Raw genomic sequence first — 57,671 nt, 5'->3', positions numbered from 1 at the left:
CTCAGATACTGCACCCTGCTGGGAGGTGTATGCAAAGACAGTGCAACCCGGGCACAGGCTGTATCCAGAAGACTTATTGCCTTGTCCGGTAGCTGCCGGGAAGGAATATAGCGGTGAGACAGCTTAACAGCAGCACGAACTGCATCCTCAAGCACAATAACACCGTGGTGTGCTTCAAATGTTGAAACCAGACCTCGCACCATATCAATGGCTGCAACTTCTTCCGGTTCTGCAACCTGTAAAACCTGAAAACGCCGGGTTAATGCCGGATCCTTTTCAATATGTCGTTTATATTCACTCCAGGTAGTAGCTCCAATCGTGCGTAACGTTCCTCTGGCCAGCGCAGGTTTAAGCAGATTGGCAGCATCTCCGGTTCCTGAAGCACCACCGGCTCCGACTAAAGTATGCACTTCATCGACAAACAGAATCACCGGCTGAGCAGAATTGGTCGCTTCTTCCAGTACGGATTTCAACCGCGACTCAAACTCCCCTTTCATACTGGCACCAGCCAGCAGGGCGCCGACATCCAGAGCCAGCAGGCGTACTTCAGCCAGACTTGGCGGAACCTCTTTTTGCGCAATAGCCAGAGCAAATCCTTCTACCACTGCTGTTTTACCAACACCGGCTTCTCCGGTCAGCAGCGGATTATTCTGCCGGCGACGTAACAGAATATCGATCATCGTGCGTATTTCGTGTTCACGACCAATCACCGGATCTATTTTTCCCTGCTTTGCCTGCTCCGTCAGATCCGCACAGTAACGAGTTAAAGCAGATTGGCCATCCTGACCGGTACTGGTTAATGACTGACTGGCCTCTCCAGGAGAGGCCGGAGTAAAACCAGAATTGTCATAAGCTTGATCCGCAGACTCCGGAGATCCGGCAACAACACCGGGTAAAATATCTGCCAGTCCTTCCTGAGGAATTTTGGCAAATGCAGTAGAAATGCCAACCAGTACACGCCTGAGCTCAGGAGTCATCACCAGAGCAGCAAGTAACCAGGCGCTGCGGATTTTGTTATCATTAAATGTTAATGTGGCATAAACCCAGGCACGTTCAATTGACTGATCAATATAGTGGGAAAAGTCACTTATAGAGCTTGCTCCCGATGGCAACAGTAGCAAACTGCGGGAAATATCCTGTTCAATTTGTGCCAGATCAATGTCAAAATGACGCAACACTCGCATCATATCGCCATCATTTAATTGCATAAGCTGGTGTATCCAATGCACCAGTTCAACATAGGGATTTCCGCGCAGCTTACAAAAAGTCGTAGCTGATTCAATGGAGCGAAAAAGTGTTGTGTTCAGTTTACCAAACAATGCCTGGCGCGAAATATCCATACTGGTTTACCTACTCCCCGATTCAAATTGTTTATGCATGTAAAATCTCTAATAAAAGTTAATCTTCACTACATTATAAATATAATTTAACAAATATTAAATTAATTTAATTTTAATATGTTTATATATAGGATACAAGAATAAATCTTGCTTAACAATTTAAAAGATAAGATAATAAACAGATATATGCATAAAGTGTGTGCATTTTTTTCAAAAAAAAGATTTATTTTTCTTTGCTAAAGATAATATTTTATTACTTCTTATAAAGTTATGAAATAAATGTTAATCAATCCATAATTCAGACAAAGAGGACTTGGCGTGTTATTGTCGGGAAAGCGTTATGAACAGTACGCTGTTATTACGTCTTGACTACCTTCGCGGGATCAAGATTGGTGAAATCTATGAATTGAAAGATTTCGCTTTTTTTATGAAAAATGCGATATATGAGCTCCATGTTGAGGAAGCTCCTGAAAACGAAGATTTGGCGTTATGCTTTCAATATTCAAAGAACGGATGGCAGCTGTTAAACAAGTCTTCAGAAGTACATTGCGCTGTAAACGAAATCACCCTGACATCAAATCACTGGTTTCAACTGCATGATGGCGATACGCTTGAATGGGGATTATCTATCTGGCAAATCAATCCTGAAGAACAAACAGATACAAAACCGGAGTTTGAAACAACCAGTATTATTCCGTCAACTAAAGAAATAATGCCTTTAGAGCTGACTTGGTTTGATCCTCAAAAGCAAAAAGAAAATGCGGAAGAAAATCCTTTTGATCTGATCATACCCAATCTGCCGTATGAATTATTGGAAAGCACGGCATTCAAAGTCAAGGATTCATCTCAGGAAGAATCACCGGCCGAAACTATTTTTCATGAGTTATTACAGGAATATTGTCATGCTCTGGACACACCGCAATTATCCGATAATGACTATGTCTGGCAAAAAAGACTGTTGCAAAACAATATTTCAAGTTCAGTGTCCACCATTAATCTAGCTGATCTGTCTGGCAATACTGATCCGTTAATGACGTTACAGGATATAGTTTCCGGGCCGTTAAATATAGATGATATTTTTAACGGACTGGATAGTCTGAGAGAGGCAGAACTCTTTCACATTGAAGAAATACCAGAAGTCTTACGCCTGTTTGCACCAGGCTGGCAACAACATACCGGTCATACTCATATGCCGCCAGCACTGACCAGAAAAGACCATCATACTGTAAGTGTGGACAGTCATTACCGTATGACTCAATTTTCTAATAATTATCAAAAGGATTCTACCGATGACAATCACCAGCAGTAATCATGATAATCCATCGACGCTACAACAATGGATGGCAGACCGGTCAATCACTACGCTGATTCAGGAAGCTGAACAACAGATCAAAGTCAGCCCGACAGACCCTGCTCAGCGCTGGCTGCTATTTCAGTTATTATGCCTTCTGGGTGACTGGCAGCGAGCATTGAAACAACTGCAGGTTTGCGCGCAAATGCAATCCGGATTTGAACAGGAAGCACATGCTTACAGAGGACTGATTACCTGTGAAATCTATCGGAAAGAATGTTTTGCCGGTCGCAAACGTCCGGGATTTATTCAGCCACCGCCAGCATGGGTGGATCAGTTACTTGACGCAATTGCCCTGAATCAGTCAGGGAATGAAGAAAAAGCTGATGAAATCAGAGAAGGAGCACTGGGATCAAGTAAAGATGCTTCCGGTGTTATTGAACCGGGCGGTGAATTTGCATGGATTGCAGACAGTGACACATGGTTGGGTCCTACTATTGAACTGGTAATGGGTGGTATCTATACATGGCTGCCTTTTGAACAACTAAGTGCTATTTCTTCTGAACAACCTAAAACTATTCTCGATTTACTCTGGAAACCGGCACTGATAACACTGAAAGACGGATCAGAACACCACGCTTTCCTGCTTGCACGCTGCTGCGGATCTGAATCGGCAGGTGAGTCATTAATGTTATGCAGGGAAACAATCTGGCAAGAGCACGGACAAACATCAGTACGTGCCCTGGGACAAAAAACCTGGCAAACAGATCAAAATGATATCGGTATCTTAGAAATGACTTCATGTACATTTGCAGATAATAAAGAAGCAATAAATGGCTGAACAATTTCCTCCACTGCGTCCCAGAGAACACCTGTTACCGACATTATTTGATCGTTTACGCGATGATGCTCCGGGACGCAAAACTGAACTTTCAGATAACTATACTGTCTCTGCCAGCCGGTTACGTGAAATTGTTCAGCGTGATCTGATGCTCCTGCTCAACACCACAAATCTGGAAGATGAAATAGATGTGGGGAAATACCCGCAGGTTGCCTCATCAGTAGTGAATTATGGTGTTCCGCCTATCGCCGGTCAGTATATGCATGAACGCAAATGGGCAGATATTGAAAAAGCTATTCGCCGGGCAATCCTGCGTTTCGAACCCAGGCTGGAGGCATCTTCATTAGGTGTTGCACCACTTATGAAAGATGAAACAAAACTGAACTATAACGTTCTGTTGTTTGAAATACGCGGCCGGATTCTGACTGAACCATATCCGACATCATTCATTGTGCAAAGCGCTTTTGATCTAGAAACCAACAGGATTAGTATCATCTGACAGACAATCATGGATCCATTATTACTCGATTACTACAATAAAGAACTTACCTACATGCGTGAAATGGCAGCTGAATTTTCACGCCAGCACCCCAAAATTGCCAAACGTCTGGGTATGCAGGGTATAGATATCGCTGATCCTTATGTAGAAAGGATGATCGAAGCTTTCTGTTTTCTGACTGCCCGTACCCAGTTAAAAATTGATGCGGAATTTCCCCGGTTTACACAGCGTCTTCTGGAAGTCATTTATCCGAATTATGTTACACCAACACCGTCTATGGCCGTAGCACAACTGCATCCTAGCCATACGGAAGGTGATTTCATAAATGGTTTTAAGGTACCCAGACATTCATCTTTCCGCGCCGGCATTCCAGTTGGAGAGAATACAGTCTGTGAATTCCGCAATAGTCAGGAAGTTACTCTATGGCCAATACAGATTACTGAGGCCCGATTAACGGCAGCACCACCTGATATGCCCTTACTGAATCGTTATTTACCTGCACATACCAAAGTTGCCGGAGCCTTACGCCTAACTCTGCATACTTTTGGTGAAATCAATTTTAATCAGATTCAAGGGTTGGATCGGCTGCCTATTTATCTGTGCGGAGAAGAAAGAATTGCTTCACATCTTTTTGAACTGCTGCACACCAGTGCTGTTGCAACCATAGCCGGTCAGCCCGGACAATTTAGCGGTTCACTGGATATTAATGTACGTGATGCAGTTGTACACGAAGGTTTAGAACCGGGTCAGGGTTTACTCCCCCTTACTTGGGATGTTTTCCACGGGCATAATCTGCTGCATGAATATTTCAGCTGTCCGGAAAGATTTTACTTTTTTACACCTACAGGTCTGGCCACAGGTTTACGTAAAGTCAGCGGTAATGAAGCTGAGATTGTTATTCTACTCAACCGCATTCCTGATAGCTGGCTGATCAATCAGACAACCGCAGATCAGTTTGCTTTGTTCTGCACACCGTTAATTAATCTGTTCCGTAAACGTACAGATCGTATTGAGCTAGATACGGCACGTACCGAACTACATCTAGTACCCGATCGCTCGCGACCGCTTGATTATGAATTTTATACCATCGAAACCGTTCACGGATTAAGAGCCAAAACGACAGAAGAGCTAACGTTCCGCCCGCTTTATCATACCCTTAACAATGATGAAGGTAATTATGGCCGCTATTTTTCATTGCGCAGGGAACAACGCAAACTGTCCAATAATGCACGCAAATACGGTACACGCACCAACTATATCGGCACTGAAATTTTTCTGTCTCTGGTTGACCAGAATGATGCACCTTATTCAGAATATTTGCGATACCTGTCAGCTACAGCTTTACTTACCAATCGTGATCTGGCCACTCTGGTTCCCCGTAATGGCATTGATGACTTGTCTATTGATGATTCAGTACCAGTAGAAAGTATCGGTCTGATTCGGCCACCACGTCCACCGCGCGCACCTTTTGCAGAGCGAGAAATTGCCTGGCGCCTGATCCGGCAATTATCTTTCAACTATCTGCCATTATCAGATATGGCCCACCGCCCGGGAGGACAGGCACTACGGGATATGTTACGGCTGTTCGTACCGACACATGACAGCCCGCAATTACGTCAGATACAAAGCCTGATCGGAGCAAAAACGGAACCGGTTACCCGACGTTTACCGGGAGCAGGTCCTTTAGTTTACGGACGTGGTATTAAATGCGAACTAACCATTGATGAAGATGGATTTTCCGGTGTCAGCCCTTATTTGTTCGGTCTCATTCTAGAGCATTATCTGTCGCGTCATGTCGCCATTAATACTTTCACACAAACTGCATTACATAGTATACAGCGCGGACAAATTGCACTTTGGCCGGTACGCATGGGCGGAAGGGGTGCCATCTGATGAATCAGCCAGCTGAACCGGTAAATACATCCGATAGCACTTGGCATGAGACTCTTAACAGGGCAAGCGAAACACCATGGCGTTACGGATATCTGAGTCTCATGCGCCGATTTGGTGCACAGTCTCAGCTAAAAATGCCAATCGGACATGCCGCACTTCCTCAGCAGGAACCATTTCGGCTCGGGCAATCACCTTCTCTGGTATTCGCACCTCGTGAAATTGCTGATGCCTCCCTGACATCAGAAGGAAAGTTTCGAATACAGCTATACGGACTCGGTTTATGGGGAGCAAACGGTCCGTTACCAATGCACTATACCGAAACTGCCCTGAGTCGGCGGGACAGTAATCGTGACACAACATTAGTTGATTTTACCGATCTGTTTCATCATCGTTATCTGACACAATTTTACAATGCATGGCAAAGTGCACAATCAGCCGGCGGCGGACTGGACAGAGGCGATGCAGAAGATTTCTCATTTTATATTGCCAGCCTGAGCGGACAAAGCCTTGATGAAATTACTGATAGCCCGCTCCCCTCTCATCCCAGACTGGCAGCCGGGGCTCATCTGGTACGTGAAGCACGTAATCCGGATGGTATTACCTCAACATTATCATATTATTTTGGTGTTCCGTTTAATCTTCAGGAATACGTATTACACTGGATCCCGGTTGCTGATGAAGAGCGTACCCGTCTTGGAGTTCCCGGGCCAGCATCTGTTATGGGTGAAGGCGCTCTGGTAGGACAAATGGTACCGGATCGCCAGCATAAATTTCGCCTGACGATTGGTCCCTTAAATCTGGACAACTACTTACATTTTTTACCTAACGGGCGTGATTTACCGAGGCTAATCGAATGGGTCAGAGCTTTTGTCGGTTATGAGTATGAATGGGAAATTCAACTCCAGCTTAATCCGCGTTCAGCGCCACCGGCACAAATTGGTTCTGACCAGCGTCTGGGCTGGACAACATGGCTGGGACAATCAATAGATGATCTTCCGGTTACCGGCATGACCTATCAACCTGAACAATATGCCGGTATCAGAGAGTTGTGAGGAAATAATGAGTAACAAAAAATCAAAAACCAATCCAAAATATGCGGATCTTCTTGCGCCTGTGTCTGATGAGCAGCCCTGTGGCAGCAACCTTGAATACGATCCGGAATTTCTGCTATTACTCTCTAATTCTACTGAACAGCCAGAAGCGCAATACGGTGATTTCGTCAACAAACCGGAAGGCGTAAACTGGAATGAAATCGAACGTGATGCATTGAGATTGCTACTGCGTACCAAAGACATCCGGATTTACATTATCTTGCTTCGCAGCAAAATCCAGCTTAATGGTGCTACAGGATTGCGCGATGGGTTAGAGTTACTGGAATCAGCCTGTAGTACTTATCCGCAAGATATTTATCCGCAGATTGAATCTGATGAAACAGGTGATGAAGAAGATGCGGCTCTGGTACGCAGCAATGCTCTGGCGGCACTCATCGATCCGGAAGGAGTAATGGCTGATATCCGCAGTATTACTTTATCGAGCAATTCAGCACTGCGACTGCAAATCAGGGACGTAGAACGATCTTTATCAATACCGCGCCCTGCTGATGCACTGGCACCTGATTCGGTTCGGCGACAGCTGGTGGATTTACGTTTACGTGCCAGTCAGGCTCTGACAGCACTGGATGAAACTATACCGATCCTTGATAAGCTGCAAACCTGGGCTGATGAAATTCTGAAAAATACAGCACCAGATTTAAATCCGCTAAAAAAATTGCTGAAAATATTACAGGATAATGAAACCCGAGCTGCCCCAAAACGCGAAACTATTGATGAAAATAATATACAGGCAGATACACAAACAGTTTCCAGTGAAACATCAATCACTGAAACTGCAGAAATGACTCTTTCTTCTCCGGAAGAAACAATAATGAATGAGTCAGAGAAGTTTTTGCCGGCTGCGATTACCGACCGCTTTGATGCACTTCAGCGTATTGAAGACATCCGTAACTGGTTTGAAGCTCATGAACCAAGCAGCCCTACTATTCCTCTGCTACGCCAGGCTGAACGACTGGTCGGCAAACGATTTTCCGAAGTAGTTAACACTATACCATTGGAACTGCTGCAGAAATGGGATGACTCAGAATCATAAAACCCAACTTTTTAATTACTATATGTTAATTACTATATGCCAAAATAGCCAGAAAATTGTATAAGAATTAATATAGAACAGGATCCAGAGTTATCAGTAAATTGACATCTGAAATCTCTAATGTTGATTTACTACATGGGTGCCAGCTATTTTTGATAAATTTGTGCAATGATTTAAATCATCAGCAATCACAAAATAATAATGTTCATGATATTGAACACTAAAAATAAAAAATAATATTTATTTACCTGGTAGTTAATAGTAAAAATGAATCCACATTAAATCAGCTTCAAATGTACTTTTAATTAAATTTATCAGAATTTAAATCTCTTTATACTTTTACTAATTACTTTGGTTGTACAGGCAACCAAAGTAATTGTATAAAAGCGGTAATAGCCTTTCTTAAATTTAAATATTTTTAAGCGCAAAATACTACTTTAAAAATATTATTCTCACACTATTGCTTAAATTTCTATCGTGCTATTCCACCGTGTCGCGAACAAGCCCCTTTTCCTGCTTTAGTTGAAGTTCCATCTTTACATTTAATAGTATTTTTTGGTTGTTCAGTTTTTGGTTTTTTATTTGATTTTCTTCTTGTTGGCAAATCATCATAAACAACCCCGCCATGATGAGAACATGTACCCCTTCCGGTTGAAGTTGAATATGTGCCATCTGCACATTTTGACTTCACTTCCGGATCATTTGCATTAGTTGTGATTCTTGCAAATCCTGATTGTGAGAAAAAAAAACATAAGAAAAGCATGGCAAATCTGCTACTGATTTTTATCATAACTTTCCTGCAATTTATATAGTTAAAATATAAATAATTTTTAACATATATTTATTCTAAAAATCAAATTTTCAACTAAATTATCTATGTAATTTTGCATTTTAATCATTAAAAAATTATTTATACAACGTTCTGTCTATACTTGGTATATTTAATATTATTATTCTTATTAATAAATTTTACGGTTTTACTGCTCTGTAACAACGGTTCCAATTTTCTAGTCAAAGTAGTAGCTGATAAAATTAATCATTCTTAATCATTTCAACTACTGTATTAATCAAATCAGAACCATATTCCAGCAGAAACCTTCAAATAATAAAAAACCAGTAATTTAGCCTTCTCCGGCTCTTCAGCATAAGCAGTATCTGGCAAATAGCCCCGTTTTACCGGCTGTTGCCTATCTGGGGCGGGAGCGGATTTAATTTAAAAAATCCTTATTCTTAATTTGTTTTTTAGTCATTTTTCGAAATACTCAGGAAATAAAGACTTAAATCAGCGAATTTTTTGAGTTCAATTTGATTTCATTATTTTATCTATTTTATTTTGATAATACATTTTTTAATTTTTATAACTGAGAATTGATTACAAGAAAAAATCTTCTAAACTTGAGCCGCTCAAAGATGACAATTATTAAATTGATACAGACTAAAATATCTAACGCGGACATAGTCCGGTTTCTGAAATTAAACGACCTATATACAAGTGCAGCGAATACTGAATATCACTTAAAAAATACAAAATAAGCTAGAACAGCTCGGATCTGGAAATATAAATACTATTACTGGCCGCACTGAATCAGGAATACCCCACCTGCAGAGGTTTCAAGTAAAAATTCAACCGGCATGATTCAGGGCATATATGAGCTACCAGACTAGTTGAAGATGGCGTTTTAGAGATGACTTTCAAATGGGAATCTTTAGAAATGGAGGCAAAGATATGCTCATTCAGCACCAGAGTATTTAATTCAGCATGCATCAAAGATTGACAACATCATGACATAGAAATATCACAGTTTTGTCACAACTGATAATTAGGGAGAAAAACAGAAACTCTGGATAAATGCGTAAGATATTGAAGGGTACGCAGGAGAAATGGTGGGTCGTGAGCGATTCGAACGCTCGACCAACGGATTAAAAGTCCGCTGCTCTACCGACTGAGCTAACGACCCAAGAGCGCGCATTTTAGGCAGGAGTGCGGCTGCTGTCAAGTACTTTATTATTCATTTGCGGTAAGACGGCACTAAAGGTGCTGCCGTGGCCGGCAATGCTTTCAATCTGTAATTTGCCGCCATGTTCAGCCAGTGCGTATTTGGCAATAGCCAATCCGAGGCCGGTTCCTCCGCTCTGGCGCGAACGTCCTGAATCTACACGATAAAAGCGTTCGGTAAGATGAGGAATATGCTCCGCAGCAATCCCCGGGCCAGTATCGCTCACTTGAAACACAGTCTGCTGATAGTTGTTTTCGTCTTGTTCACTATCTTGTTCACTATAAAGCCGGATGGTAATGGTTCCATATTGCGGTGTATAGCGTACGGCATTAAACAGAAGATTACTGAACGCATTATATAAATCCTGCTGAATCCCCTCTATCCAGATATCTGCAGCTATTTCACAGATAAAATGGTGTTTATTTTCTGACAGTATCTCAGCTTCAAATACCACCTGCTCAGCCAGAGTACTCAGATTCACCGGCTGCTTGCGCACAGATGAAACAACCTGATTTTCCAGCCGTGATAAAGTCAGCAGATCAGCCAGCAGATGATTCATGCGCGCCCCTTCCTTACTCATCAGTGCAATAAATGACTGACGCTGCTCTTGCGGCAAATCCGGCATATCCGTTAAGGTTTCCAGAAAGCCGTTGATTACAGTTAAAGGAGTACGCAGCTCATGCGAAACATTGGCCACAAATGCAGTCCGGGTAGCGTTTACCTGTTCGGCAGCAGTAATATCCTGAGTAATAATCAGGGTTGCCTGTTCGTCAAACGGAGTACGGATAATATTTAATACACGTGGTAATCCGCTGTTCATATTTTCAAGTGTAAGCTTTATATTCACCGATTCTGTTGCCGGCTCATCCAAAAATCGCCGGAAATCAATATTTTCAATCAGATCAGTCAGCATACTGTTATTGTCTTGTTCAGCATCCAGATTCAAATGGATTGCAGCCAGATGGTTCAGCCACTGAATATGTCCATCCTGCCCGAGGATTAATACGCCCTCTGGTATAGTTTCAGCAATGCGGTTAAAGCGTAACAAGGCGACACCCAGTTTCTGTTTGCGCTTTTTACGGCTACGTGCCTGTAGCATCAAAGTATTGAAAATATTGTTCCAGATCCCGATCCCCTGTGGCACATTACGTAATTTCGGTCTTTCCAGCCACCGAACCAGTTTAAATAAATGATACCAGTAACCCGCCAACCACAAAAAAAACAGGCAGCACAAGCTAATCAGCATGAATTGCAGGCCGCCAGCCAGCAATGACGCTACGACAACCACAATCATGGTTGCCAGTATTAAATATAAATGATGGCGCAGTTCAGATAGAAGCATGTCATTTCACAGAAGATAAATTTAAGAAGTATTTACGGCTATGGTGAAAAGCGATAGCCGCTGCCACGCACAGTTTGGATAAGGTGGTCATGCCCCACTGTTTCAAGTCCCCGTCTTAACCGGCGGATATGAACATCTATCGTACGCTCCTCAACAAACACATGATCACCCCAGACAAGATCCAGAAGCTGGCTGCGGGTGTATATACGATCCGGATGTGTCATAAAGAAATGTAATAACTTAAATTCACTGGGTCCGAAGGAAATGGTTTGTCCGTTTACTTGTACACGCTGCTGCTGCGGATCGAGTTCCAGACCATAAATATGCAGAGGTACACTGGTTTTTTGCGGAGCACGCCGGCGCAAAAGTGCATTAATTCGCGCAATCAGTTCTCGTGGTGAAAAAGGTTTAGTAATGTAGTCATCTGCACCCAGATTCAGCCCCTGCTCTTTATCTGTTTCTTCACCGCGTGCTGTTAATAGAATAATGGGTAAATCACGACTGCGAATATCATTGCGCAGCTGCCGGATAAAATCAAGACCGGAAAGTCCGGGTAACATCCAGTCTAGTAACAGTACATCAGCCAGTCTGGCCTGCAATAACGGCTGTGCAGCTTCTACACTGGGTACACATTGAACAACAAAGCCAGCCTGCTCGAGAGTAAATTGAATCAGGGTAGAAATTGCAGCTTCATCTTCTACAACCAATACCATAACTTCTGCCATATATATTTCCTGACCAGATAATTATCTATTGTGACAGAATAAGAAGAAAAGCAGAAAAATATAAAGTCAGTTATCAAGAAAAAACCTGTGCCGGAATATTTCGTTGCACAGGTTCAGAATCGGAGTAACCACAGTAATGCTAACACAATATAAATTGATATCATATCGGGAAATATCGGATATACAGACATACAGTATTAATTTTAGCTGGTAAGCTGTATTTTCAGTTTAGTATTGCATTTATCAGTGATTAAATAATTTCTGATTTATTATTAGCAAATCTATTGGTAAGATGAGACAAATTTTCGTATGTCTGATAATATTTATGTGTGATTAAACTTAAATCTGTTATCTAATTTATTCTCATAAAACTCTCCAACAGAGCGTTACTTAATCTTCAAACAGCATTTCAATATTATTATATGTCTTAAGTAATTTTCTATAATCTATCAACAATCCGCACTTACCTAAAAATGCACAAAGAGATAATTTTTCGGCGGGCGTCTCTATAAAATTATTAAACATATTTTGGATAATTTTGAAACTAATTTACAACAGGTTAAAAAATTAAATCACCTGATTATTATTTTTATCTCATTCTATATTCATAAAATATAACTATTTGGTCTAAAATTTTCTTACCAAAGCATACATTTGAATGATAATACCGACATAAAAAAATATTCTAAAGGTATAAAATTGTCCGGCTAACGCTTTTGCAGCCTGCCCTATAATGTTTAAATTTCAAACAGCATTAATGCCATTCAGTTATTATTGATATAATAATATTTTACAATTTCTAACATTTAAATTCTAATTTTCATATAGTTAATTTTTTGACTTCATCAATTTTTTATAGTCGAATAAAAAAAAGATATATCTTATTTATATGTTTATATGTTGATTTAAAAATGTATATATCTAACTACGGTGTTTGACTGAAACATAATTCTCATTTACCTGATTATCCTAACCAATATGAATAAAATCTACAAACTTATCTGGAATGCGCAAGTACAGGCATATATCGTTACATCAGAATTAGCCCGGAAAGGGGGTAAAAATGCACGGCTCAGGCTGGTTAGCATTATAGCTGTCAGCATGGCAACTACCGGACTGGCTTATGCACAATGTCCGCTTTCAGCACCAGACAACAAAGTTTGCACAACTTTTCGAGAAAACACGCCTGTTATTAGTACATATGCTGACACTACCATCAGCGATAATCGCATTGAAAACAGAGATCCTTCCAATCAGACCATCAATACATCCGACACTGAATTAAATCAGTCGCTTACAATTATCAATCAAAATGGTGCCGGGAATTTAACTGTAAACGCAAATAATAAAAACATAACGGATATCGATGCAACAAATAACAGCCGGACGGGTGCAATTACAATTAACACCACACAAGATATGTTAACTTCTGATACTAAAGGTATTTACATTAATAACGCAGGAACAGATGTCAATCTCTCAACAGCAGCCGTCCATAGCAAACAACGCAAAGGTATTAGTATCAATAATGGAGGCAACGGTTCCACAAAAATAACAGCGAATGATGATATCATATCTGATACTGATGATGCTATTTATGCTGTCAATAATGCCGGATCAAAGGATTTATTTATTACTACTGATACTGTTCTTGGTCAGGCACATGGTATTTATGCATATAACAATGGTACAGGGTCAACGACACTTATCGTTAATAAAGGCATTGAATCACGCACTACTGATGCTATATGGGTTAATAATGTAAATACATCATCAACAAATTTAAATGTAACCACCCGCCAAGCCGTTCTGGGACATACCAATGGTATTTATGCATATAATAATGGTACTGGTAATACAACCATTGAAACTAAAGATGTGCAAGGAAAAGATGGCAATGGAATTTTTAGCGAGAATCACGGAGGGAAATTAACTATTGCTACAAGTGGCACTATTGAAGGTACAAGTAACGGTATTTACGCTATTAACTCTGGAAATGGTTCCACTGACATTACATCAACTGGTAATGTTATTGCTACATCTGGTAATGGTATTTTTGTTAATAATGGCAATAATACAAACGAGCTGAATATAAATACTAACCTTATATCCGGTACAGATAACGGTATATATGCAACCAATAATGGAACAGGCAAAACCACAATCCTCAATAAGGCATCAGTAACAGCAGATAAAAATACAGGTATCAGCGTAACCAATACAAATCAGGCTCAAGGGCTGCGCATCGAATCACTTGTTATCAATGCCGGTACTAATGGTATCGTTGCAAATAATCATGCTTACGGTGCCACACAAATTACTTCTAACGGGTCAATTACAGCCACAAGGGGATACGGAATCTGGGCTGAAAACGGGGAGCGGGCTACAGATATCAGCATTATTCAATCGGGAGGGACAATTAAAGGTGGAATCAGCGGCATTGAGATACACAATTTTGGTTCAGGTAGTACTGAACTTAATCTGGCCAATCAAATAACTGGAGGTTCGAAAGCAGGTATTTTTATTCAGGATAAACCAAACAGTGAAACAACTATTACCCTTAATACCGGTACCAGTGTTTCAGCGGCTTCTGGTCTGGCTATTAGTGATGAAGATGGTAATGCTAATGTTACGCTGGATAGCGGTTCAAAAGTCATCGGACGTATTGAACTGGGTAACGGTAGTGACACTCTTTTCATCAATCGCGGAGCCAATATCAGTAATATTACTGTAGTCGATGGTGGGGACGATACCAGCAGTAATGACGGAATGACTGATACACTGAATATTAATCAGTCATTAACCGGTTCAACCACCGGAAATAATAATGGTACAGCCGGAAATATTGCTATTCGTAACTGGGAAAAAATAAATCTTGCTCAAAACAGTATGCTCACTCTGAGCGGAGATTTGAATACTAATCAGCTTAATATCGGGAATGGTACCACAATCAATCTTATCGGTTCCCTAAGACAGGCACAGATTAATGGCGATGTGTTTAACTCAGGCAATATTAATCTCAATAGTAATTTCACCGGAGACAATTTAACGATTAACGGAAATTATCAGGGTAATGGCGGTAAACTGACTCTGGATCTGAAACTTAATTCTGCTTTAAAAGATAATGACAGCATTGCTGACAATACTGCCGATAAACTGACTGTTCAGGGTAATGTGACAGGTAAAACCACCATCAGATTTGCCAGCATTGATGGTCTTGGCGGCGATACCGGAAATACTAATGGCATTGAATTGGTACATATTAATGGTAACAGTACCGGAGATGCTTTTGCACTGGAAGGCGATCATTTAGACAGAGGTGCATATGAATACCATTTGTTTAAAGGTGATTTGCAGCAAAACGGGAATAACTGGTATTTACGCTCTCAAAAGCAAACAAACCCGGGTGATGATAATTCCGGTGGCGATAATTCCGGTGGCGATAATTCCGGTGGCAATAACTCTGGTGGTAACAACTCTGGTGGTAACAACTCTGGTAGTAACAACTCTGGTGGTAACAACTCTGGTGGTAACAACTCCGGTAACGGCAACTCTGGTGATAGTGGTACGACAACTAAACCATCAAAACTCAGACCACTATACCGTAAAGAAGTACCATTATTTGCCGCAGTTGCCTCTCAGTTACGACAGGCCGACAGCCTTATGCTCGCTAATATGCATCAGCGTATCGGTTCCACTCCTCTGCCTGATGAACGTATGAGCTGGGGCAGAGTGATTGCCAGCCGTACTGATATTCAGCAAAACGGGCCGGCCAATGCCCGTACTACCGGTAATTATGCCGGTTTACAACTGGGCAGTGATATCTGGAGCAGCAACGGCTGGCGTGCCGGCGGATATGTCGGCTATCTGCACGGCAATCTCGATGTCGACGGCTTTACCAGCGGTATTGATACCAGAGCAGGTAAAAACACAACCAAATCTTACTTTATCGGCGCATATGGTAATTACACCCGTGAAAATGGTGCTTATGCAGATTTTGTAATACAGGGTGCCCGCCATCATGTTGATATTAAACCGGATAACAATCCGACCGGCAAACAGAAAGGTCATGGCGTTACGGCTTCAGTAGAAATAGGTCAGCCGTTTACTCTGGGCAGCAGCAACTGGAAGCTTGAACCGCAGGCTCAGATTATTCATCAGTGGCTGGATTTAAATGATTCTGATATCAGCGGACGTACTACAGTCAGTCACGGACACAATAATGCCTGGCTCTTCCGCCTTGGCGGAAGACTCGAAGGCAGCTATCAACTGAATAAAGGAAATCTGCGACCCTATGCCCGGGTAAATTTCTTTTACTCACCTGGTGGTGCCGACCATACTAGTTACATTACTAATGTAGCCACAACCAGATTAAATGCCGGTGCCTCTCATGCCAGCACTGAGCTGGCAATTGGCGGTACTTACGATATTACAAACAAAGTAAAAGCTTATGGTGAAATCGGCCATACATGGTCTAATGGTGGTGATGCACATACCAAAGCGCCGGTAAATGGTTCTGTCGGATTAAAGATTAACTGGTAAGGCTTAATAAATAAAGAAACTGGTAATTATTTCCAAACTGAATCTTTTTTCTTTGTAAAAAAACAATACAAATCATATTGGTTATTCTGGTATATGCAGAATAACCAATATGCATTATTATCTTTTTCATTTTATATTACATAAAACAATTCAATACTATGCATTATTCCGGATCTAATATTAATTCATAATTTCAGCATCCGCCGGTTTTCTTTTAAAGAAGATATTTACTGCTTAGCATGAATTTATTCTAAATAATTTATTTATAGCTCTAATAAAATCAGCACCGGTTTAGTTGATCAGGCGCAACATTTCATTAATTTTAATGGCAATTGTGGCAAACTCATTTTTGTTAATGATATATTATCTATTTGACAATAATTTACCAATATATATGAATAAGCAGAAATCTAACAGAAAAAAGTATATTATAAATAAGTTACTTTATATCCTGCTTATGGCTTTTATTTTATTCCTTCCTTTGACATGTACCTCGAAACTTGCTAAACATTATTTATATGATTCAAGCTATCAGAACATATCAATGAAGTTTCATTGGGTACTCGAATGGTGTGACTCACCTTCTGAAAAATTGAATGAAGAGTGTTCATGCAAAAATATGATTTATAACTATAAGAAAATTACTAATGATGGATATTTATATTCGGAAACTGAACTTGTGGGTAAAATGGTGATAATAGATAAACCTCATTTTTTCGCTGGAGGATTACATACACTTGGTCAAATATCAATTACTGATTTAAAAACAAAAGACATTTGTTTCTTTGAATCAATCAATCCATAACTGCACAACAGCGATAAACGCAACAACCATAGCCTGAAAAGATATTTTCTACCGATATAGTGGCAATCTGTCTACATGGCAGATTATACTCAGATATCCATAAATTTACCTGATACTGAAAACGGCACTTTCTGATCGTACAGACAAATTTAATGACGGTATATGTATTTATCAGGCTACTTTAATCTGTTTTATTAAAAACAAATTGCCCTATACTACATCTTAGATTGGTTGCTGTTTAAGCTTACTACCTGTTGGTAAATATTATCTCTTTATCGGATTTTCAATATCTGCTTCAGTCTCGGCGTAATACCATATTATCCCGATGGATCAGTTCCTGTTCTGCCACATAGCCCAATAATTTTTCTATATATGCAGGAAGCACCATCTTTTTCATTTTATATTACATAAAACAATTCAATACTATGCATTATTCCGGATCTAATATTAATTTATAATTTCAGCATCCGCCGGTTTTCTTTTAAAGAAGATATTTACTGCTTAGCATGAATTTATTTTAAATAATTTATTTATAGCTCTAATGAAATAAGCACCAGTTTAGTTGATCTGACGTAACACTATATTAATTTTGATGGTAGTTATGACTAATAATTTTTATTAATGATATACTATCTATTTGACAATAATTAACCAATATATATGAATAAGCAAAAATTTAACAGAAAAGAGTATATTATAAATAAATTATGTTTTCTTATGTTTATTTCTACTATTTTTTGTTTATGTCTATTATTTTATATTAACTCTGTAACTATCCCCTAAAATAGTACAGCAAGAAAGTAGAAAATTCTCTATGATATTTTTAAGGAGAATTTCAATATGAAAAAATTTTCAGAGCATCAAATTGTATCTATTTTAAATGAAGCTGAAGTTGGCATCTCTGTCAAAGAGCTTTGCCGTAAATATGGTATGGCCGTTTCTACTTTTTATAAATGGCGAGATAAATATGGCGGTATGCAATCTTCGGATATTAAGCGCTTAAAACAGCTGGAAGCTGAAAATCGTAAACTCAAACAAATGTATGCCGAATTAAGCTTAACCTCTCAGCTTCAGCAAGAAATAATAAAAAAGCTATAGTGCCGACGTCAGTTCGTAAGTGTTGGGCACAAACACTTCAGTCACAATACTGTGTAACAATTAAAATGAGTTGCACTATTGTGAATTTAAGTCGCTGTGCTTACTACTATCAACCTAAATCGGCAGATGACTCTAGGATTATTGCGTTACTCAAGTCAATAACAGACAAGCATTTACGTTGGGGATTTCCTAAGTGTTTTCATCGAATCAGGAAACTGGGATATAAGTGGAATCATAAACGGGTTTATCGGGTTTATTGTCAATTAAAACTCAACATTCGCTCTAAACGAAATAAACGATTACCCCAGCGTTATCCACAACCATTATCAGTACCAAGTCGTCTGGGAGAATGTTGGTCAATGGATTTTATGAGTGATCGTTCTGAAAATCATCGTAGATTTAGAACCTTTAATGTTATTGATGACTTTAATCGTGAGGCATTAGGCATTGATATTGCGGTCAGTTTATCGGCAGGTAGAATTACCCGGTATTTAGATAGACTAGCTCAATATCATGGTTATCCATTAAAAATACGAGTTGATAATGGAGCAGAATTTACTGCCAATAGATTCACAAGCTGGGCAAAATTACATGGAATAAGCATAGATTACATTAAACCTGGTAGTCCTTATCAAAACGGCTATATAGAACGATTTAACCGAACATATCGAACGGAGGTATTAGATTTGTATTTATTCAAAAATCTGGAACAAGCAAGAAAAATAACGGAAGAGTGGTTAGAAATATATAACACAGAAAGACCGCATGAAGCATTAAATAATATGACACCAATTGAATATAGAAACATGAAACAAATAGCATGATTTTCTACTTGGTTTGTGTGCTAACAATGGGGTATTTACAACTCCTGAAATTTGCTAAATATTATTTATTTGATTTAAGTTATCAGGAAAAATTGGAGTTTCCCTGGCGACCCAATAGTTGTGAGTCACATTCTGGAGAACCGAAATCAGAATGTTCATGCAACAATATAATTGCTAATTATAGTAAAATCAATAATAAGCATGCTGAATTTAATAAAATTATTAATGATGGATATTTATATTGGAGACATCAGCTGGAGGGTAAAGTGGTATTAATAGAAAAACCTAGTTTTTTCACAACAGGAGAAATACTTACAGGTGGTTACATGAAAATTATTGATTCAAAAACTGGAGACATTTGTTATTATGATTCTGTCATGTAATAATCGCACCATAGCGATAAACTCAGCATCCATAGCCTGAGAAGATATTTACTACCTTTATAGTGGCAATCTGTCTACATGGCAGATTATGCTCAGATATCTATAAATTTACCTGATACTGAAAACGGCACTTTTTGATAACACAGACAAATTTAATGATGGTATATATATTTATCAGGCTACTTTAATCTGCTTTATTAAAAACAAATCTTAGATTGGTTGCTGTTTAAGCTTACAGCCTGCTGGTAAATATTATCTCTTTATCGGATTTGGCAGAATTTTTCAATATCCGCTTCAATCACGACGTAATACCATATTATCCCGATGGATCAGTTCCTGTTCTGCCACATAGCCCAATAATTCTTCTATAGCCTGAGACGGCTGCCGCAATAAACGCCCAATTTCATGATCATTATAATTAACCAGTCCGCGGGCAATTTCTTTACCGGCCTGATTACATACTGCCACTAATGCGCCACGATCAAAATGACCACTGACAGCAACACAACCGATAGCCAGCAGACTGGAGTGCTGTGTTTTCAGTGCCTGTTCCGCACCCTCATCAACGGTTAACTTACCAGCCAGTTGTACCTGCCCAAGTAACCATTGCTGGCGTGCGCTCAACCGGCTACCGGCCGGGGTAAATAAAGTACCCGTTTGTGCGCCTTCAAGTAACCGGACTAATACATTTTCAGCATGCCCGTTGGCGATACAGGTTGCAGCACCGCTTAAAGCAGCTCGTCTTGCAGCCAGTACTTTGGTATACATACCTCCGGTGCCCACGCTGCTGCCTGCTCCGCCGGCCATACTTTCCAGGTCTGGATGATTGGCAGCAATTTTATGAATCAGTCTGGCTTCAGTATGCTTACGCGGATCTCTGTCATACAGACCATTCTGATCTGTCAGAATAATCAGTACATCAGCTTCAATCAGGTTAGTTACCAGAGCACCAAGGGTATCATTATCGCCAAGTTTGATTTCATCAATGGTAACTGTATCATTTTCATTAATAATCGGTACTACTCCCTGCTCCAGCAGAGTGCGGATAGTACTACGGGCATTTAAATAGCGGGTACGGTGACTCAAGTCATCATGTGTCAGCAAAATCTGTGCTGTCCGGATATGCAGTGATTCAAACGCAATCTCGTATGCCTGAGCCAGTCCCATTTGCCCCACTGCGGCGGCAGCCTGTAATTCATTAATTGCTTTGGGACGTACCTGCCAGCCCAGCCGTTTCATACCTTCTGCAATAGCACCACTAGATACCAGTACTACCTGAATACCATGTGCACGTAATTGCGCAATCTGCTGTGCCCAGTTATTCAGAATATTCTGATCTACCCCATGTCCGCCATTGGTCACCAGACTGGAACCTACTTTTACTACCACACATTCAGTCTGGCAGATATCAAATTCTGAGTTATTCATGCTTATTATGCAGTTGTTATGTCAACGGTTGAACAGTTATTTTACCTGTGCGCATTTGTTTTGATAAGTGTGTACGGCTGTTATAAAAACAGCAGCCGTAGTGGCTGCTGTTGAAGGACTAAATTCAGATTAACTATGCAGTAATGCCTGTACACACCAGTTCATTACTCCATCAGGCAAAATACCCCATAACAGCAATAATAAACCGTTAACAGATAAAACGATTTTACCAAGAAAAGTCATATTGAATGCCGGTTCAGCAACAGAATCCGGACTATCGAAATAGATGGTTTTAACCACACGCAGATAATAGAAAGCACCAATCAGCGACATTATTACTGCATACACAGAAACCCACAGATAGCCGCTGGCCAATAACGCTTTAATAACGGCCAGCTTGGCATAAAAGCCCATCAATGGCGGAATACCGGCCATTGAAAACATCGCCAGCAGCATTAAAAATGCATACCATGCATTTTTCTGGTTCAGACCGGCAAGATCACTGATATTCTGGCATTCAACATCCTTGCCGGAGAGCAGAACCAGAATAGCAAATGCTACAGAGGCCATTAAAGCATAGGTTATTGCATAATACATAGCCGCAGCACAGCCAGACTGACCGGACAGAAGAGCCAGCATAATGAAACCCATATGGGCTACTGTTGAAAAACCAAGCATACGTTTAATGTTGGTTTGCATGATAGCAGCCAGATTACCCACAAACAGTGAGGCAATACCCAGCAGCAACAGTAATTCACGCCAGCTTTCCCACTGAGTCAGCAGACCGTAAACCAGGATACGGAAAGCGAAGACTGTGGCTGCAATTTTCGGTGCTGTACCCACCAGTGCAGCAACTGCAGTCGGCGCACCCTGATACACATCCGGCACCCACATATGAAATGGTACTCCACCCAGTTTAAATACAATACCGGCAACAATAAATACCAGTCCGAGTTTCAATAACCACGGATTGGTTGTTTCCTGGCTGGCAGCAAGCACCTGCTGCAGCTGTAATGTACCTGTTGCACCGTATATCAGGGAAATACCGTATAACAGTAAACCTGAGGCCAGTGCACCAAGCACAAAATACTTCAATGCAGCTTCAGAAGCACGACCACTATCGCGCTGCAGGGCAATTAAAGCATAAAGCGCCAGCGAAAGCAGCTCCAGCCCAACATATAAAGTCAGGAAGTGGCTGGCTGAAACCATAATATTCATGCCCAGCAGCGCAAACAGGGTTAGCGTATAGAATTCACCCTGATAAATATGTTTAGCACGCAGATAAGTCTGGCTGTAAATAAACAAGGCAATAACCAGTACATACATGCATAACTTGGCCAGTTGAGCCATGCCGTCCAGTACAAACATATCATGGAAGGCATATTGCGGCTGTTCTTTCCATACCAGACACTGTACCGCGGCGGTCAGTATCAGACCGATAACTGACAGGGTACAGGTTATCCAGCGTTGTCGGTCATTAAGCCATAAGTCCACCAGCAATACTGTAAACAGTACTACAGTCAGCACCATATCCGGTGCAGCGGGAAATATTGTTAAATCTGTCCAGTTCATTCACATTTCCTTACAGTTTGCTTTGTGCCGCTTGGACTATCAAATCATTTGCTGCCTGATGCACGACAGCGATAAACGGTTCCGGATACAAACCAAATCCCAGTACCGCTACAGCCAGAATCACCAGAATTAGCAGTTCGCGTTTGTTTACATCTTTTAATTGCGCAACTTCCGGATTTTTGATGGCACCAAAAACAACCCGTTTAAACATCCACAAGGTATATGCTGCACCATAAATCAAGGTTAACGCCGCCAGTGCACCAACCCAGAAATTGGTTTTTACTGCACCGACAATGACCATAAATTCGCCCACAAATCCTGATGTACCGGGCAAACCGGCATTAGCCATAGCAAAGAACAGCATGAAAGAAGCAAATACCGGCATACTGTTTACGACACCGCCGTAAGCTGAAATATCGCGGGTGTGCATCCGGTCATACATCACACCAATACTCATAAACATAGCGGCTGAAACAAAACCGTGCGAAATCATCTGCATAATGGCACCTTTAAAGGCCCAGTCATTCAGATAGCCGCCGGTAAACAGGAAAAAGCCTAAAGTGACAAATCCCATATGGCTGATGGAAGAGTACGCCACCAGTTTTTTCATATCAGTTTGTACCAGTGCCACCATACCGATGTAAATTACCGCCACCAGACTGAGCACGATGATTACCGGCGCAATATAACGTGCTGCATCCGGCAAAATAGGCAGAATAAAGCGCAGGAATCCGTAACCACCTATTTTCAGAGTAATTGCCGCCAGAACCATTGAACCACCGGTCGGCGCTTCTACATGAGCATCCGGCAACCATGTATGCACTGGCCACATCGGCACTTTAACCGCAAAAGACAGGAAGAAAGCGATAAACAGCAGAATTTGCGCCGTCATCGCAAGGTGCTTGATATTGTGCCATTCTTCAATAGAAAAACTGCCGGTCTGATTAGACAGATAGACAAAACCAACCAGCATCAGTAATGAACCCATTAAGGTATACAGAAAGAATTTGATTGATGCATATACCCGTCTTGGACCACCCCAGATACCGATAATCAGATACATCGGAATCAGCATGCCTTCGAAGAATACATAGAATACGATGGCATCCATTGCTGCAAATGCGCCATTAATCAGTCCTGACATAATCAGGAAAGCGGCCATATACTGCGCAGGCCGTTTCTGGATTACCTGCCAGCCGGCCAGAACAACCAGTAAAGTAGTAAAACTGTTCAGAATCACAAACAGAACTGATAATCCATCCACACCTAATGCATAGTTGATGTTGAGATTCTCAATCCAGACATGAAATTCTGTAAACTGAAATCCGCCATTTAAACGGTTGAATTTAAAAAACAGCGGTAAGGTTATGAGAAAGGAAACCAGCGCACCGATTAAGGCCAGCACTCTGGCTATACCTGCGTGCTTGTCTGAGCCGGTAGCCAGCACTGCGACGCCAGCCACTACAGGCAGCCAAATCGCCAAACTGAGTAAGTTATCGTACATATTTATAGCCTAAAGATACCAAGTTGAATGCCCGCAATTAACCGCCAAACATTGTTTTAAGCAACGGCCAGAAAGTCCATGCCACCAGTACAAACACACCCACAACCATTGCTGTAGCATAGGTATAGATGTATCCGGTCTGAATTCGCCGTATCAGCGCTGCTACAGCAGCGACAACGCGTGCAGCACCATTAACAATTAATTTATCAATAATGAAAACGTCGCCAACTTTCCAGAACAACGTTCCCAGCAGACGGCTGCCTTTGGCAAACACGTTATAGTAAATAGTATCCAGATAGTATTTATTATCCAGCAGGGTATAAACCGGACGTATAGATGCAGCAATTCTGGCCGGAATCTGTGGTTTTTTCATATAGAAGAACCACGCCAGTACAACACCGGCAATCACCAGCCATAACACAGGAGTTGTCAGACTGTGCAGAGCCATGGCAAATATGCCGTGGTACTCTTCTTCTACGGATGCCAGTGCAGGATGTGCAGCACTATTAATAAAAATCACATGCTGATAAAAATCACTGAACAGCATTGGCTTCATTGCCCACATACCTACAAATACTGAAGGGATAGCCAGCAGAATCAGCGGAATAGTTACCACCAGCGGGCTCTCATGCGGATTATCCTGTGGTTTCAGACCATGATGTTCTTCTGCATGATGATGTTCGCTATGTTCGGCTTTGCGCCATTTTTCTTCGCCATGAAATACCAAGAAATACAATCGGAATGAGTAAAATGCGGTGACAAACACACTGGCTACCAGCGCTACATAGGCCACACTGCTGAATGGCAGCGTTGACGCTTTTACTGCCTCAATAATTGAATCCTTGGAATAGAAACCGGAGAAAAATGGTGTGCCAATCAGCGATAATGAACCAATTAGCATACAAATCCATGTTACCGGCATGTATTTACGCAATCCGCCCATATGACGCATATCCTGATCATGGTGCATACCCATAATCACACTACCGGCGGCCAGAAATAACAGAGCTTTGAAGAAAGCATGGGTCATGACATGGAAAACAGCAATATTATAGGCAGAAGCACCTAAGGCTACCGTCATATAACCTAACTGTGACAAGGTTGAATAAGCAATCACCCGTTTGATGTCATTCTGAATCATACCCAGAAAGCCCATAAACAGCGCAGTAATGGTACCGGATACCATAATCACACCCAGAGCAGTATCAGACAACTCATATAGGGGTGACATACGAGATACCATGAAAATACCGGCTGTTACCATGGTTGCCGCATGAATCAGAGCTGAAATCGGTGTCGGACCCTCCATTGAATCTGGTAACCAGACATGCAACGGAAACTGTGCCGATTTACCCATCGCGCCCACAAACAGCAAAATGCAGGTAACGGTAATCAAAGACCACGGATGACCTGGAATCAGTTCGATAGTGGCATTTTTAACCTGATCAATATGCTGGAAAACATCAGCATAGCGAAGGCTGCCACCAAAATAAGCCAGTACCAGACCAATACCCAGTACAAAACCGAAGTCGCCGACACGATTAACCAGAAATGCTTTCAGATTGGCAAAAATAGCACTATCACGTTTAAAGTAAAAACCAATCAGCAGGTAAGACACCAGCCCTACAGCCTCCCAGCCGAAGAACAACTGAATGAAGTTATTACTCATTACCAGCATCAGCATGGAGAAAGTAAACAGTGAGATATAGCTGAAAAAGCGCTGATAGCCGTCATCATCACTCATATAGCCGATAGTATAGATATGCACCATCAGCGATACACTGGTCACAATCACCAGCATAGTGGCAGTGAGGGTATCAATCAGAAACCCTACTGAGAAGTCCAGACCGCCCATGGTCAGCCATGTATACACATTTTCATCAAAGGGCTGACGGGTTCCAGTCATAAAACCATAGAGTACCCAGGCAGACAGTACTGCCGAAACGGCTACGCCTGCTATGGTAACGCTATGCGCACCTTTACGGCCGATCAGCTTACCGCATAAACCGGCCAGTAATGAACCGATGAGCGGAGCCAAAGCAATAATCAGATAAACACTCATAATTTTTCTCTCGTTCCTCTCACCTGTTAGCCTTTGAGACTATCCAGATCCTGTACATTAATGCTCTGACGGTTACGGAAAATCAGAACCATAATTGCCAGACCAATAGCAGATTCTGCCGCAGCAACTGTCAGAATAAAAAAGACGAAAATCTGTCCGGCGGTGTCGCCGAGATAACGGGAAAAAGCCACAAAGTTAAAATTTACCGCTAATAGCATTAACTCGATTGACATCAGTAATACGAGCACGTTTTTGCGGTTCATAAATATACCCATGGCAGAAATAGCAAACAGTATTGCGCTGAGCACCAGATAATGGGTTAAGGTAATCATGCTTTCTGCTCCCCTTCAGTTGCTTCTTTACTTGCTTCTTCAGTGACCGGTGCAGTGATTTCAGGCTGCATTTTCACCATACGGAAACGATCTTTTGCCTGTACTTTAACCTGTTCGGCCGGATTGGTACGACGAGGATTGTATGTCTGCCGGTGAACCAGAGCTATTGCGGCCACCATCCCCAGCACCAGCAATACAGCCGCCAGTTCAAACGGTAACAGATAGGTAGTGTAAATCTGCATCCCCAGATCATGTACATTGCTGTAATCTGCAGGCAGCGGAGAATCCTTACCCAGACTCGCCAGATGCAGTTGAGGATTTACCAGAATAACAATCAGTAAGGCAGCAGTCAGGATACCCACCAGTGCTGCAACAGGTGCATGCCGCCAGAAGCCAGCGCGCATCTGCTCAACATCAATATTGAGCATCATGATGACAAACAGGAACAGTACCATCACCGCACCCACGTACACCACTACCAGTACAATGCCGAGAAATTCAGCCTGCATCAGAATCCACATCATGGCACTGGCACAGAATGTCAGAACCAGAAACAAAACCGCATGTACTGGATTTTTGGCAATAACTGTATTTATCGCGCCAAACAAAATCACGGCGGCAAATACATAAAACAGAATTAATGGTAAATTCATGACCACCTCTTAACGATATGGCGCATCTGCGGCTTTGCATTTAGCGATATCTTCTTCATAGCGATCGCCAATAGCCAGCAACATGGGTTTAGTGAAATATAAATCACCGCGTTTTTCACCGTGATATTCGAAAATCCGGGTTTCAACAATAGCATCAACCGGGCAAGCTTCCTCACAGAAACCACAGAAAATACATTTAGTCAGATCAATATCATAGCGTGTGGTCCGGCGTGTACCATCCTCACGTTTTTCAGATTCTATATTGATTGCCATGGCCGGACAGACAGCTTCACACAGTTTGCAGGCAATACAGCGTTCTTCACCATTGGGATAACGTCGTTGTGCATGCAAACCACGAAAGCGAACTGATTGCGGGGTTTTTTCTTCAGGAAAATATATGGTTTCCTTGCGCGCAAAGAAGTTTTTCAGAGTTACTTTCATACCCGAAAGCAACTCGGTCATCAGAAAGGTTTTAATTATATTTGCCATATCAGAGCCTTTCCCTGCTTAATGCCATAAATTCAGGGGTGAAATCATCCACAAACCCAATACAATTACTGCCACAATGGTTACCGGAATCAATACTTTCCAGCCAAGACGCATAATCTGGTCATAACGGTAACGCGGGAATGTTGCACGTATCCACAGATAAAAGTACAACACCAGTGCCATTTTCAGAAACATCCACAATACACTCGGGGTACCAATGAAGCCCCAGCTTTGCGGAAAGGGAGATAACCAGCCACCAAAGAACAGCAGAGCCGTCAGAGCAGCCACCAGAATCATGAAAATGTATTCGGCCAGAAAGAATAACGCGAAAGCAAAACCGGAATACTCTACATGGAAACCGGCAACAATTTCCGATTCACCTTCGGCTACGTCAAATGGCGCACGGTTGGTTTCGGCCACAGCGGAAATCAGATACACCACAAACAGCGGGAATAAAGGCAGCCAGTTCCATGAGAAAATGGAACCACCGGCATAACCTTTTGCCTGAGACATAACAATGTCATGAAAATCCATACTTCCGGAAACCATAATCACACCTATCAGCGCAAATCCCATGGCAATCTCATAGGAAATAGTTTGCGCAGAAGCTCGCATGGCACCGAGAAAAGCATATTTAGAATTGGAAGCCCAGCCGGCAATGATGACACCATACACAGACAGTGAAGTAATCATCAGAATATAAAGTAAACCGGCATTAATTCGGGTAAGAAACCATGTTTCACTGAACGGGATAACTGCCCAGGCAGCAAAAGCCGGCATCAGTGACATCATCGGTCCGATATAGAACAGTGCCTTATTAGCCTGCGACGGGCGGGTAACTTCCTTGAACAGCAGTTTTAATACATCGGCAAACGGCTGGATTAAGCCATACGGTCCGGTAACGTTCGGCCCAACCCGCAGTTGCATATAACCGATAACTTTACGTTCGAAATAAGTCAGATAGGCTACGGTAATAATCAGCGGCAGCATGATGATGACAATCTTGACGATGACAGACACCAGTAAACCGAAGTCGTTGCCCAGTAATTGTTGAAACCACGCTTGCATGATTATCCTTTACTCAATTCAACAGTGGTCAATAAAGCGCCTAAGTGCCAGTTACTCTGATGTAATGGCAAAAACAGTACATTTTCCGGCAAGGTATCATCCGTAGTGATGGTAATCGATACGGTACTATTGCCTTGTTTAGCCTGTGCGGTATCTCCATTACTCAAACCAAACCGGGCCAGTGTCACACTGTTGGTACGTGCAACCGGTACTGCGGCATGAACTGTACTCTGTAAGGGTTCGGAACGGCGCACAATCGCATCAGTTGCATACAGACTAACGCCGCCAACACGTACCAGACTGATATCGGGATTACTGGTAGCAACCGGTTGTATACGATTGTTCAGCAAAGCCGGTATCTGATCTCTGGTAACTGCATCAGCCAGAATCTGCTGGGTATTTTCATATTCAAAGCCCGGCAATTCCAGTACATTACCCAGTACGCGTAATACCTTCCATAAAGGTCTGGCTTCTCTGTAAGCTTGTACAACACCATGAAAAGACTGTAATCGCCCTTCCATGCTGATAAAACTGCCTGAGGTTTCTGTGAATGGCGTAATTGGCAATAATACGTCTGCAACTTCACGCAATACGTCACTATCGTAAGCAGTGAATGCCATTACTGTCTGAGCCTGTTTCAGGGCTGCAATGGCAGCAGCTCCGTTGGCTACATCCATATCCGGTTCAACATTGAGCAGCATTACTGCCTGTTTAGGCTGCTTAATTTGTGCAGCAATGGTATTTGTTGCTTTTCCGGCAGCCACGCCTACGATTTCAGCTCCAATGCTGTTGGCCGCCTGTGGCAAGACGCCCAGTATACTGTCGGTGGCTTCGGCCAGATCCTGTGCCGCAGCATAAACTGCCGCTGCATCCGGATGGTTCAAAACATCCGCACCCAGAATAATGCTGGCTTTTTCAGCTTTTAATAAGGCCTGACCTACTTCGCTGTTAAGCGCATCACTAAGCCAGTCAATCCATTGATAAGGATGCAGGCTAAGCTGCGCCAGTAACGGCATAAACAGCTCTTCATCAGCAGCAGCCACCACTGCTACTTTAGTTCCATTTTTAGCCGCCTGACGGATACGGGCTGTTAATAATGGCTGTTCCTGCCGTAAGCGTGCGCCTACCAGCAAAATCACCTCATTCTCTGCCAGCTGTTCAATACTCTGTCCCAGCCACTGAGCGCCTTCAGCAGCTGCACCAAAACGCTCATCAAGCTGACGCAGGCGACTGTCAACTGCATTCACGCCCAGCGCATTAGCCAGTTTACGGGTCAGGTACATTTCTTCAACAGTATTGGCCGGATTAACCCACATACCAATTGCATCGGTACCGAAATCATGGCTGACACCATGCAAACCTTTAGCCACATAATCCAGTGCAGTTTGCCAGTCAACCGTATGCCACTGGTTGTCCTGTTTAATTTGCGGCTGAGTTAAACGTTGCTGATACAAACCTGCATAGGCAAAACGGTCACGGTCACTGAGCCAGCACTCATTGATGGCTTCGTTTTCCAGTGGCAGTACCCGGCGCACGGTATGGTCTTTAGTTTGCACAATCAGATTACTGCCCAGTGCATCGTGAGCAGACACAGATTTACGCCGGCTTAATTCCCATGAACGGCTGTCATAACGAAATGGTTTGCTGGTTAGTGCGCCCACCGGACACAAATCAATCACGTTGCCAGACAGCTCGGTTTCCAGTGTTTTACCGTTAAACGGTGTAATTTCAGAGCATTCACCACGATTCATCATGGCCAGCTCCTGCTTCCCGGCAATTTCTTCAGTAAAGCGGATACAGCGGGTACAGTGAATACAGCGGCTCATTTCAGCAGCAGAAACCAGTGGCCCCATTTCTTTACCGGCCACAGCATGTTTAGCCTCAGTATAACGGCTGGCACCTTTACCATAGCCCATTGACAAGTCCTGCAACAGGCATTCACCACCCTGATCACAAATAGGACAGTCCAGCGGATGGTTAATCAGCAGGAATTCCATTACCCCTTTCTGGGCATCTTTAGTCATGGGCGAATTGGTTTTAACAACCATACCATCGGTGACCGGCGTAGCACAGGCAGGTAATGGCTTGCGCGATTTTTCTACCTCAACCAGACACATACGACAGTTGGCGGCGATGGACAATTTTTTGTGATAGCAAAAGTGCGGAATGAATGTACCGGCCTTATGGGCGGCTTCTATCACCGTACTGCCCTGCTCGACAGAAAGTTGTTTACCGTCAATTTGAATTTGTAACATAGGTTCGCAATCCTAACTAAGCAGATAGTGCCTTAGCACCAGCGATGTTCTTTCATGGGTTTGCCGTGTTCGATGTAGTGCTCAAATTCGGGGCGGAAATGTTTCATAAAGCCCTGTATCGGCATAACAGCCGCATCTGCCAGTGCACAGATGGTACGTCCCGAAATATTGCTACCCAGTGATTCCAGCAAATCCAGATCCTCCGGCCGGCCTTTGCCGGAGGTAATACGGTGAATAATGCGATACAGCCAGCCGGTTCCTTCACGGCACGGCGTACATTGCCCGCATGATTCTTCAAAATAGAAATAGCTCAGTCGTTCCAGTGCTCTGACCATGCATACATCTTCATCCATGACAATGACCGCACCGGAACCCAGCATAGAACCTGCCTTGGCTATGGCATCATAATCCATGGTTAGTTCCATCATGATGTCTGCCGGTAATACCGGTGCAGAAGAACCTCCGGGAATAACCGCCTTAAGTTTTTTGCCATTTCGCATACCACCACACATTTCCAGCAAATCCTTAAACGGCGTCCCCAGCGGAATTTCATAGTTACCCGGGCGTTCTACGTGACCGGATACTGAAAAGAGCTTGGTACCACCATTATTAGGAATACCTTTATCAGCAAACAGCTGACCGCCGTCGCGGATAATGAACGGTACAGAAGAAAAAGTTTCAGTATTGTTAACTGTTGTTGGCTTACCATATAAACCATATGAAGCCGGAAACGGCGGTTTGAAACGCGGTTGTCCTTTTTTACCTTCCAGAGACTCTAACAGAGCGGTTTCTTCACCACAGATATAGGCACCATAACCATGATGAGCATGCAACTCAAAGCTGAAATTACTGCCCAGAATATTTTGTCCGAGTAATCCTGCTTCGCGCGCCTGCTGTAAAGCCGTTTCAAAACGCAGATAGCTCTCGAAGATTTCGCCGTGTATATAGTTATAGCCTACAGCAGCGCCCATAGCGTAGCCGCCGATAATCATGCCTTCAATCAGGGCATGCGGATTGTAGTCGATGATATCGCGGTCTTTGAATGTACCCGGTTCACCCTCATCCGTATTGCACACGATATATTTGGTACCCGGAAAAGAACGTGGCATAAAGCTCCATTTCAGCCCGGTAGGAAAACCGGCACCGCCACGACCGCGCAGACCGGAAGTCTTAAGCTCGGCAATTACATCATCCTGCGATACATTTTCGCTGATAATTTTTTTCAATGCCTGATATCCGCCGCGAGCAATATAAGCTTCCAGTGTCCAGCAATTAGGGTCTGAAGTATCAACCTGATCAAAAATCACGCCATTCTGGTACATTGCCATTAGTTCAACTCCGCCAGTTTTGCTTCAATGGCTTCTTCGCTCATAAAGCTACACATTTTATGATTATTGACTAATATTACCGGCGCATCGCCACAGGCACCCATACATTCGCCTTCAACCAGAGTATATTTACCATCGGCTGTGGTTTCACCATAGCGGATACCCAGACGTTTTTGCAGATACTCACCTGCATTTACTCCGCCACGCAGGGCACAGGGCAGATTTGTACACACAGTAAGTTTATATTTACCTACCGGTTTCAGGTTATACATATTATAAAAAGTAGCAACTTCTAACGCCTGCGCCGGCGGAATACCAATGTAATCAGCCACTTCTTCAATAGTTTCCGGCTGAAGCCAGCCCAGCTCGGTCTGCGCAATACGCAAGGCAGACATAATGGCACTACGGCGCTGATCAGCCGGATATTTTGCCAGTTCTATATCAATCTGTTTTAAGCTGTTAGGGGACAACATTATCTATCCACCTCCCCGAATACGATATCCTGTGTACCAATAATAGCCACCACATCAGCCAGCATGTGACCGCGTGCCATTTCGTCCATCCCTTGCAAATGAGCAAACCCCGGAGCACGAATCTTCATCCGGTAAGGTTTATTGGCACCATCAGAAATCAGATATACCCCGAACTCGCCTTTAGGATGCTCGGTGGGCACATAAACTTCACCCTCAGGTACATGCATACCTTCGGTAAACAGCTTAAAGTGATGGATTAATTCTTCCATACCGTCTTTCATGGCGGTACGGTGCGGCGGGGCCACAGTATGGTCATCAATAATTACCGGACCGGGATTGGCTTTAAGCCAGTCAACACACTGACGGATAATACGGTTGGCCTGACGCATTTCATGAATACGGCACAGATAACGGTCATAGCAGTCACCATTAATCCCTACCGGAATATCAAAATCTACCTGAGCATAAGCATCATAAGGCTGTTTCTTACGCACATCCCACTCAATACCGGAACCGCGCAGCATCACACCGGTAAATCCTTTTTGCAGAGCACGCTCCGGGGATACTACACCGATACCGACTGTACGCTGCTTCCAGATACGGTTATCCGTGAGCAGATTTTCATATTCATCCACACAGGCGGGAAAGCGGTTGGTAAAGTCTTCAATGAAGTCCAGCAAGGTACCTTCACGACTGGCATTCAGTTTTTGCAGAACTTTGGCATTACGGTATTTACTGGATTCGTATTTAGGCATGAAATCCGGTAAATCCCGGTATACACCACCCGGGCGGAAATAAGCTGCATGCATGCGCGCACCTGATACCGCCTCATAGATATCCATCAGGTCTTCCCGCTCGCGGAAAGCATAGAGAAATACCGTCATGGCACCAATATCCAGCGCATGAGAACCGACACCCATCAGATGATTAAGAATACGGGTAATTTCAGCAAACATCACACGGATATACTGAGCGCGAACCGGCACTTCGATATTCAGCAGACGCTCCACTGACAGGCAGTATGCCTGCTCATTACACATCATGGATACGTAGTCCAGACGATCCATATATGGCAATGCCTGCAAATAGGTGCGTGATTCAGCCAGTTTTTCTGTGCCGCGGTGCAACAGACCGATATGCGGATCGGCACGAACGATATTTTCACCGTCCATTTCCAGAATCAGGCGCAATACGCCGTGTGCTGCCGGATGCTGCGGCCCGAAGTTAATGGTGTAATTGCGTAACTTAGACACCGTACTGCTCCTCTCTCACCACGCGCGGTGTAATTTCACGCGGTTCAATCGTTACCGGCTGATAAATTACGCGGCCTTCGGCCTCGTCATAACGCATTTCAACATAGCCGGAAACAGGGAAATCTTTGCGAAACGGATGACCGACAAAGCCGTAATCAGTCAGAATACGGCGCAAATCAGGATGGTTGTTAAACAGGATGCCAAACATATCGAATGCTTCACGCTCATACCAGTTGGCACCGTTATAGATATCAACAACAGAATCTACTGTAGGAAAATCTTCAGCCTCAGCCCAGACACGCACACGCACACGCCAGTTATTGGCTACTGACAGCAGATGACTGACTACAGCAAAACGCTTACCTTCCCATGGCTCATTTTTATAGCTCTGGTAATCGACTCCGCACAGATCAATGAGTGTTTCAAATTTCAATTCATTGTGGTCACGCAGCGTTTGCATAAGCTGATGATAATCAGCTGCTGCACAATCCAGTGTCAGCTCACCACGGTCAAGACAGTAACGTACCTTATCGCCGAAAGTGGCTTCGCACACGGCTTTCAGTATTGCCAAATCTGCCATATTTCCCTCACTTTCATACACGCGCGATAGTGGCGGTACGTTTAATTTTCAGCTGCAACTGCAATAGTCCGTATACCAGCGCTTCAGCAGTTGGCGGACAGCCCGGTACATATACGTCAACCGGTACAATCCGGTCACAGCCCCGAACCACAGAATAAGAGTAATGATAATAACCGCCGCCATTGGCACAGGAACCCATAGACAGTACCCAGCGCGGTTCGGCCATCTGGTCATAAACACGCCGCAAAGCAGGAGCCATTTTATTGCACAGCGTACCGGCGACAATCATCAGATCGGCCTGACGCGGTGACGGGCGGAAAATAATACCAAAGCGGTCAAGGTCATAACGGGCAGCACCAGCTTGCATCATCTCTACGGCACAACAGGCCAGACCAAAAGTAGCCGGCCACAACGAACCGGTACGCACATAATTGAGTACGGTATCGGCAGTGGTTGTGACAAATCCTTTTTTTAAAACGCCTTCTATTCCCATTCCAGAGCGCCTTTTTTCCATTCATAAATAAAGCCGATAACCAGAATCAGCAAAAACACCATCATTGACCAGAATCCGTATGCGCCCAGCTCTTTAAATACAACTGCCCAGGGCACCATAAAGGCAACTTCAAGGTCAAACAGGATGAATAAAATGGCTACCAGATAGTAACGCACGTCGAATTTCATTCGTGCATTTTCAAAAGCTTCGAAACCGCACTCAAACGGTTCCTGTTTCATTTTGTATGGCCGGTTCGGTCCTAGCAATAAACCGAGAGAGATAAACAGAACACCAGCGGCAAAGCCAACCAGAACAAATATTAATATGGGGAAATAATTCGCCAACATAACTGCGCTGACCTTATGCAAATATTGGTAAAATTGATGTATTGTAACTAATTTCGAACGTTATTAAAAGCGCGTATTACATTAAAAGAAAATAAAAAAATAATGTTTTCAATAGGATATTGAGAATTATTATCATTAGCATTTATTCAGTATTACGTTTGGTTTCTCATATTTTTTGTAACCAGAAAACAGCAAAAATCAATCATGGATTTTTTCATTTATTCCGGTCAGTTATACTCATTAAAGCAATTTATGCTTTTGGGTTAAAATAATCAGCATAATAGAATATTACATTTCATATATTTAATTAATTTAATTTAGCATATATATAAATAATAATATTAATTTGTAAAATTATCATTTTTTAACTGTACTGCCACTTATATCAGTTTTACAATACAGACATCATGGAAATAAAAATTAATAAATACAATGGCATACAATCAAATATATAAACCTGAGGACTGCCACGGCATAAATGACATTCGTACAGAAATAGATCATATTGATTATGCGGTGATCCAGTTACTTTCCGCCCGCTTTGAATATGTCAAAGCGGCCAGTAAATTTAAAATGAATGCTAAAGACGTACAAGCGAATGAACGTTTTAACAGCATGCTTGAAAAACGCAAACAATGGGCAGATGAGCAGGGACTGAACGGAGACGTAATCAAGTCCCTGTTTTGCGAACTGGTGAAATATTTTATTGCAGAAGAATTAAAAGAATTTGAACAAAAATAAATTTGCATGAATTCTTTTCATTTTCAGTATGAGGCTGAAATACCACTATTCTGCTTCAGCCCGCCGGAAATCGCGTACGCGGAAACCCAGAGCAAATAGTGATCCGAAATATAAAATAATACCGGTAACAATCAAAATACTTAATTGCCCTACTTTTGCCAACCCGCTACTGTGCCAGTTAAACGGCAGCCAATACTGTAATAACCATAACCCCAGACCCATAACAACAAGAGCCACCGTCAGACGCAATAGAAAACGCAGCCAGCCGGGGCTGGGAGTATACAATTTCTGTCGCCGTAACAGAGTAAACAGTAATCCAGCATTAATACAGGCGCCAAGACTAATAGCCAGAGCCAGCCCGACATGATGCAGCTTCCAGACAAACAGCAAATTCATCAGCTGAGTCATACATAAAGTAAAAATAGCAATTTTTACCGGCGTTTTAATGTTCTGACGCGCATAAAATCCCGGTGCAAGTACTTTAATCAGAATCAGACCAATCAAACCAACAGCATAAGCAATAAGCGCCCCCTGAGTCATTATTGCATCATACTCATTAAACTGCCGGTACATAAATAAAGTTGCCACCAGAGGAAATGACAGCACAGCCATACCCACTGCTGCCGGTAAAGTTAACAGCATGCACAGGCGTAATCCCCAGTCCAGCAATGCAGAAAAGCTGGCTATATCATTAGTAGCTGAGTGTTTAGACAAAGTGGGCAAAAGAATGGTTCCCAGTGCCACACCAAGCACACCAGTCGGTAATTCCATCAGGCGGTCAGCATAATACATCCAGGATACTGAACCGGATTGCAAATAAGAAGCAAAAATCGTGTTTATCACCAGCGATATTTGCGCTACCGATACCCCCAGAATAGCCGGTGCCATTTGTCTGAGTACCCGGTTGACTGCTTTGTCCTTAAAATTGAGTCTGGGCATAGTCAGAAAACCCAGTTTAAATAAATAAGGCAGCTGATACAGCAACTGTAATAATCCGCCCACAAATACTGCCCAGGCCAACGCCAGAACTGGAGGATGAAAGTAAGGTGCCAGCCACAGAGCAAATACGATAAAGGAGATATTCAGAAAAGTCGGCGTAAAGGCCGGAACAATAAACTGATGATAAGTATTCAGAATACTGCCAACCAGTGAAGACAGCGATATCAGAAAAATATATGGAAAAGTAATCCGCAGCAGTTGTACCGACAGAGCAAATTTATCGGCATCCTGCTGAAAACCGGGAGCAGAAATATAAATCACAACAGGTGCGGCCAGGATTCCGATCGCCGTTACAATAATCAGAACAAATGAAAGCAGCCCGGCCACATGCTGCACAAAAGCCCGGGTAGCTTCGGGTGACTGTGTTTCCTTGTACTCAGCAAGTATCGGTACAAAAGCCTGTGAAAATGCGCCTTCTGCAAAAATACGCCGTAACAGATTAGGCAGTTTAAATGCCACAAAAAAAGCATCAGTAGCCATCCCCGCACCAAAACTGCGGGCAATAATGGTATCGCGAATGAAACCCAGAACACGCGACAGCATAGTCATGCTGCTGACTTTAGCCAGAGTACGCAGTAAATTCATCAGAAATGCCAATTAAAAAACAAAGGCGAAGTGTACACCGGAATGTTAGCCGATTCTATTAATGGACTAACTTCATTTATAAAACATATCAATTTTAATAATAAAATGGATTCAGAATTAACATTGAAATGGTATAGACTCTTGAATAATTTTTACAAAAAAAATATATAATTGTTCAATATAAATTATATTTTTCTTTTTAATCGTTTGCGTACTCTCGTTGATTTTCTTTAGTTATTAAATCCCCTTAAACAATACAATAAAACTATATCGACAATAAGTGAGTTAATTTTATCGTCTTATTAGCTAAATTCGGAAATTAGTCATAAAAATTATTAATATATACAAATTATTAAAAAATGTTTTCTTTGATTAATTGAATACAGTTTGCAGATTTTGTACCTAACAATTAAACTTTTTATGTATTTTTAATTTATGATCAATTTAAAATTACTTCACGAATTCTTTTAGCTATATATTCTACATGCGTTTCCAATGCAAAATGCCCTGTATCTAATAATTCAACAACTGCATTGGCATTATCTTTTTTGTAAGCTTCTGCGCCAGCAGGTATAAAAAATAAATCATGTTTTCCCCAAATAATTAAGCATGGCAATGAATAATCTCTAAAAAACTGTTGGAATAAAGGATACATTTTTAGGTTATTTTTATAATCTAAAAATAAATCTAACTGAATAGCTTTGTTAGCTCCACACTCAAATAAAAATGTATCTAAATAATAAGATTCTGGAGCTATGCTCTCAATTGATGGTACTCCATGTATATATTGCTCACGTGTTCCTTCCAAATTCAATATCGCGTCTTCAATAATTTTTCTATTTTGTTCTGTTGGATTATCCCAGTAGGTTTTTATTGGATTCCAAGCACTGCCTAAACCTTCCAAATAAGCATTGCCATTTTGAGATACAAATCCTGTTACCCTTTCAGGATAAGCTAAAGCAAGACGAAAACCTATGGGGGCTCCATAATCAAAAACATACATTGCATATTTTTTAAGACTTAAAGCATCGACGAATTTAATTAGTGTTTTACTTATATTATCAAAACTATAAATATAGTTGGCTGTGTCTATAACCTCAGTAAAACCAAAGCCGGGAAAGTCAGGTGCAATCAGGTGAAATTTATCAGCAAGTAAAGGAATTAATTCTCTAAATTGATGCGATGAACTAGGAAAGCCATGTAATAGTAAAAGAGTTGGTAAGCTTTTTTCCCCTGCCTCCCGATAGAACATGTTTACATTTTCAATATTGACATACTTATATTGAATCGGATGATGAATATTACTTGCCATAAAAACCTCCGTAACCACTAAATTTTAATTTAAAAGGTTACTCATAATATTTAAATTTATTGTAACTTGTCAATAGGTATTTTAGAGGTTACAATTTCCTTGTAAAAAAGGTATGTCAATATGAAAACAAATACATTAGATGATTTAGCATTGGTAGGAGATAACGACGCACTTAATATGATAAATACCGTCGTTAAAATAGATGGCAATTTGATTGATCGTTGGAGTTCAATAGAAGAACTCGTCTATTGGCTTAACAAAGTGGTTGGCATTTTAGTTCCTGATGATTTGCACTCCTCATCAGCATTACTTGAAAGGGCTAAAGAGCTAAGAGAAATAACGAGAGTGCTTATACAACAACAAAAAACTGGACATAGTTTAGATATTGAACCATTGAATGCATTTTTGCACAAAGCTAGTCGATGGTTAAATTTAGAATATGATGCTAATCAATCGCTTATCGTCACTCATCATTATGCCAAACATAGTCCAGAACAGGTTTTAGCTCCTTTAGCAGAGGCTACAGCAAAGCTAATCGCACAAGAAGATTTTAGTTTAGTAAAACACTGCGAGCACAAAGACTGTGTGCTGTGGTTCTATGATAAGACAAAAGCACACAAAAGACGCTGGTGTAGCATGAAAGTTTGTGGAAATAGACATAAAGTTATGAAGTTTAGAAAAAAGCTAGCAACCTCATAAAATAAACTATGTAAATATATTCTAATTAAGATGAGTGGGATAACCGTATTGAATTGACACTATAAATCCGGCAAAAGATAAGCTGTACAGCCTGAAATTTATCAGGATAGTAATTATCTATTTACAAACAGCCGGGATTATGGTTAAAAGACCGGATAGCATTCTGGTATCTGGTAACAGAAATTTTGATTAAATTGAATTGTTTTAAGGAGCACCCGGTGAAAGTAGGTTTTGTTGGCTGGCGCGGTATGGTAGGTTCAGTATTAATGCAGCGCATGCAGGAAGAAAATGATTTTCAAAGTATTGCAGATGCGTATTTTTTCACGACATCAGCAGCCGGTGCAGCCGCACCTGATTTTGGTCAGAAAGCAAAAACACTTCTGGATGCCCGTAATCTGGATGCTCTGGCTCAAATGGATATTATCGTTACCTGTCAGGGTGGCGACTATACCAAAGCAATCCACCAGCCGCTGCGTGATCAGGGCTGGCAGGGGTACTGGATTGATGCTGCATCCACTCTGCGCATGAGCGATAAAGCTGTCATCGTACTTGATCCGGTGAACCGCGCAGTGATTGATAGCGCCCTGTCAAACGGTATCAAAGATTTTGTTGGCGGTAATTGTACAGTGTCACTGATGCTGATGGCTCTGGGCGGCTTGTTTGAACAGGATTTAGTGGAATGGGCTACCAGCATGACCTATCAGGCAGCATCCGGCGCCGGCGCCCAGAATATGCGTGAACTGATTAGTGCAATGGGTGCCATTGAAAATCAGGTTAGTGCAGAACTGGCCGATCCGGCCAGTGCTATTTTAGCCATAGACCGAAAAGTTGCCGATTTTTTACGCAGCGAAGCATATCCGCAGGCCCAGTTCGGCGTTCCTCTTGCAGGCAGTCTGATTCCATGGATTGATGCTGATATGGGTAACGGTCAGTCTAAAGAAGAATGGAAAGGCGCTGTAGAAACCAATAAAATTTTAGGTCGCAGTGCACAGCCAATCGTTATCGACGGCTTGTGTGTCCGTGTCGGCGCAATGCGCTGCCACAGTCAGGCACTCACCTTAAAACTGAAACAGGATTTACCCGTAGCTGAAATTGAGAAAATTCTTGCTGCTGCCAATGACTGGGTAAAAGTTGTACCTAATGAAAAAACCGCATCTATGCATGAGCTGACACCCGCAGCAGTAACTGGCACATTAACTGTACCAGTAGGGCGCATCCGTAAAATGGGCATGGGCGGAGAATATATCAGTGCCTTTACCGTAGGTGATCAGCTTTTATGGGGTGCCGCAGAACCTATCCGGCGTATGCTACAAATCGTTTTACAAAGCAGATAAATCTTCAGCAAAAACCTGACAGGCAGCCTCTACTGCCTGATTACTTGCGACATCATCATAGTATTAACCAAACAGGACAGTTAAATGATTAACTGTCCTGTTTAATTACCTGTCTGTAAACCTTAATCCGCTCATGCCCTATATTAAGAGAATTTAAGCGAAAAAAAGCAGCCACTCTGCTGTCACAGACCGGCTGCTAAGTATGACAAAATAGTTTTAAGTACCTACTGCATTAATGTACCAGTTTGCCGTGCTCCGTACTATTTAATATTTTTTTATTAGTCTGATGCAGCCACTGGCTGGTTAACGTTCCTGCTGTCATCGCACCGCTGACATTCAATGCTGTACGCCCCATATCAATCAATGGCTCTACAGAAATCAGTAAAGCCACCAGTGTAATCGGCAAACCCATTGCCGGCAGCACAATCAGCGCCGCAAATGTAGCTCCGCCGCCCACACCGGCCACACCTGCAGAACTGATAGTCACCATCCCGACCAGTGTTGCAATCCACCATGGATCCAGAGTATTGATACCTACAGTTGACGCAATCATGGTGGCGAGCATCGCCGGATACAAACCGGCACAACCATTCTGTCCGATAGTTGCACCAAAAGAAGCAGCAAAACCGGCAATAGTTTTCGGTACACCAAGACGCTGCGTCTGAGCCTCGATATTAAGCGGAATAGAAACAGCACTGGAGCGACTGGTAAATGCAAAAGTCAGTACCGGCCATATTTTCTGAAAATATTTACCCGGATTGATCCCAAATATGCCCAGTAACAGACCATGTACCCCGAACATCAGAGCCAGTGCCAGATACGAAACCAGTACAAAGCCTCCCAGCTTAATAATCTCCTGTATATTTGAAGAAGCCACTACTTTAGTCATCAGTGCCATGACACCATAGGGAGTTAACAGCATTACTATCCGTACTAATTTCATTACCCAGCTTTGTAAAATATCAATTGCCCGTAACACCTGCTCACCCTTAGCAGCATCATCTTTTAATAACTTCAATGCGGCCATACCGAGAAATACAGCAAAAATAACCACACTGATAATAGAGGTCGGATTGGCTCCGGTTAAATCAGCAAACGGATTTTTTGGAATAAAAGACAGTAATAGCTGCGGTACATTTAAATCTGCTACCTTGCCAACATAATTAGCCTGAATTGCATTAAAGCGCGCAGTTTCAGCTTCTCCCTGAATCAGACCGTTGGCAGTCAGATCAAACAGACTGGTCAGCAAAGTACCGATCAATGCAGCCATCGCCGTCGTAAACAGTAACACGCCGATAGTCATCAGACTGATTTGCCTAGCTGAGCAGCATTATGTAATCGCGCCACAGCACTCAGAATTGAGGCAAACACCAACGGCATAACAACCATCTGCAATAACTGTACATAGCCGTTGCCGACTACATCAAACCATTGTACAGAAGTACGGATTACCGGGCTGGATGCTCCGTAAATCAGTTGCAGCCCTAAACCCAATCCAATACCAAGAATCATACCCAATAATACTTTTTTGGATAAACTCCATTGGGTTGAATGCGTACGGCTCAGTATCCATAATAACAATGCGAACACCATAATGTTCGCGAGCAAAGATAAATTCATTTTATACTCCTGCGCCGGCAAGCTTTCTGCCCGCGTTTGATACCTAGTGCAAGCTAAGAATACGCAAAAGTAAATAAGTTGTGAAATAGCCCTTATGCATTCACTTATTCTATTTTATTATATGCCATAAAGATAAAATACTTTCCAGTATAGTTCATCGTCCGGAATATTGGCTTACGAATTACCCAATTTCTATTTCAGCCCCTTATATGACATAACCATCATTGAATTTAAACATCATCAGATAACAAGTTTTCTATGAACTACCGTTCATAAGCAATCATTCCAATAAATACTTGACATCAGCCCTTTATTGCCATCATGCTTGCAATTTGTTTAAACATCCTGTCTCAGGTTTAAACTTTTCGTTTAATTCTGTTTATTGGTTACATTTATGTCGGTTTACACCAGCGTTAGCGACGATGAAATGCGCAGCTTTCTGTGTGATTATCACTTAGGTCGGTTTATTGGTTTACAAGGTATCGCTCAGGGCGTTACTAACAGCAATTATTTTGTAACCACCACACAAGGGCGCTATGTACTGACTGTTTTTGAAGCCATGACACAGGATGAGCTGCCCTTCTTTTTAGATTTAACCCGGCATCTAAGTGCTCACGGCGTAGCCTGTCCTGCTCCTGTTGCCCGAACTGACGGTCGTCTGGATAGCACTTTGGCTGGCAAACCAGCCTGTCTGGTAACCTGCCTAACCGGCAGCGATACCAGCAGCCCATCCGTACAGCAATGTTTCAATACTGGAGCGATGCTGGCTAAAATGCATCTGGCAGGTAGCGAATTCACGCAGAAAATGCACAATCCGCGTTACACTGGCTGGTGGCATGAGGCCAGTACCCGCTTATTACCCTTTCTGGATCCGGAAGATCAGCAGTTATTACAAGCAGAAATTGCTTTCTTTGATGCACATGAACGTACAAATCTGCCTGCGGGTATCATCCATGCCGATTTATTCCGCGATAATGTTTTGCTGGATGGTGAACAGGTAGCCGGATTTATTGATTTCTATTATGCATGTAACGGTAACTTCATGTATGACCTTGCCATTGCCGTTAACGACTGGGCACGTCGTGCAGACCATCATATCGACCAGAATCTGCAACAGGCATTTATACACGGCTATGAAAGCATACGCCCGCTGACTTCCGCTGAACAGGATTACTTTCCGGTTGCACAGCGAGCTGCATGTATTCGCTTCTGGGTTTCCCGCCTGCTTGATTACCATTTTCCGCAGGCAGGAGAAATTACCTTTATTAAAGATCCGAACGTCTTTAGAGATTTACTACTGAATTTACGCAAATAACATCATTATTTTTTTATCAAAAAACTAAAATTAGATATTACCTACCCCCCCATCTACCAGTATTTCCGCACCGAGCATAAAAGATGATTCATCCGATGCCAGAAAAACAGCGGCTTTAGCCAGCTCTATCGGTTTGCCCAAACGCCCTAACGGTACCAATGCCTTAATTTCCTGCTGTAAATGTTTGACAGCATCCGCGTCAGTGGTATTTAAATTCATATGCGCCGGCGTGTCTGTCGGGCCGGGAACTAAACAGTTGAAGCGAATATTTCTGGATAACAGCTCTCCCGACAGTGTTTTGGCTAATGAACAGAGAGCAGCTTTACTGGACGCATAAATACTGCTTTGCGGTAAACCGATTTTGGTACTTACCGTACCGCACAAAATAACCGAACAGGGATCAGCCAGCAAAGGTAACAGCGCCTGTATCAGAAAAAACGGCCCCTTGAAATTAGTATTCATTACCCTGTCAAAAGTATTTTCATTCCAATCAGTTACCGGCAGATGAGTGACATCGGCCGCATTAATATATACGGCATCTAATCTAGGCCACATTTTGGTTAACTGTGCAGCCAGAAGCTTTTGTTCTTCAACATCAGAAGTATCACTTTGCAATATTATTACATCTGCACCTAATTCCTGCTTCGCTGCCAGTAATCTGTCTTTATTTCTGCCGGTTATGGCTACTGTCGCACCTTCGGCAATAAATTCTCTGGCAGTTGCCAGCCCTATTCCACTGCTTCCGCCTGTAATCAGTGTATATTTACCCGTTAACCTGTTCATAGATTCCCTTTCAAAAATAAAATTCAGTATAATTTAACCGGTTTACTTATGAAAGTAGGTACCAAATAGATACTAATGGAAAATAGTTATGCACACTGAAAAAAATACCCCTGATATTTATCATTGTCCTATGGTTAAATTTGTTAATTTAATTTCAGGAAAATGGGCTATTCCTATCCTGTATCGCCTGATTATCACTGATCAACCCATTCGTTTTGGCGAATTAAGGCGAGCCATCGCACCAATTACTCAGAAAGAATTAACAAAACAGCTAAAGCTGTTTGAACAAAAAGGATTAATTACCAGAAAGCTCTACCCCGAAGTACCGCCTAAAGTTGAATACCAGATAACAGCGCTGGGAAAAACTCTAAAACCGGCTTTGGTTTCCATCGCAAACTGGATGGAGCAGCATGAAAAAGATTTACTCTGAATACTATTCACCTATTCAGACAGACTGTAACTTAAACAGCAACAGCTATCCGGCAACAGCTGATTAGTATCAATAAAAGAAAAAGTAATTATGCATTTTAAATAATTAAATTGTTTATACTCAACCATTGATATCACTACTAAACGCATCCATTTAAAATGTATAACTGCATAGTCTCTGACTAGTTCATAATTACATTCAATAAATTAATATTAATAGCCATATTTCCTATATACATTGACCAATAATCAACTAAACACCAAAATGGTGGTACCAGAATTATCCGGCACCACCATGATTAAACCTGCTTTTAAACATCAGTCTTCGCTAAATTTTAGCTTTAGTCTGTAATAACATTCTGGTTAAAAGTTGTAACGATATCCCGCATTAATCTGCTTCTGATTAAATTTGTTTCCTGCAGAATAAACCATATCACCATAAATATGATGATTGCGGTTCAGACGCATATTCACACCAATACCGTTATCCCACCAGTTGCCATCAAATTTATATTTCTCTTTTACTGTGCGATTAAAGGTATAAGAGGTTTCTCCATCAAATTCTTTCTGGTAACCCGTTTTAAAATATACATCCACCGGGTTTTTACCACTCTGAATGGTATAACCTAAAATAAGACTGGCGCGCCCTATTAATGAATTATAACTGGCCAGTCTCGTACTTAATCCATTGGTCGCATTTATGGTGGCTCCATCCTGATGTGAATAAGTAAGCTGAGCCTGTGGTTCTAAATACCAACCCTCATCCGCATTTCCTGCACCGGATAAATGAATACGTTTGCCTACTTCTGCTCCTATGGAAAAACCATTGGTATTGCCATCTCCTTTAACATGATAGCCTCCTGCGGTCATACTATTGAACTTGTTGGTCATATGCATATACTTGACTAAACCATCAAGATAAAAACCATTCTGACTTTGTAACGTACCATATAATCCTAGTGAATAGCTTTTAGTACTGCCGTCACCAACATTGTGGTCAACTTCACCCCGGCTTAGTCCGCCCATTACACCATAATAAAGATTCACTTTATCATAATTCAGTTTGCGGTCTAAACCCAACTGTAATCCATAATAATCCATGTCAAAACCAGACAACCGATTATCATTAAATGAGCTTAATTTACCGGTATATATTCTGCCCCATACTTTACCGCTGGCTGTATCATCGGTACGGATTTGTCCCATTCTTTGTAATAAGGTTTGTGTTTCAACATAATTCATTAAATAATTTGTATTAAGAATATTGGCTGCTTCTTGCGCAGTATCAGACAGCTCTGGCGTTTGGCTATTCGACGATGTAGACAGTACCCAATCTTTACTACCATTACCACGATCGGTAACTTGACTCAGTTTATTATATTTAAAAGCACCAACATCAACATAAGGTGTTGCCAAAGTAAAGTTAGCATCACCGCCTTCAGTTTCAACCAACCTAAATGTCTCACTTCCGTCTACCCGGGCATCGCCAGTTTGTGCATCATTAACCATAATTTTATGATCACCTGTTGCCTGCCCAGAACCGGTTATTTTCAATACATCATGATTCTCAAACTTACCGATAGCAGTTCGCATTTCGAATATGCCATTACCTTCTAATGAATCGGCGGTTAATGTCATAGCGTTGGTTTGGTTAAGGCGAGTGGCAGTATCGGGAGTAGCATAGTCATAACCAAATCTAACTTTGGCATCGTCAGCGAGTTTCAGGGTGTTAATATTTGAGCTGCTTGTCATTTTCCACTGGCTATGGCTACCGGAAAGGCCAAGATTAATCTCACCTGCACCACCATCATTGTCTAAAGAGCTTAATAACATTGATCCGTCAGTCAGAGTTAAATTGACTACTCCTTTATCCCGAAGCCCATCATTTTCACTTGAAACAATATCTCCAATAATTTCTGATTTACCATTAATCGTCACTTTACCAGCAGTTGCTTCTATAGCCTTAAAGTCTTTAGGATCCTGAACAACGATACGGTTACCATTTGAACCATCATTAATCTCTAATTTGCCCTTGTGCTGATCCATTAAAATTGCGGTACCACCCTTAATAGTGAGGTTAAGTCCTTTATTAAATTTCATAACATCACCTCTATCTATACCATCAGAATCTTCCACTAAAGGCGATATTTGTTCAATAGCAATACCAGCACCATAATACGTGTACTCCTTGTTGCCGGATTTGATTGTACCTGGCTTAGTTGTTATATCAATGTTTACTTTATCATTAAAAATTAATTCACTACCTGCGACATTTGGGCTCTCTACTTTCTGCGAAGCAATGCCTATACTTGCCGTCCCTTCAATCTTTATATTTACCTCATCATTAAACGTACCTGTTGTACGTTTAGTTCTGGAAGAATTATAAGCAGATATACCTATGTTATAGTCTCCGGATGGGCTATATTCTTGGCCTTTTATGGTTACTTTCCCGTTAAACTCACCGTTTCCTTCACTGGGCAGATACATACCACGACCACTTGTAATATCTATGTCAAGATCACTATTTGAAACCAAGTTAGATCTACTCGATAAATAAATACCAAAAAAACTATTATAGTAGTTATTAGATTTCCGACCTTTAACTTTAAATAAACCACCATTAATAGTTGTATTTTTGTCGGAAGCTGCGGCAAGCCCCATTCCGCTACTACTATTCTGATCAATATCAATATGTGGGGCAGTGTCGTTTGTTGTATTTATATTTATATTTACATTGTCGTTAATGTTAATTCCAGTTGTTTTGTAATTCCCGATATTAGTATCATTAATCGATGTATCTGCATTTACTGATACCGGAAGTAGCGCTAGGGTTCCTAGTGAAAGTTTAAATATTAGTGTGTGTATAATTGAATTTAATTTTTTCTGCTTAAAGTTATTCATTTTCATGCCTGAATCAATGTTTTCAAATTGGTGTTTATTAAATAAGTTAACAATATTTTCATATAATAAATGATATTAAATTTAATGGATTTTAACATTTATAATCATTTTTTAATATTTGCATATTATGCAATATTTATTAAAAAAAATATATATAGAATTATTCAGTTATTTCAAATATATATTAAAACATCTTATGCAAATAGTTTTCATTAATAATTATAATAGTACTAATAAATATACATTAGATGCACATTTATTATCCTAAGGATAAAATTTTTATTTACAGTATTTAAAATCCACAGCAGATTAAACGCTAAATTTGTTTAAGAATTATTATCCCTGTAAATTTATCTTTGTTTAACTCAAAATTATTATTCGAATAGATAAATCTGCAATTTGTCTGGATTTAATCACGAGATATCATTCAGTCCAGAAAATTTTAAATATTTAGTTTAACCTACTCCGTTGTAGCGTTAATACCGGTACTAGTATGCATACTTTTTCAAAAAGCCGATTAATTTTTGACTGCTTATAGTATTTTCTATTTAGTACACAAACTATTATCTATAATAATTTAATATCATTATTTTTCTTATATTTATTTCCAATAATAATCATAAGGTAAAAAATGGCAGTGCCATCCTGATGTAAAAAAGTAAGCTGTGCTTGCGCTTTGAAATACCTGACCTGTTTAACCAGATTCTGAATATTATAGTAAATTTCCTATTCATTAATATATATACATTTTCATCTTATATATTGTTTATTATAATAATTTTAGTAGTATTTTTTTATAAAAACAGGTTAACAGAAGTATTATGAAAATATTTAGATCATTTTCCGTCGCCAGAATAATCACTTTGCTGGTACTTTGGCTAACTGTTATCTACCTGCTAATTGGAGGGATATGGCTAATATGCCTGGGTGGTTCGCCCTTTTATGCCATGATTGCCCTGTTACTGAGTCTGTTTACTGTTCTGTATCAGTATCAGCGCAGTAGCTGCCTGTGGTTATATGCAATTATTCTGTTTATTACGCTAATCTGGGGTTTATGGGAGTCCGGCACCGATTTCTGGGCATTAGCACCACGTTTTGACTTGCTATTTCTGTTTGGATTATGGCTTTTAACTCCGTGGCCAACACGGCATATATCAGCTTCACGAAGTGGAAAATTAATTATTACAATAGCATTAATTACGATACTAGGTGTGATGTTCTACAGCATCAGTCATGATCCGCAGCAAATTAATGGCACCATTACTCGCCTCCAGCCGGCACCAGCGGCAGACGATAATGGTGTAGCAGCAGAAGACTGGCCGGCGTATGGTCGTACTCAGGACGGAACACGTTATTCACCATTAACTCAAATCAATACCGCTAATGTTAAACAGCTTAAAGTAGCCTGGACTTACCGTACTGGTGATTTCAAAACTGCTAATGATTCAGCAGAAACCACTAATGAACTAACACCGATCAAAATCGGCAATAAACTCTTTATCTGTACACCACACCAGTTTCTGGATGCTCTGGATGCCACTACCGGCAAACGTTTATGGCGTTTTGACCCTGAATTGCGCAGCAACAGAACTTTTCAGCATCTGACTTGTCGTGGTGTCAGCTATTATGATGCTACGACAGCACATAGTTCTGAGACCACCACATCCGCTATTTGTCCGCAAAAAGTTTTATTACCGGTTAATGATGGCCGTTTAATTGCCGTCAATGCACAAACTGGTCAGAAATGTCCGGATTTCGGTCATAACGGTGAAATTAATCTGCAAGCCCAAATGCCTTACGCTTTTTTGGGAGGATATAATCCGACTTCACCGCCTGTTGTAACACCTAGTACGATTATTATCGGTGGTTCAGTAACGGATAATCTCTCAACTAAAGAACCTTCCGGTGTAATTCGTGGTTATGATGTCAATAACGGCCAATTAAAATGGGTATTTGATACTGGTGCGGAAAACCCGAATGCGATGCCGGGTGAAAAAACCAATTTCGTGCATAATTCACCCAATGCATGGGCACCTCTGGCCTACGACCAGCGGCGTAATATTGTATATATACCCACCGGAGTAAGCACACCGGACATCTGGGGCGGTCACCGTGATAGGTTAAAAGAACGTTATGCTAACTCTCTTGTGGCACTGAATGCCTCAACCGGTAAACTGCTATGGCATTTTCAGACTACTCACCATGATCTTTGGGATATGGACGTACCGGCTCAGCCTTCACTGATGGACATTACAATACCATCCGGTAAACGGATTGCTGCTATTTATGTGCTGACCAAAACCGGTAATATTTTTGTCCTCAACCGTGAAACCGGCCAACCCATTGTGCCTGTTACTGAACAACCGGTACCACAGACTCTGAAACATGGTAAACCGACACAGGGTGAACATTATGCCGCTACTCAGCCTTTCTCAGCTTTAAGTCTGATGCCGAAAGACAAACTGACTGATAAAGATATGTGGGGAGCAACCATGTTTGACCAGCTTCTGTGCCGCATCCAGTTTAAACGCTTAAATTACAATGGCATTTATACACCACCTTCTGAAAATGGCACACTGGTATTTCCTGGTAATCTGGGGGTATTTGAATGGGGTGGTATATCTGTCAATCAGGATCGGCAAATTGCTCTGATGAACCCAATCGGACTGCCCTTCGTTTCCCGCCTGATTCCGGCTAATCCCGACAGGGCTCAGCAAAAACAGGGTGCCGGTACTGAGAATGGTATCCAGCCGATGTATGGCGCTCCTTATGGGGTAGAAATAAGCCCTTTTCTTTCACCAATAGGTTTACCTTGTAAACAACCAGCATGGGGATTTGTAGCTGGTGTTGATTTGCAGACTAACCAAGTAGTGTGGAAAAAGCGTATTGGCACGATTCGTGACAGTCTGCCGAAATTATTTGAATTACCACCATTAAAAATTGGCGTTCCGAGTCTGGGTGGCTCAATATCCACAGCGGGTAATATTATGTTTGTCAGTGCAACGCAGGACAACTATCTGCGTGCATACGATACCAGTAACGGAGATTTATTATGGCAGACACGTTTGCCTGCCGGCGGACAGGCTACACCAATGACGTATGCCGTTAATGGTAAACAATATATAGTACAAATGGCCGGTGGTCATAGCTCATTCGGTACGAAGATGGGAGACTATCTGATCGCCTATACTCTACCCTGAATTATTTGCGCTACAGGCGCCAAATAATCTGGGTGTATTTCGCCGTAATTGATTTATGTAATAAAAAAAGACATGTTAATAACATGTCTTTTTCATCGGATTATACGATCAGACAACAATATTGACTAATCGTTTTGGCACAACAATAACTTTTTTCGGTGTTTTGCCATCCACAAATCGCTGTATGGCCGGATCAGCCAATGCTGCTGCCTGTACTTCATCATTACTACTATCGGCAGAAACCGTAATTTGTCCGCGCAGCTTACCATTTACCTGAACCATCAGGGTAATTTCATCCTGTACCAGTGCGGCTTCATCAACACATGGCCATGCAGCATCCCACAGTGTTTTCTGCGGAGACAGCTCATTCCATAATGTTTCACACACATGAGGCACAATCGGCCATAACAGACGCAATACGCACTCCAGCACTTCCTGTGCCACGGCACGCCCTGCTTCTGTAGTGCAATCAGTCCGGTCATACTGATTCAGCAATTCCATAACCGCAGCAATTGCGGTATTAAATTGCTGCCGGCGACCATAATCATCGGTTACTTTGGCGACTGTGCTATGCAGTTTCAACCGCAGCGCTTTCAGGTCGGCAAACAAATTATCCTGACTACCGGTAAATGCGGTTACACCTGCACCCTGCTGTAAATAATCATATACAGTACGCCACAAACGGCGCAGGAAGCGATGCGCACCCTCTACCCCGGCATCTGACCACTCCAGTGATTGCTCAGGCGGTGCGGCAAACATCATAAACAATCGCGCAGTATCCGCACCATAGCGGTCAATCAGCTCTTGCGGATCCACACCATTATTCTTGGATTTAGACATTTTCTCAATGCCACCGATACACACCGGTTTACCATCTGCTTTCAGGGTTGCAGCCAGAGGCCGGCCTTTATCATCCCGCTGCAAATCTACATCTTGCGGTGCAATCCATTCTTTGCTGCCATTAGCACCTTCACGATAATACGTTTCACATACCACCATACCCTGAGTAAGTAAGCGGGCAAATGGCTCATCTACATTCAGCAGCCCCTCATCGCGCATTAACTTTGTAAAGAAACGGGCATAGAGCAGATGTAAAATAGCGTGTTCAATACCACCGATATACTGGTCTGCATTCATCCAGTAATTAGCAGCCTCTTTATCCACCATTGCGGTATTGCAATGTGGTGATGCATACCGTACCGCATACCAGCTCGATTCAACAAAAGTATCCATAGTGTCAGTTTCCCGACGAGCCGGTTTACCACAGCATGGACAGGTAGTTTCGTAAAATTCCGGCATTCTGGCTAACGGAGAACCGGCACCATCCGGTACCACATTTTCCGGTAATACAACTGGCAACTGTTCTTCCGGAACAGTGACATCACCACAATCATCACAATGGATAATCGGAATCGGGCAACCCCAGTAACGCTGCCGGGAAATACCCCAGTCACGCAGGCGATATTGTGTTTTCGGTGCACCGGCATTTTTAGCCTGTAAAATCTCACCAACACGCTCAAATGCCGCATAAAAATCCAGACCATCCAGTTCACCGCTGTTAACACACTGTGTCTGCTCTTTACTGCCATACCATTCCTGCCACGCGCTTGTATTAAAAGTATCTGTATTCTGCGTAGAGGCAATTACTTGTTTTACTGGTAGCTGATATTTAGTGGCAAATTCAAAATCACGTTCATCATGCGCCGGAACAGCCATTACCGCACCATCACCATATCCCCACAGCACATAATTGGCCACCCAGACCGGCAGTACATCGCCATTAAGCGGATTGATGGCAAAGCGTCCGGTAGGCATACCTTTCTTCTCCATCGTGGCCATGTCTGCTTCAGCCACAGAACCAGCCTTGCACTCAGCAATAAACTGCTGTAACTGAGGGTTATCAGCAGCGGCAGCTGTCGCTAGCGGATGTTCTGCAGCAACAGCAACATAAGTTGCTCCCATCAGTGTATCAGGACGTGTGGTATATACCTGTACAAAATCTGCATACTCACCGGTTAATCCCGCTTTACTGTCTTCAGCCAGTGCAAACCGTACCTGCATCCCGCGTGACTTGCCAATCCAGTTGCGCTGCATGGTTTTTACCTGCTCAGGCCAATGTTCCAGTGTATCCAGACCATTGAGCAGTTCTTCAGCATAATCCGTAATCCTGAAGTAATACATCGGGATTTCACGTTTTTCTACAATGGCACCAGAACGCCAGCCACGACCGTCTACAACCTGCTCATTGGCCAGTACAGTCTGATCCACCGGATCCCAGTTTACTGTTCCGTTTTTCTTATAAATAATGCCCTTCTGGAATAAACGCACAAACAACCACTGTTCCCAGCGATAATATTCCGGTGTACAGGTCGCAATTTCCCGCTCCCAGTCAATCGCAAAACCCAAACTCTGCAACTGCTTTTTCATATAAGCTATGTTGTCATAAGTCCATTGTGCCGGTGCTACCTGATGTTTCATTGCAGCATTTTCAGCAGGCAAACCAAATGCATCCCAGCCCATCGGCTGCATCACATTAAACCCATTAAGCAAGCGATAACGGCTCAGTACATCACCAATAGTGTAGTTACGCACATGTCCCATATGTAACTTACCCGAGGGGTAAGGAAACATCGACAGACAATAATATTTAGGTTTCGGATTAAAATCTTTAGCGTTAAATAAACGGTATTCCTGCCAGCGCGCTTGTGCAGCCGGCTCAATTTTTTCGGGACAATAATGTTCTTGCATCATGAATTATCAGTTTATTGTATAAAAATAGACTACTATTATAACAGTTTACTCAAGACACAAACCTGCAATTAATCATTCTGGCAATACAGTTATTGAGTTTAGTCCATCAATACTACAATATCATATTAATTGCATAAATCATTTTTTAATATTTATATAGCATATATAAAAATAAATAAAAAAAACCACCGATACCAAGGGAGGGAATACCGGTGGACAATTTGCGGGAAAACACTACTTACTCAATACTGATTGTCAGGCAAAAACAATACTGACAAAAATATTATAGAAAAATCATCATTAAACGCAGTTAAACTGTGCTAAGTCAGACAAAACAATTTATTTAATCTGCACTTTCAGATAATTCATGTGAAGAATTTAATTTTTTCAGTAATTTTAATGCTTTATCTGGATCATCATTACGTAATATTTTCTGTACTTCTGTTTCAAGCATTAGCAGATCACTTTGAATAATCTGATTTTTCACCGCCAGAATATTATTTGCATTCATCGAAAACCGGCGCAGCCCCATCGCCATCAATAACCGTGTATATTGAGCATCACCAGCCATTTCTCCGCACACAGATACTGGTTTATTCAGACGTGCAGCGGTACGAATAACATGCAACAATAACTTCAGTACCGCAGGATGACCCGGCTGATATAAATAACTCACACTTTCATCATTACGGTCTGCCGCCAGCGTATACTGAATTAAATCATTAGTACCGACTGAAACGAAATCAATCATCTTCAAAATAGAATTAACTGTTAATGCAGCTGACGGAATCTCTATCATCGCCCCAACCTGAATATTTTCATCAAAGGTTTCAAAGCGATCATGTAACTGTTGTTTAGCGGTATTTAGATGAGTTAAACACTGCTGTATCTCTGTTACTGAGGAAATCATTGGCCACATCATGCGTACTGGTCCCAAAACCGCGGCCCGCATAATTGCCCGCATCTGGGTACGGAACATCACAGGTTCAGCCAGACACAAACGAATACCGGTCAATCCCAAAGCCGGATTCATCGTGTGACTGGGACCAAACCAGCGCGGATTTTTATCTACACCTAAATCAATTGTCCGTATGGTTAAAGGTTTACCCTTAAGCTTTTTAACCACATCAGCATATTCGGTATACAGTTCATCTTCTGTAGGCAGAGCATCACGGTTCAGATAAAAAAACTCACTGCGATACAGTCCGATACCATCCATACCCAAGCTATGAAGTGCCTTTATATCATTAGCACTTTCAATATTACCCAACAACTCAATATTGATTCCATCTAGTGTTGTTGCTGCCGTATTCTTAAGTTTATTTAACTGCCGTCTTAAGCTGCGAAATTCCCGCAAACGCCGGCGGTATTCCTTTAGAATAATATCATCAGGTGCAATAATAACCACACCCATTGAGCCATCTACAATAATCAGCTCATCTTCATTAATTAATTCCCGCGCATAGCCCAGTGCAATCACAGAAGGAATATCGAGGCTACGCCCCAGAATCGCAGTATGACTAGTCGGTCCGCCGGCATCAGTAACAAACGCAGCAATACGGCTGTCTTTAAAAAAAACCGTATCTGCCGGCGATAAATCATGGGCAACAAGAATCGTATCTTCTTCAAAATCTTCAGCTTCAGTAATGACTTCTGTCGATAAACCAATCAGATTTTTAAATATACGCTCAACTACCTGCAGCATATCCTGCTTGCGTGCACGTAAATAATTATCTTCAATTGCATCAAACTGATCTGAAAGTTTATCTGTTTGCAGTTTTAATGCCCATTCTGCATTAACACATTGTGCTTCAATAATATCTACAGGTTCTCTAGACAGACTCACATCACCCACCAGCATCAGGTGCAGTGAAATAAACGCTCCCAGTTCTGAAGGTGCATTCTGGGGAATATCTGTACGCAACTGCTCTAACTGGCGGCGAGTTGTTTTGATTGCCTGCTCATAACGGGCAATTTCTGCAGGCACTTCTTCGATCGACAACTCCTGATGCGGCACATCGTCCATACCACGCACCACCAGATGAGCACGACCGATGGCGACACCTGTTCCCACTGCAACACCATGCAGCACAATACTCATTATTCGTCTTCACCAAAATAATTATTAATCAGCTCAATCAGCGCTTGCATTGCCTGACTTTCATCAACACCATCGGTTTCCAGTTCAATTACACTACCTTGTGCAGCAGCCAACATCATTAATCCCATGATACTTTTACCGTTAACGCGGCGATCTTTCCGAGTTACCCATACTTCGCACTGAAACCGGCTGGCTACCTGTGTAAATTTATTCGACGCCCGTGCATGCAAACCAAGCTTGTTAATAATCTCTACTTCCTTTTTTACCATTTCAAAGCTCATCCTGATTAGAAATAGTCATAATGCCAGCAATAGCAGCAGCTTTAACTTCATCTGCAAATTTATGTACATCATCTGCTTTAGTAAAATGTTGAAGTGCCTTAACCAGCATTGGAGCATTAAGACCGGTTAGCAGAATTACATTGTCACTCTGAATTAACCGGCGCACCAGATTACAAGGTGTAGCACCGAAAATATCAGTGAGAATCAATACACCGTGACCATAATCCAAAGAAACCAGTTTTTCTACAACCTCAGCATGTATACTTTCAACTGAATCACTACTACGTACCCCGATTAAAGCAACTTTATCCGGTACAGAACCAAAAATATGCCGGATTAATTGCATATTTGCCTGCCCTACTGTCTCGTGGGTAACAATCATCAAACCTATCATTATATTACCTATTACTATTAGGGCATCAAGTCCATTGAATAAACCCATTCAAAGAAAAATAATTGTATTAGCTTTGATTGCCTGATAAACAATTAGCTAAACATTTCAGCCCTATGGTCTCCTGATCAAAACTTATCATACTAATCATACGACAGGAAGAGTCTGATTAGAAGAAAATACAAATTAAACAGAATAATAAAGATAAATCATAAGAGCTGTCTTACTATCCGGCATAATAATTATGTTCAGATAAATAGCTGTTAAAGTCGGCTCATAATCTATTTCATCAATGATGAATAGCAATCAGTGATAGCATTATTTATAAAATAATCATACATAAAACTAAATTGAAATAAAAATAGCTTATTATTATTTCTGGATTATTAAGTCAATGAGTTCAATCATAATCTGGAATAATACTGAATAAGCAGTCTGAAAGTACTCATTTACTGAATAGAAACCTACGGCACACGCAACTACACTCAGTTCGACTACAGCGACCGCAATCAGCAAATCTACTTCCTCTTCGGTCGCGAAACCACCGGACTGCCACAGGCATTCGCACAAACACGCGCAGAGCAGTGTCTGCGAATTCCGCAGTCAGAGCACATCCGCTCACTAAACCTCTCCAACGCCGCCGCCATCGTCCTCTACGAAGCACTGC

Annotated in this window: 44 protein-coding genes, 1 tRNA gene and 1 pseudogene (1 of these 46 running past the window's edge); 17 read left to right on the top strand and 29 right to left on the bottom strand. The window is 41.8% G+C overall.

The genetic code is table 11. The features are described from left to right. On the bottom strand, positions 1-1,340 hold the 5' portion of the coding sequence (tssH, locus tag H3T84_RS10220) for a type VI secretion system ATPase TssH (RefSeq protein ID WP_174832621.1). The gene continues 1,330 nt to the left of window position 1, outside the view; 1,340 of the gene's 2,670 nt are visible here — the first part of the coding sequence; it begins with the start codon at positions 1,338-1,340; its stop codon lies beyond the left edge, outside the window. A 340-nt stretch (positions 1,341-1,680) separates the two neighbouring features. Here tssH and tagK point away from each other — a divergent pair, with 340 nt between their 5' ends. Genes tagK through tssA form a run of 6 tightly spaced genes read left to right on the top strand, consistent with a single transcriptional unit; the run spans position 1,681 to position 8,009 of the window. Continuing rightward, a complete protein-coding gene (tagK, locus tag H3T84_RS10215; protein WP_198219027.1) occupies positions 1,681-2,649 on the top strand; it encodes a type VI secretion system-associated protein TagK in 969 nt (322 codons plus the stop codon). Next, the gene (locus tag H3T84_RS10210; protein ID WP_174832618.1) at positions 2,630-3,472 is read left to right on the top strand and encodes a type VI secretion system accessory protein TagJ; all 843 of its coding nucleotides are present in this window, start codon (positions 2,630-2,632) and stop codon (positions 3,470-3,472) included. The genes tagK and H3T84_RS10210 overlap by 20 nt, the downstream gene beginning before the upstream one ends. Further along, positions 3,465-3,971, top strand: a complete 507-nt coding sequence (gene tssE, locus H3T84_RS10205; protein WP_025329753.1) for a type VI secretion system baseplate subunit TssE — start codon at positions 3,465-3,467, stop codon at positions 3,969-3,971. Before H3T84_RS10210 ends, tssE begins: the two co-directional genes overlap by 8 nt. A 9-nt stretch (positions 3,972-3,980) precedes the next feature. Continuing rightward, complete coding sequence (gene tssF / locus H3T84_RS10200; protein ID WP_100117293.1) at positions 3,981-5,864, top strand: type VI secretion system baseplate subunit TssF; 1,884 nt, start codon at positions 3,981-3,983, stop codon at positions 5,862-5,864. After that, positions 5,864-6,916 (top strand): type VI secretion system baseplate subunit TssG, encoded by a 1,053-nt coding sequence (tssG, locus tag H3T84_RS10195; RefSeq protein WP_174832616.1) that lies wholly within the window; start codon positions 5,864-5,866, stop codon positions 6,914-6,916. The genes tssF and tssG overlap by 1 nt, the downstream gene beginning before the upstream one ends. A gap of 7 nt (positions 6,917-6,923) precedes the next feature. Next, entirely contained in the window at positions 6,924-8,009 is a 1,086-nt protein-coding gene (gene tssA / locus H3T84_RS10190; protein ID WP_198219026.1) for a type VI secretion system protein TssA, read from the top strand. 472 nt (positions 8,010-8,481) lie between these two features. Here the strand turns inward: tssA and H3T84_RS10185 are convergent, their stop codons facing one another. From H3T84_RS10185 to phoB, 4 genes are all read right to left on the bottom strand, one after another. Beyond that, positions 8,482-8,799: a DUF3761 domain-containing protein gene (locus tag H3T84_RS10185; RefSeq protein WP_084552674.1), complete on the bottom strand. Its 318-nt coding sequence runs from the start codon at positions 8,797-8,799 to the stop codon at positions 8,482-8,484. 1,092 nt (positions 8,800-9,891) lie between these two features. Then, positions 9,892-9,967: transfer RNA gene (locus tag H3T84_RS10180), tRNA-Lys, on the bottom strand. A 13-nt stretch (positions 9,968-9,980) separates the two neighbouring features. Then, positions 9,981-11,348 carry a phosphate regulon sensor histidine kinase PhoR gene (phoR, locus tag H3T84_RS10175; protein WP_198219025.1) on the bottom strand — a complete coding sequence of 456 codons (1,368 nt, stop codon included), beginning with the start codon at positions 11,346-11,348 and terminating at the stop codon, positions 9,981-9,983. Between the two features lie 38 nt (positions 11,349-11,386). Beyond that, positions 11,387-12,073 (bottom strand): phosphate regulon transcriptional regulator PhoB, encoded by a 687-nt coding sequence (gene phoB / locus H3T84_RS10170; protein WP_198219024.1) that lies wholly within the window; start codon positions 12,071-12,073, stop codon positions 11,387-11,389. A gap of 978 nt (positions 12,074-13,051) precedes the next feature. Between phoB and H3T84_RS10165 the strand changes: the two genes are divergently transcribed. The 4 genes from H3T84_RS10165 (at position 13,052) to H3T84_RS10150 (ending at position 19,725) form a co-directional block, all read left to right on the top strand. Continuing rightward, positions 13,052-16,615 carry an autotransporter outer membrane beta-barrel domain-containing protein gene (locus H3T84_RS10165; RefSeq protein ID WP_198219032.1) on the top strand — a complete coding sequence of 1,188 codons (3,564 nt, stop codon included), beginning with the start codon at positions 13,052-13,054 and terminating at the stop codon, positions 16,613-16,615. Positions 16,616-17,159: 544 nt separating this feature from the next. Beyond that, positions 17,160-17,420 (top strand): hypothetical protein, encoded by a 261-nt coding sequence (locus H3T84_RS10160; protein WP_198219023.1) that lies wholly within the window; start codon positions 17,160-17,162, stop codon positions 17,418-17,420. Between the two features lie 840 nt (positions 17,421-18,260). Beyond that, a protein-coding gene (locus H3T84_RS10155; RefSeq protein ID WP_370524118.1) for an IS3 family transposase occupies positions 18,261-19,342 on the top strand; the annotation gives its coding sequence in 2 pieces (ribosomal slippage) (positions 18,261-18,504 and positions 18,504-19,342; 1,083 coding nt in all). Positions 19,343-19,368: 26 nt separating this feature from the next. After that, complete coding sequence (locus H3T84_RS10150) at positions 19,369-19,725, top strand: hypothetical protein (RefSeq protein ID WP_198219022.1); 357 nt, start codon at positions 19,369-19,371, stop codon at positions 19,723-19,725. Positions 19,726-20,019: 294 nt separating this feature from the next. Here H3T84_RS10150 and proB read toward each other — a convergent pair whose 3' ends face one another. From proB to H3T84_RS10075, 15 genes are all read right to left on the bottom strand, one after another. Then, the gene (proB, locus tag H3T84_RS10145; protein WP_084550439.1) at positions 20,020-21,153 is read right to left on the bottom strand and encodes a glutamate 5-kinase; all 1,134 of its coding nucleotides are present in this window, start codon (positions 21,151-21,153) and stop codon (positions 20,020-20,022) included. 129 nt (positions 21,154-21,282) lie between these two features. Further along, the gene (nuoN, locus tag H3T84_RS10140) at positions 21,283-22,725 is read right to left on the bottom strand and encodes an NADH-quinone oxidoreductase subunit NuoN (protein WP_084586974.1); all 1,443 of its coding nucleotides are present in this window, start codon (positions 22,723-22,725) and stop codon (positions 21,283-21,285) included. A gap of 10 nt (positions 22,726-22,735) precedes the next feature. Next, the gene (locus H3T84_RS10135) at positions 22,736-24,229 is read right to left on the bottom strand and encodes an NADH-quinone oxidoreductase subunit M (protein ID WP_198219021.1); all 1,494 of its coding nucleotides are present in this window, start codon (positions 24,227-24,229) and stop codon (positions 22,736-22,738) included. Positions 24,230-24,266: 37 nt separating this feature from the next. Then, the gene (nuoL, locus tag H3T84_RS10130; RefSeq protein ID WP_025329733.1) at positions 24,267-26,291 is read right to left on the bottom strand and encodes an NADH-quinone oxidoreductase subunit L; all 2,025 of its coding nucleotides are present in this window, start codon (positions 26,289-26,291) and stop codon (positions 24,267-24,269) included. A 26-nt stretch (positions 26,292-26,317) separates the two neighbouring features. Continuing rightward, entirely contained in the window at positions 26,318-26,623 is a 306-nt protein-coding gene (gene nuoK, locus H3T84_RS10125) for an NADH-quinone oxidoreductase subunit NuoK (protein WP_025329732.1), read from the bottom strand. After that, entirely contained in the window at positions 26,620-27,276 is a 657-nt protein-coding gene (locus tag H3T84_RS10120) for an NADH-quinone oxidoreductase subunit J (protein ID WP_025329731.1), read from the bottom strand. Before H3T84_RS10120 ends, nuoK begins: the two co-directional genes overlap by 4 nt. Positions 27,277-27,285: 9 nt before the next feature. Then, entirely contained in the window at positions 27,286-27,765 is a 480-nt protein-coding gene (gene nuoI / locus H3T84_RS10115) for an NADH-quinone oxidoreductase subunit NuoI (protein ID WP_025329730.1), read from the bottom strand. 18 nt (positions 27,766-27,783) lie between these two features. After that, positions 27,784-28,833 carry an NADH-quinone oxidoreductase subunit NuoH gene (gene nuoH, locus H3T84_RS10110; RefSeq protein ID WP_025329729.1) on the bottom strand — a complete coding sequence of 350 codons (1,050 nt, stop codon included), beginning with the start codon at positions 28,831-28,833 and terminating at the stop codon, positions 27,784-27,786. 2 nt (positions 28,834-28,835) lie between these two features. Beyond that, positions 28,836-31,088: an NADH-quinone oxidoreductase subunit NuoG gene (gene nuoG / locus H3T84_RS10105; RefSeq protein ID WP_078474499.1), complete on the bottom strand. Its 2,253-nt coding sequence runs from the start codon at positions 31,086-31,088 to the stop codon at positions 28,836-28,838. Between the two features lie 32 nt (positions 31,089-31,120). Continuing rightward, the gene (gene nuoF / locus H3T84_RS10100; RefSeq protein ID WP_025329727.1) at positions 31,121-32,416 is read right to left on the bottom strand and encodes an NADH-quinone oxidoreductase subunit NuoF; all 1,296 of its coding nucleotides are present in this window, start codon (positions 32,414-32,416) and stop codon (positions 31,121-31,123) included. Further along, on the bottom strand, positions 32,416-32,889 hold the full coding sequence (gene nuoE / locus H3T84_RS10095) for an NADH-quinone oxidoreductase subunit NuoE (RefSeq protein ID WP_025329726.1): 474 nt from the start codon (positions 32,887-32,889) through the stop codon (positions 32,416-32,418). The genes nuoF and nuoE overlap by 1 nt, the downstream gene beginning before the upstream one ends. Further along, entirely contained in the window at positions 32,889-34,142 is a 1,254-nt protein-coding gene (locus tag H3T84_RS10090) for an NADH-quinone oxidoreductase subunit D (protein ID WP_025329725.1), read from the bottom strand. The genes nuoE and H3T84_RS10090 overlap by 1 nt, the downstream gene beginning before the upstream one ends. Continuing rightward, entirely contained in the window at positions 34,135-34,722 is a 588-nt protein-coding gene (locus H3T84_RS10085) for an NADH-quinone oxidoreductase subunit C (protein ID WP_084552676.1), read from the bottom strand. Before H3T84_RS10085 ends, H3T84_RS10090 begins: the two co-directional genes overlap by 8 nt. A 13-nt stretch (positions 34,723-34,735) precedes the next feature. After that, positions 34,736-35,215 (bottom strand): NADH-quinone oxidoreductase subunit B family protein, encoded by a 480-nt coding sequence (locus H3T84_RS10080; RefSeq protein ID WP_025329723.1) that lies wholly within the window; start codon positions 35,213-35,215, stop codon positions 34,736-34,738. Then, positions 35,206-35,562 carry an NADH-quinone oxidoreductase subunit A gene (locus H3T84_RS10075; protein WP_025329722.1) on the bottom strand — a complete coding sequence of 119 codons (357 nt, stop codon included), beginning with the start codon at positions 35,560-35,562 and terminating at the stop codon, positions 35,206-35,208. Before H3T84_RS10075 ends, H3T84_RS10080 begins: the two co-directional genes overlap by 10 nt. A gap of 432 nt (positions 35,563-35,994) precedes the next feature. On the opposite strand from H3T84_RS10075, the gene H3T84_RS10070 reads away from it, so the two are divergent. Next, entirely contained in the window at positions 35,995-36,303 is a 309-nt protein-coding gene (locus tag H3T84_RS10070) for a chorismate mutase (RefSeq protein ID WP_110413740.1), read from the top strand. Between the two features lie 45 nt (positions 36,304-36,348). Here H3T84_RS10070 and murJ read toward each other — a convergent pair whose 3' ends face one another. Both murJ and H3T84_RS10060 read right to left on the bottom strand, forming a co-directional pair. After that, on the bottom strand, positions 36,349-37,887 hold the full coding sequence (gene murJ, locus H3T84_RS10065; RefSeq protein WP_198219020.1) for a murein biosynthesis integral membrane protein MurJ: 1,539 nt from the start codon (positions 37,885-37,887) through the stop codon (positions 36,349-36,351). A 439-nt stretch (positions 37,888-38,326) separates the two neighbouring features. After that, positions 38,327-39,199 (bottom strand): alpha/beta fold hydrolase, encoded by an 873-nt coding sequence (locus H3T84_RS10060; protein WP_198219019.1) that lies wholly within the window; start codon positions 39,197-39,199, stop codon positions 38,327-38,329. Positions 39,200-39,319: 120 nt separating this feature from the next. Between H3T84_RS10060 and H3T84_RS10055 the strand changes: the two genes are divergently transcribed. After that, the gene (locus H3T84_RS10055; RefSeq protein WP_198219018.1) at positions 39,320-39,898 is read left to right on the top strand and encodes a CGNR zinc finger domain-containing protein; all 579 of its coding nucleotides are present in this window, start codon (positions 39,320-39,322) and stop codon (positions 39,896-39,898) included. Between the two features lie 218 nt (positions 39,899-40,116). Then, the gene (gene asd / locus H3T84_RS10050; protein ID WP_198219017.1) at positions 40,117-41,232 is read left to right on the top strand and encodes an aspartate-semialdehyde dehydrogenase; all 1,116 of its coding nucleotides are present in this window, start codon (positions 40,117-40,119) and stop codon (positions 41,230-41,232) included. 232 nt (positions 41,233-41,464) lie between these two features. Here the strand turns inward: asd and H3T84_RS10045 are convergent. Continuing rightward, a pseudogene (locus H3T84_RS10045) lies at positions 41,465-42,744 on the bottom strand (L-cystine transporter). 502 nt (positions 42,745-43,246) lie between these two features. On the opposite strand from H3T84_RS10045, the gene thrB reads away from it, so the two are divergent. Then, positions 43,247-44,167 (top strand): homoserine kinase, encoded by a 921-nt coding sequence (gene thrB / locus H3T84_RS10040; protein WP_037474477.1) that lies wholly within the window; start codon positions 43,247-43,249, stop codon positions 44,165-44,167. A 30-nt stretch (positions 44,168-44,197) separates the two neighbouring features. Here the strand turns inward: thrB and H3T84_RS10035 are convergent, their stop codons facing one another. Then, entirely contained in the window at positions 44,198-44,950 is a 753-nt protein-coding gene (locus H3T84_RS10035; RefSeq protein WP_025329716.1) for an SDR family oxidoreductase, read from the bottom strand. A gap of 88 nt (positions 44,951-45,038) precedes the next feature. Between H3T84_RS10035 and H3T84_RS10030 the strand changes: the two genes are divergently transcribed. After that, complete coding sequence (locus tag H3T84_RS10030) at positions 45,039-45,380, top strand: helix-turn-helix domain-containing protein (RefSeq protein WP_084547589.1); 342 nt, start codon at positions 45,039-45,041, stop codon at positions 45,378-45,380. Positions 45,381-45,742: 362 nt separating this feature from the next. Here the strand turns inward: H3T84_RS10030 and H3T84_RS10025 are convergent, their stop codons facing one another. Then, positions 45,743-48,280 carry an autotransporter outer membrane beta-barrel domain-containing protein gene (locus tag H3T84_RS10025; RefSeq protein WP_198219016.1) on the bottom strand — a complete coding sequence of 846 codons (2,538 nt, stop codon included), beginning with the start codon at positions 48,278-48,280 and terminating at the stop codon, positions 45,743-45,745. A gap of 821 nt (positions 48,281-49,101) precedes the next feature. On the opposite strand from H3T84_RS10025, the gene H3T84_RS10020 reads away from it, so the two are divergent. Further along, on the top strand, positions 49,102-51,480 hold the full coding sequence (locus tag H3T84_RS10020; RefSeq protein ID WP_198219015.1) for a glucose/quinate/shikimate family membrane-bound PQQ-dependent dehydrogenase: 2,379 nt from the start codon (positions 49,102-49,104) through the stop codon (positions 51,478-51,480). A 108-nt stretch (positions 51,481-51,588) separates the two neighbouring features. On the opposite strand, the gene leuS is transcribed toward H3T84_RS10020, so the two are convergent. The 4 genes from leuS to H3T84_RS10000 form a co-directional block, all read right to left on the bottom strand. After that, positions 51,589-54,228, bottom strand: a complete 2,640-nt coding sequence (gene leuS / locus H3T84_RS10015; protein WP_198219031.1) for a leucine--tRNA ligase — start codon at positions 54,226-54,228, stop codon at positions 51,589-51,591. A gap of 346 nt (positions 54,229-54,574) precedes the next feature. Beyond that, complete coding sequence (gene ptsP / locus H3T84_RS10010) at positions 54,575-56,332, bottom strand: phosphoenolpyruvate--protein phosphotransferase (RefSeq protein WP_174832587.1); 1,758 nt, start codon at positions 56,330-56,332, stop codon at positions 54,575-54,577. Beyond that, positions 56,332-56,601, bottom strand: a complete 270-nt coding sequence (locus H3T84_RS10005; RefSeq protein WP_174832586.1) for an HPr family phosphocarrier protein — start codon at positions 56,599-56,601, stop codon at positions 56,332-56,334. The genes ptsP and H3T84_RS10005 overlap by 1 nt, the downstream gene beginning before the upstream one ends. Before the next feature lies 1 nt (position 56,602). Continuing rightward, complete coding sequence (locus tag H3T84_RS10000) at positions 56,603-57,007, bottom strand: PTS sugar transporter subunit IIA (RefSeq protein ID WP_198219014.1); 405 nt, start codon at positions 57,005-57,007, stop codon at positions 56,603-56,605. A 453-nt stretch (positions 57,008-57,460) separates the two neighbouring features. On the opposite strand from H3T84_RS10000, the gene H3T84_RS12520 reads away from it, so the two are divergent. Further along, on the top strand, positions 57,461-57,671 hold a 211-nt coding region (locus tag H3T84_RS12520), incomplete at its 3' end, for a tRNA (cytidine(34)-2'-O)-methyltransferase (protein ID WP_370524122.1).

It is taken from the genome of Snodgrassella sp. M0110, assembly GCF_016101465.1.
Taxonomy (GTDB): domain Bacteria; phylum Pseudomonadota; class Gammaproteobacteria; order Burkholderiales; family Neisseriaceae; genus Snodgrassella; species Snodgrassella alvi.
Note: the sequence above shows the minus strand (reverse complement) of the source record. Positions and strands in the feature narration are given on the sequence as shown.

Bases quoted from the DNA above. Each gene is read 5' to 3' on its own strand.
- tagK (WP_198219027.1), top strand. From the start codon at position 1,681: ATGAACAGTACGCTGTTATTACGTCTTGACTACCTTCGCGGGATCAAG.
- H3T84_RS10210 (WP_174832618.1), top strand. From the start codon at position 2,630: ATGACAATCACCAGCAGTAATCATGATAATCCATCGACGCTACAACAA.
- tssE (WP_025329753.1), top strand. From the start codon at position 3,465: ATGGCTGAACAATTTCCTCCACTGCGTCCCAGAGAACACCTGTTACCG.
- tssF (WP_100117293.1), top strand. From the start codon at position 3,981: ATGGATCCATTATTACTCGATTACTACAATAAAGAACTTACCTACATG.
- tssG (WP_174832616.1), top strand. From the start codon at position 5,864: ATGAATCAGCCAGCTGAACCGGTAAATACATCCGATAGCACTTGGCAT.
- tssA (WP_198219026.1), top strand. From the start codon at position 6,924: ATGAGTAACAAAAAATCAAAAACCAATCCAAAATATGCGGATCTTCTT.
- H3T84_RS10185 (WP_084552674.1), bottom strand. From the start codon at position 8,799: ATGATAAAAATCAGTAGCAGATTTGCCATGCTTTTCTTATGTTTTTTT.
- phoR (WP_198219025.1), bottom strand. From the start codon at position 11,348: ATGCTTCTATCTGAACTGCGCCATCATTTATATTTAATACTGGCAACC.
- phoB (WP_198219024.1), bottom strand. From the start codon at position 12,073: ATGGCAGAAGTTATGGTATTGGTTGTAGAAGATGAAGCTGCAATTTCT.
- H3T84_RS10165 (WP_198219032.1), top strand. From the start codon at position 13,052: ATGAATAAAATCTACAAACTTATCTGGAATGCGCAAGTACAGGCATAT.
- H3T84_RS10160 (WP_198219023.1), top strand. From the start codon at position 17,160: ATGAAGTTTCATTGGGTACTCGAATGGTGTGACTCACCTTCTGAAAAA.
- H3T84_RS10150 (WP_198219022.1), top strand. From the start codon at position 19,369: ATGGGGTATTTACAACTCCTGAAATTTGCTAAATATTATTTATTTGAT.
- proB (WP_084550439.1), bottom strand. From the start codon at position 21,153: ATGAATAACTCAGAATTTGATATCTGCCAGACTGAATGTGTGGTAGTA.
- nuoN (WP_084586974.1), bottom strand. From the start codon at position 22,725: ATGAACTGGACAGATTTAACAATATTTCCCGCTGCACCGGATATGGTG.
- H3T84_RS10135 (WP_198219021.1), bottom strand. From the start codon at position 24,229: ATGTACGATAACTTACTCAGTTTGGCGATTTGGCTGCCTGTAGTGGCT.
- nuoL (WP_025329733.1), bottom strand. From the start codon at position 26,291: ATGAGTGTTTATCTGATTATTGCTTTGGCTCCGCTCATCGGTTCATTA.
- nuoK (WP_025329732.1), bottom strand. From the start codon at position 26,623: ATGATTACCTTAACCCATTATCTGGTGCTCAGCGCAATACTGTTTGCT.
- H3T84_RS10120 (WP_025329731.1), bottom strand. From the start codon at position 27,276: ATGAATTTACCATTAATTCTGTTTTATGTATTTGCCGCCGTGATTTTG.
- nuoI (WP_025329730.1), bottom strand. From the start codon at position 27,765: ATGGCAAATATAATTAAAACCTTTCTGATGACCGAGTTGCTTTCGGGT.
- nuoH (WP_025329729.1), bottom strand. From the start codon at position 28,833: ATGCAAGCGTGGTTTCAACAATTACTGGGCAACGACTTCGGTTTACTG.
- nuoG (WP_078474499.1), bottom strand. From the start codon at position 31,088: ATGTTACAAATTCAAATTGACGGTAAACAACTTTCTGTCGAGCAGGGC.
- nuoF (WP_025329727.1), bottom strand. From the start codon at position 32,416: ATGGCAATGTACCAGAATGGCGTGATTTTTGATCAGGTTGATACTTCA.
- nuoE (WP_025329726.1), bottom strand. From the start codon at position 32,889: ATGTTGTCCCCTAACAGCTTAAAACAGATTGATATAGAACTGGCAAAA.
- H3T84_RS10085 (WP_084552676.1), bottom strand. From the start codon at position 34,722: ATGGCAGATTTGGCAATACTGAAAGCCGTGTGCGAAGCCACTTTCGGC.
- H3T84_RS10080 (WP_025329723.1), bottom strand. From the start codon at position 35,215: ATGGGAATAGAAGGCGTTTTAAAAAAAGGATTTGTCACAACCACTGCC.
- H3T84_RS10075 (WP_025329722.1), bottom strand. From the start codon at position 35,562: ATGTTGGCGAATTATTTCCCCATATTAATATTTGTTCTGGTTGGCTTT.
- H3T84_RS10070 (WP_110413740.1), top strand. From the start codon at position 35,995: ATGGCATACAATCAAATATATAAACCTGAGGACTGCCACGGCATAAAT.
- murJ (WP_198219020.1), bottom strand. From the start codon at position 37,887: ATGAATTTACTGCGTACTCTGGCTAAAGTCAGCAGCATGACTATGCTG.
- H3T84_RS10060 (WP_198219019.1), bottom strand. From the start codon at position 39,199: ATGGCAAGTAATATTCATCATCCGATTCAATATAAGTATGTCAATATT.
- H3T84_RS10055 (WP_198219018.1), top strand. From the start codon at position 39,320: ATGAAAACAAATACATTAGATGATTTAGCATTGGTAGGAGATAACGAC.
- thrB (WP_037474477.1), top strand. From the start codon at position 43,247: ATGTCGGTTTACACCAGCGTTAGCGACGATGAAATGCGCAGCTTTCTG.
- H3T84_RS10035 (WP_025329716.1), bottom strand. From the start codon at position 44,950: ATGAACAGGTTAACGGGTAAATATACACTGATTACAGGCGGAAGCAGT.
- H3T84_RS10030 (WP_084547589.1), top strand. From the start codon at position 45,039: ATGCACACTGAAAAAAATACCCCTGATATTTATCATTGTCCTATGGTT.
- H3T84_RS10025 (WP_198219016.1), bottom strand. From the start codon at position 48,280: ATGAATAACTTTAAGCAGAAAAAATTAAATTCAATTATACACACACTA.
- H3T84_RS10020 (WP_198219015.1), top strand. From the start codon at position 49,102: ATGAAAATATTTAGATCATTTTCCGTCGCCAGAATAATCACTTTGCTG.
- leuS (WP_198219031.1), bottom strand. From the start codon at position 54,228: ATGCAAGAACATTATTGTCCCGAAAAAATTGAGCCGGCTGCACAAGCG.
- ptsP (WP_174832587.1), bottom strand. From the start codon at position 56,332: ATGAGTATTGTGCTGCATGGTGTTGCAGTGGGAACAGGTGTCGCCATC.
- H3T84_RS10005 (WP_174832586.1), bottom strand. From the start codon at position 56,601: ATGGTAAAAAAGGAAGTAGAGATTATTAACAAGCTTGGTTTGCATGCA.
- H3T84_RS10000 (WP_198219014.1), bottom strand. From the start codon at position 57,007: ATGATAGGTTTGATGATTGTTACCCACGAGACAGTAGGGCAGGCAAAT.